The following is a 57,671-nucleotide window of genomic DNA, read 5'->3' on the forward strand; positions in this document are numbered from 1 at the left end:
CCCTCGCCCAGATCGGCTTCCAGCAGTCCTACACCTACTTCACCTGGCGCAACACCAAACAGGAACTGACCGAGTACCTCACCGACCTCTCGGGCGACACCGCCTCCTACATGCGGCCCAACCTCTTCGCCAACACCCCCGACATCCTCCACGCCTACCTCCAGCACGGCGGCAAGCCCGCCTTCGCCGTCCGCGCCGTCCTCGCCGCCACCCTCTCCCCCACCTGGGGCATCTACAGCGGCTACGAACTCTGCNAGAACACCCCCCTGCGCCCCGGCAGCGAGGAATACCTCGACTCCGAGAAATACCAGCTCAGGCCACGCGACTGGGACACCCCCGACACGCTGGCGCCCCTCATCACCCGCCTCAACGAGATCCGGCGGGCCAACCCCGCCCTGCACGCCCTGCGCAATCTGCGCTTCCACCACACCGACAAGGAAGAGGTGATCGCCTACTCGAAGAAGAGCGGTTCGAACACGGTTCTGGTGGTCGTCAGTCTCGACCCCCACCACACCCAGGAGGCGACGGTCTCGTTGGACATGCCGCAACTCGGCCTGGACTGGCACGAGTCGGTGCCGGTGTGCGATCAGCTCACCGGCGAGACCTATCACTGGGGCAGGGCCAACTACGTGCGCCTGGAACCGGGCACCCGGCCCGCGCACGTCCTCACCGTCCTGCGACCGTCCAACCCGCAGATCGGAGGGTCACCCACACGATGATCGTCAACGAGCCCGTTCCGGACACGTTCGAGGACACCCCCGCCAAGGACCGCGACCCCGACTGGTTCAAACGCGCCGTCTTCTACGAAGTCCTCGTCCGCTCCTTCCAGGACAGCAACGGCGACGGCGTCGGCGACCTCAAGGGCATCACCGCCAAACTCGACTACCTGCAATGGCTCGGTGTCGACTGCCTCTGGCTGCCGCCCTTCTTCAAGTCCCCGCTCCGCGACGGCGGGTACGACGTCTCCGACTACACCTCCGTCCTCCCCGAATTCGGCGACCTCGCGGACTTCGTGGAGTTCGTGGACGCCGCCCACCAGCGGGGCATGCGCGTGATCATCGACTTCGTCATGAACCACACCAGCGACCAGCACCCGTGGTTCCAGGAGTCGAGAAAGGACCCCGACGGGCCCTACGGCGACTACTACATGTGGGCCGACGACGACAAACAGTACGGCGACGCCCGCATCATCTTCGTCGACACCGAGGTCTCCAACTGGACCTTCGACCCCGTCCGCAAGCAGTACTTCTTCCACCGCTTCTTCTCCCACCAGCCCGACCTCAACTACGAGAACCCGGCCGTGCAGGAGGAGATGATCTCGGCGCTGCGGTTCTGGCTGGACCTCGGCATCGACGGGTTCCGGCTGGACGCGGTGCCGTATCTGTACGCGCAGGAGGGCACCAACTGCGAAAACCTTCCGGCAACCCATGAGTTCCTCAAACGGGTCCGCAAGGAGATCGACGCCCACTACCCGGACACGGTGATCCTGGCGGAGGCCAACCAGTGGCCCGAGGACGTCGTCGACTACTTCGGCGACTACGCCTCCGGCGGCGACGAATGCCACATGGCGTTCCACTTCCCCGTCATGCCGCGCATCTTCATGGCCGTACGACGGGAATCCCGCTACCCGGTCTCGGAGATCCTCGCCAAGACGCCCGCCATTCCGTCCAACTGCCAGTGGGGCATCTTCCTCCGCAACCACGACGAGCTCACCCTCGAAATGGTCACGGACGAGGAACGCGACTACATGTACGCGGAATACGCCAAAGACCCGCGGATGCGCGCCAACATCGGCATCCGCCGCCGCCTCGCTCCCCTGCTGGACAACGACCGCAACCAGATCGAGCTGTTCACGGCTCTCCTCCTGTCGCTGCCCGGCTCGCCGATCCTCTACTACGGCGACGAGATCGGCATGGGCGACAACATCTGGCTCGGCGACCGCGACGCCGTCCGCACCCCGATGCAGTGGACACCGGACCGTAACGCGGGTTTTTCCTCCAGTGACCCCGGGCGGCTCTATCTGCCGACCATCATGGACCCCGTCTACGGCTACCAGGTCACCAACGTCGAGGCGTCCATGTCGTCGCCCTCCTCGCTGCTGCACTGGACGCGCCGGATGATCGAGATCCGCAAGCAGAACCCGGCCTTCGGTCTCGGGACGTACACCGAACTGCCCTCCACCAACCCGGCCGTACTCGCGTTCCTGCGCGACTACGAGGACGACCTGGTGCTGTGCGTGCACAACTTCTCGCGCTTCGCACAGCCCACGGAACTGGACCTGAGCCGGTTCAACGGGCGCCACCCGGTCGAGCTGTTCGGCGGGGTGCGCTTCCCGGCCATCGGCGAGCTGCCCTACCTGCTCACCCTGGCGGGACACGGCTTCTACTGGTTCCGGCTCCGCAGGGAAGCCGCCTAGAAGCCCGGCGGCGGGGCGGTTTCCCCCGTCCCGCCCGGGGCACGCATCAGTAACACCCCGACCACCCGGGGAAAGGAATGTGGCGCCATGGCGAAGACTGTCACACGTTCCGGCGGTTCCGGCACGACCAGCCCCCACCTCCTCGCATCACTGGACCCGCTGCTGCGGGAGTGGCTCCCCCGGCAGCGCTGGTTCGCCGGCAAGGGGCGTCCGGTCACCGGGTTCTCGTTGGTCGCGGCCACCGAGCTGCTGCCGGCCGGCGCCCGGCTCGGCCTGTACCACCTGCTGTTGCGCGCCCACCAGCCGGACGGCCCCGGCGACCGCTACCAGCTGCTGATCGGCGTGCGCGAGGCCCTCCCGCCCCGGCTGGCGCCCGCGCTGATCGGCCATGTGACCGACGGGCCGCTCGCCGGGCGGACCGTGTACGACGCCCTGTACGACACCCGGCCCGCCGAGCTGCTGCTGGAGGCGCTGCGCTCCCGGGCCCGGATCGGCGCCCTGCGCTGCGAAGGCGACCCGGAGCAGGAGATCCGGTCGGGTCTGGTCCCGCGCCTGATCACCGCCGAGCAGTCGAACTCGTCCGTCGTCTACGGAGATACGTTCATTCTGAAGCTGTTCCGCCGGGTCGCGCCCGGCGTCAATCCCGACCTGGAGCTGCCGCTGGCGCTGGCCCGCGAGGGCTGCCCCCGGGTGCCCGCGCCGACGGCCTGGATGGAGATGGACGTCGACACCGACGCGTACGTCCTCGGGGTGCTCCAGCCCTATGTGCAGGGCGCGACGGACGGCTGGGAGCTGGCGCTGCGGGAGCTGGCGAAGGGGGAGGACTTCGGCGCGGAGGCGCGGGCGCTGGGGCGGGCCACCGCCGAGGTGCACGGGGCGCTCGCCCGCGCGCTGCCCACGGTGACGCTCGGACCGGCGCAGATACGGCCGATGGTCGACGGGATGGTCGTACGGCTGGAGGCGGCGGCGCAGGCGGTGCCGGCGCTGCGGCCGTACGCGCCCGCGCTGCGCACGGCCTTCACCGCGCTGGCGGACCTGGCGGCCGAGGGGCACACGTGGACCGCGCAGCGCGTGCACGGCGATCTGCATCTCGGGCAGTGTCTGCAGGCGCCGTCCGGACAGTGGTCGCTGATCGACTTCGAGGGCGAGCCGGCCCGGCCACCGGCCGAGCGCAGGATGCCGCAGCCGGCGGTGCGGGACGTGGCGGGCATGCTGCGGTCCTTCGACTACGCGGCACACTCGTGCGAGCGGCCTGCGCCCGGCTGGGCGCACGCCTGCCGGGCGGCGTACTGCTCGGGGTACGCCGAGGCGGCGGGCCGCGATCCGCGCACGGATCCGGTGCTGCTGCGGGCCTTCGAGACGGACAAGGCGGTCTACGAGGTCGTCTACGAGGCCCGGCACCGCCCCGACTGGCTGCCCGTCCCGCTGTCCGCGATACACCGCCTCGCCGCACCCGATCTGCCTTGAGGAGGCCCCGCACGTGACTCCCCCGAAGAAGGGCAAGAAGGCCGCCGGGAAGAACGGGAGGAAGGGGAAACCTCCGGCGGAACCGCCGGCGCAGGCCTTCTCCTCCTCCCCGGACGCCGTCGACCGCGAGCGCCTGCTGCACGGCACGCATCACGATCCGCACGCCGTGCTGGGCGCGCACCCGGTGTCCGGCGGGATCGCCTTCCGTGCCCTGAGGCCGTACGCGCGGTCGGTCACGGTCGTCGCGGGCGGGCTGCGGGCGGAGCTGCACGACGACGGGGACGGTTTCTTCTCCGTGCTGCTGCCGCTGACGGAGGTCCCGGCGTACCGGCTGCTGGTGGAGTACGAGGGCACGACCCTGGAGACCGAGGACGCGTACCGCTTCCTGCCCACGCTGGGCGACCTGGACCTGCATCTGATCGGCGAGGGCCGGCACGAGGAGCTGTGGACGGTGCTCGGCGCGCACCCGACGGTCCACGAGGGCGTGACCGGCACCCGGTTCTCGGTGTGGGCGCCGAACGCGCGCGGGGTGCGGGTGGCCGGGTCCTTCAACTTCTGGGACGGCACCGGGCATCCGATGCGTTCGCTGGGCTCGTCCGGGGTGTGGGAGCTGTTCGTGCCGGGGGTCGGCGAGGGTGAGCTGTACAAGTTCGACATCGCCCGCCCGGACGGCTCGCACACCCTGCGCGCCGATCCGCTGGCCCGGCGCACGGAGGTGCCGCCGGCGACCTCGTCGATCGTGCACGCCTCGCGCTACGAGTGGGGTGACGAGGAGTGGCTGGCGGGGCGGGGCGGGATACCCGTGCACGAGGCGCCGTTCTCGGTCTACGAGGTCCATCTCCCCTCCTGGCGACCCGGTCTGACGTACCGCCAACTTGCTGATCAACTCCCCTCCTATGTCAGGGATCTGGGCTTCACGCATGTCGAGCTGATGCCGGTCGCCGAGCATCCCTTCGGCGGCTCCTGGGGTTACCAGGTCACCGGTTTCTACGCGCCCACGGCCCGGCTCGGCACCCCCGACGACTTCAAGCACCTGGTCGACGCGCTGCACCAAGCAGGCATCGGCGTCCTCATGGACTGGGTGCCCGCGCACTTCCCGCGCGACGAGTGGGCGCTGGCGGAGTTCGACGGACGGCCGCTGTACGAGCACGAGGACCCCCTGCGCGCCGCCCACCCCGACTGGGGGACGCTGGAGTTCGACTTCGGGCGGCGCGAGGTGCGCAACTTCCTGGTGGCCAACGCGGTGTACTGGTGCGAGGAGTTCCACATCGACGGGCTGCGGGTGGACGCCGTCGCCTCGATGCTGTACCTCGACTACTCGCGCGAGCCGGGCCAGTGGACGCCGAACGAGCACGGCGGGCGGGAGAACCTGGACGCCGTCGCCTTCCTCCAGGAGATGAACGCGACGGTGTACCGGCGCAACCCGGGGGTCGTGACGATCGCCGAGGAGTCGACCGCCTGGGACGGTGTCACCCGGGCCACCCACCACCGCGGCCCGAGCGGCTTCGGCGGGCTGGGCTTCGGCCTGAAGTGGAACATGGGCTGGATGCACGACTCGCTGCAGTACATCGCGCATGAGCCCGTGCACCGCAAGTACCACCACCACGAGATGACCTTCTCGATGGTGTACGCGTACAGCGAGAACTACGTCCTGCCGATCTCCCACGACGAGGTCGTGCACGGCAAGCGCTCCCTGGTGTCGAAGATGCCCGGCGACTGGTGGCAGCAGCGCGCCAACCTACGGGCCTACCTGGGCTTCATGTGGGCGCACCCCGGCAAACAGCTCCTCTTCATGGGGCAGGAGTTCGCCCAGGGCGCGGAGTGGTCGGAGGCGCACGGGCCGGACTGGTGGCTGCTGGACTCGGCGTACGGGGCCGAGCCCGACCACCGTGGGGTGCGCGACCTGGTCCGCGACCTCAACACGGCCTACCGGGCCGCGCCCGCGCTGTGGCAGCGGGACACCGACCCGGCGGGCTTCGAGTGGGTGGTCGGGGACGCCGCCGACGACAACGTCTTCGCCTTCCTGCGCCACGACGCCGAGGGCGCCCCTGTCCTGGCCGTCTCCAACCTCTCCCCCGTCGTCCGCCACGACTACCGGCTCGGCGTCCCCGACGACATCCCGGCGTGGCACGAGGTCCTCAACACCGACGGCGAGCGGTACGGCGGCAGCGGCGTCGTCCGGTCCGACCCGGTGAAGCCGGAGCCCCAGCCGTGGCACGGCCGCCCGGCGAGCGTCCGGCTGACGCTGCCGCCACTCGCGACGGTGTGGCTGCGACCGGCCTAGCTTTCTTTCTTGCCGCCGAACATCAGCCGGCGCAGCGCCGCCAGCAGGCCCCTCGCCTGGCTCTCCTGGTGAGGGGCGGCGGGGAGCCGGTCCGGGTCGGGGCGGTGGAGTGCGTGGGCGTCGTCGGACAGCTCGTAGCGGACCGGGAGGACCTTCAGGCCCCGGACCACCGGGCCCGAGCGCCAGGGCAACTGGTCGGGCGGGAGGGTGAGTTCGGCCTGGGTGAAGTGGTCGAAGACGCGGCCGACGGCGGTGGTGACGATCAGGGCGCCGAGTTCGCGGGCCGCGCTCGGGCACTGGTGGGGGCCCGCTCCCCAGCCGAGGTGGGCGCGGGTGGAGACGGTGGAGCCGACCATCGTGGAGGCGCCGATGGCCAGCAGGTCCTGGTGGGCGGCGGCCGAGGAGGGGGAGACGATGTCGCCCGCGCGGATCCAGAACCGGCCGAGCCGCACGTCCCTCGCCGCGAAGCGGAAGCACATGTTGGCGACCGGAGGGTTGGCGAGGGCGGCCCGGTTGACGGTCTCGCCGAGCTGGCCCGCCGACAGGCTGCGGCGGACCGTGGCGTTGCCGCGCAGCACCTCCAGCAGGGTGTTGAGGACCATGTTGCCGGTGATGTCGTTGAGGTAGACGGCGTTCATGAACAGCTCCCGGCCGAGCTGTTCGTCGGAGAGTTCCGGGTCGGCGAGCATGAAGTACGAGGTGAGGTCGTCGCCGGGGCGGGCGCGGCGGTGGGCGGCGAGGCGGGTGAAGGCGGCCAGTGCCCGGCCGGTGGCGGGGCCCGCGTCGGGGCCGCCGTCCAGCATCCGCCACAGGTCCATGACGAGTTCGTCGCCGAGGTCGACCGGGCAGCCGAAGAGTTTCGTGGTGACCATCAGCAGCAGCGGCCGGGTGTACTGGGCGCCGAGGTCGCAGTGGCCGGTGCGGCCCGACTCGGCGGCGAGCAGGGCGACCAGTTCGTCGGCGTAGCGGGCGACGGCCTGGCGCAGTTCCCAGCCGACGGGGCTCTTGGGGTCCTGGAAGGGGCGCAGGGCCGCGTGGTGGGTGCGGCGGGCGGCGCGGTGCTCCTCGTCGTCCATGAACATCATCTGGCGTACCTCGTAGCCCGCGAGGAGCGGCCAGTCGTGCGGCAGTTCGCCCTGCGCCCGCGCCCTCCAGTGCCGTACGTCCCGCCGCCACCGGCTCTCGTTCTTCAGGACCTCCAGGACCTCCCGGTAGTCCAGGACCAGCCACACCGGTACGCCCATGAGGCCGACGGGCGCCACCGGGCCGTAGGTGGCCCGCAGCCGCCGGTACACCGCGCCGGGGTCGGCGTCGAACTCCGCGGTGAGCAGCGGCTGGACGGCCAGCGAGCCGAGGGTGGGGCTGTCGGCCGGTGCGGTGGCGTGGGGCTGGGCTTCCATACGGCAACGCTTACCGCACCGGTCGTGCACACGCAGTGATCACGGCACGAACTGTTACGTCTTGGTGATCCCGCGTTACGTCAGGTCCGTCACCAGGGCTGTCACCAGCGCCTTCGGCAGCCCCTTGGTATGGACCACGCCGAGTCGCTGGGTGGCCCGGGTGAGGGCGACGTAGAGGTCGCTGGTGCCGTAGAGGCCCGGTTCGACCACCAGGACCGAGTCGAATTCGAGGCCCTTGGACTGGCGGGGGTCGAGCAGGACGACGGTCCGGGTGAGATCCGGCTCGGCGCCCGCCGTGACCCCGTCCAGCCTGGCGGCCAGCCTGCGGTGCAGGTGGCGCGGGGCGATGACGGCGAGCCGGCCCTCGGCGGGCGTCAGCTCCTCCACCGCCTCGGCGACGGCGCCGGGCAGGTCGTCGGTGGCGCGCGCCCAGGGCCGTACGCCGGTGGACCGTACCGAACTCGGCGGCTCGAAGTCCGGGTTCTCGGCGCGTACGACGGCCGCGGCGACCTCCATGATCTCGGCGGGGGTGCGGTAGTTGACGCCGAGGCGGGTGTGCTCCCAGCGGTCCTCGACGTACGGCTGGAGGATCTTCGCCCAGGAGCCGACGCCGGCCGCCTCGGCGGTCTGCGCGGGGTCGCCGACCAGGGTCATCGAGCGGGTGGGGCTGCGCCGCATGAGCAGCCGCCAGGCCATCGGGGACAGCTCCTGCGCCTCGTCGACGATGATGTGCCCGAACGCCCAGGTCCGGTCGGCGGCGGCGCGCTCGGCGGCGCTGCGGTGGTCGTCCTCCTCCTGCCGCTCGGCGAACCGTTCGGCGTCGATGATGTCGTGCGCGGACAGCACCTCGGAGGCGTCCGGATCGTCGTCCTGCTTGTCCTCGAACTCGTAGGTCCGGGAGGCGTACGACACGTCGAGCACGCCCTGCGCGTACGCCACCTGCGTCTCGCGCTCCCGTTCCGCGCGCGCCCGCGCCACCCGCTCGTCCACGCCGAGCAGTTCGGCGGCCTCGTCGAGCAGCGGTACGTCGGCCACGGTCCAGGCCCGGGTCACGGGGCGCCGTACGGCGGCCGCGTCCTCGTCGGGGAGGTGGCCGACGGGGTCGGCGAGGAAGTCGGCGACCAGGCGCTGCGGGGTCAGCCGCGGCCACAGCTGGTCGACGGCGGCCCACACCTCGGGGTTCTCGGCGAGCTCGTCGCGGATCTGCGTGATGTCGGAGGCGTCGAGGAGGCTGGAGCCGTCGTAGGGGTCGGTGCCGACGCGTTCGGCGTACAGCTCGGTGAGGGTGTTGAGGATGTGGCCCTCGAAGTGCTCCCGGGCCACGTTGTGCGGCAGTCGCGCGGCCCGGGTGCGCTCGCGGGCGACCTTCACCAGGCCGTCGTCGAGCATCAGGACCTCCCGGTCGTGCTCGATCGCGATCACCGGATCGGGCAGCGACTGCCAGTCGCGGACGACCTCGGCGAGCACGTCCGCCATGTCGGCGCGGCCCTTGACCGCGGCGGCCTCGCGGGTGTCCGTGGCCGTCGCCCGCACGCCGGGGAACAGTTCGCCGACCGTCGCGAGCAGCACGCCCGTCTCACCGAGGGAGGGCAGCACCTCGCCGATGTAGCCGAGGAAGGCGGGGTTGGGGCCGACGATGAGGACGGCGCGTTTGGCGAGGAGTTCGCGGTGCTCGTAGAGGAGGTAGGCGGCGCGGTGCAGGGCGACGGCGGTCTTGCCGGTGCCGGGGCCGCCCTCGACGACGAGGACGCCCCGGTGCGGGGCGCGGATGATCTCGTCCTGCTCGGCCTGGATGGTCTGCACGATGTCGTGCATCCGGCCGGTGCGCGCGGCGTCCAGCGCGGCGAGCAGGACGTCGTCGCCTGCGGGGTCCTCGTGGCCGGTGCGCTCGCGGTCGCCGAGGTCGAGGATCTCGTCGTGCAGGGCGGTGACCCGGCGGCCCTCGGTGGCCAGGTGCCGGCGGCGGCGCAGGCCGAGCGGGGTGTGGCCGGTGGCCAGGTAGAACGGGCGGGCCACGTCCGCGCGCCAGTCGATCAGCATCGGGGTGCGGTCGGTGTCGTCGGCGCGCAGCCCGATCCGGCCGATGTGGTGGCTGACGCCCGATGGGGGTCCCCCCGCTCGAGCGGATTCGAGAGTGGGGGAGAGGTCGATCCGGCCGAAGCAGAGCGAGCCCTCCACGGCGTTGAGCGCGGCCAGCAGCCCCGAGCGCTCGGCGACCAGGATGTCCCGCTCCAGTCGGGCCTGCCTGGGCGTGCTGCCCTGGGCGAGCGCGTCGCCGACGGAGGCCTCGGTGTCACCGCGCAGGGCGTCCACACGGGCGTACAGGCGGTCGATGAATTCCTGCTCGCGCCGCAATTCACTGTCTGGAAAGCCGGTGTTTGACAATTCCGCTCCCGCCCGGATATACTGTGCTCACTGAATTTTTTTGTGACTCGATAATCCCGAAGTCACGAACCAATGAATATACGCACAGAAATCCCCCGAGCGCAATCGCCCGGGGGATTTCTTTTGCATCGCACCAGGTCGGAGACGGGTGAGAGGCGGGCTGGAGACGGGTCAGAGCACGTCCGACAGCTCCTCGAGGAGGCGGCGCTTCGGGCGGGCGCCCACCATCGCCTTCACCGGCTCACCGCCCCGGAACAGCATGAACGTCGGCATCGACAGCACCTTGTAGGCATTGGTCGTCTCCGGATTGTGGTCCACGTTCAGCTGCACCACCTTCAGCCGGTCCCCCTCCTCGAAGGCGAGCGCCTTCAGCACCGGCGCCATCTGCCGGCACGGCGGACACCAGTCGGCGGTGAACTCCACCAGCACCGGCAGATCCGCCCCCAGTACCTCCGACGCGAAGTCCGCGTCCGTCACCGCGGCCACACCGTCCACACCGTTCACTTCGATCACAGCTCCTGCCCTCCCAGTTCGCACAACGGTGGTTCGCCCCCGGCCGTGGCCAGCCGCACTCCGATCCGGGCCCTGATCGACCGCAGTTCCCCGATCAGCGCGTCAAGCTCGTCCAGCTTGCGCCGGTAGACCGCGAGCGACGCCGGGCACGAGTCGCCCTCGGGGTGACCGGCCCGCAGACACTCCACGAACGGCCGGGTCTCCTCCAGGTCGAACCCGAAGTCCTGCAGCGTCCTGATCTGCCGCAGCAGCTTCAGGTCGTCCTCGTCGTAGGTCCGGTGGCCGTTCTCCCCGCGCCGCGCGGGCAGCAGCCCCCGCGACTCGTAGTACCGCAGCGTCCGCGTGGTGGTCCCGGCCCGTGCGGCCAGCTCGCCGATTCGCATGCGTACGAACGTACGACTTGACGCCGACGTCAAGGCAAGAGCGCTGCTCCCCGCATCGTTGCGGGCACAAAAAGAAGCCGGGCGGCTGAGCTACGGGGGAGCACTCAGCCGCCCGGGCCTTGTCCGGGTGTCCGGCCCCGGTTCAGGCGGGGCCGGACACCCGGGGTTCGGGGGGTCCTGCGAAGGGTCCTGCGAAGGGTGTTGCGTCGGGGTGCGGCCCGTCAGGCCTTGGCGAGTTCCTTCTCGCCCTCTTCACGGGGCTCGGGCACCTCGCCGCCGGTGACCGTCTCGCCCTCGTCGAGCAGGGTCTTCTCGTCGAAGGGCAGCTCCCCGGCGAGCACCTGCCGGACGCGGTCCTTGTCGATCTCCTTGGTCCAGGTGCCGACCAGGACGGTGGCGACCGCGTTGCCCGCGAAGTTCGTCAGGGCGCGGGCCTCGCTCATGAAGCGGTCGATGCCGACGATCAGGCCGACGCCGTCCACCAGGGCCGGCTTGTGGGACTGCAGACCACCGGCCAGCGTGGCCAGACCGGCGCCGCTGACGCCCGCCGCGCCCTTGGAGGCGAGGAGCAGGAAGAGCAGCAGCGGGATCTGCTCACCGATGGACATCGGCGTACCGAGGGCGTCGGCGATGTAGAGGGACGCCATGGTCATGTAGATCATGGTGCCGTCGAGGTTGAAGGAGTAGCCGGTCGGGACGGTGATGCCGACGACGGGCTTGCTGACGCCCAGGTGCTCCATCTTCGCGATGAGGCGCGGCAGCGCGGACTCGGAGGAGGAGGTGGACAGGATGAGCAGGAACTCACGGGCGAGGTACTTGAACAGCGAGAGGATGTTGAGCCCGGAGACGACCCGCAGCAGCGTCGCCAGCACGATGAAGACGAACAGGAAGCAGGTGGTGTAGAAGCCGAGCATCAGGACCGCGAGGCTCTTGAGCGCGTCCAGACCGGCCGAGCCGACGACCGCGGCGATGGCGCCGAAGGCACCGATCGGGGCGGCCCACATCACCATGGCGAGGATGCGGAACACGAGCCGCTGGATGTGCTCGATGCCGCGCAGCACCGGCTGGCCGACGTCGCCCATGGCCTGCAGCGCGAAGCCGGCGAGCAGGGCGACCAGCAGGGTCTGCAGGACCTGGCCCTCGGTGAAGGCGGACAGGAACGTCGTCGGGATGATCGACAGGACGAACTCGACCGGCGGCAGTGCCTCGTCGGAGACCTGGTCGTGGCCGGTGGCCTTGATCGCGTCGGTCAGGTGCAGTCCGTCGCCCGGGTGCAGGATGTTGCCGACGACGAGGCCGATGCTCAGCGCGACCAGCGACATCACCAGGAAGTAGCCGAGGGCGATACCGCCGACCGCGCCGACCTTGGCGGCCTTCCGTACGGAGCCGATACCGAGGACGATCGTGCAGAAGATGATCGGGGAGATCATCATCTTGATCAGGCTCACGAAGCCGGTACCGAGTGGCTTGAGCTCGACGCCGAGGTCGGGCCAGATCAGACCGACGGCGATGCCGAGCGCCACCGCCGCGATGACGGCGATGTAGAGATAGTGGGTGCGGTCCCGCTTCCCAGCGGGTGCGGCAGGTGCCGTTCTGGGGGTGCTGCTGGCGGCCACGGCTGCCCTCCTTGACGTCTTCGTCGGCATCACCGGCGTGCGGCTCACGTCCGGGGAGATAAGGGGAATGCAGTGACTATCTCCGGGGCTGTGAGGGCGGTCACCCTTACGTTCATTTAGTTCGCGCTTAACACGGGAGGCACACTGACGACATGCGCATTCCCGTCCGTGTGCCGAGACCCCGCAGCCTGGCCGGCCAGCTCTTCGCCATGCAGGCCGTGCTCATAGCGGTGCTCGTGGCCGGGTACGCGCTGTTCACGTACGTCAGCGACCGCACCCAGGCCGAGGAGGCCGCGGGCCGCCAGGCCACGGCGGTGGCCCGCTCGGTCGCCGACTCCCCGTCCGTGCGCTCGGCCATCCGTACGGCGAACCCGACCGCCGAGCTCCAGCCGTACGCCCTGCGCGTCATGAAGGACACGGAGGTCGACTTCGTGACGATCATGAATCCGGAGGGCATCCGCTGGACCCACCCGGACGAGGACCAGATCGGCCTGCACTTCCGGGGCAACACGGCGAAGGCCCTGGCGGGCGACACGTTCACCGAGACGTACACCGGCACGCTGGGCGCGTCCGTGCGGGCGGTCACCCCGATCGAGGACGGCGACGAGATCATCGGGCTGGTCAGCGCGGGCATCAAGGTCGAGGCGATCAGCAAGCGGGTCCAGGACCAGGTCACGGCCCTGTTCTCGGCGGCGGCCGGAGCGCTGCTGCTGGGCGCGGTGGGCACGTACGTCATCAACGCCTCCCTGCGCCGCCACACCCATGGCATGAACGCGGCCGAGCTCAGCCGGATGCACGACTACCACGAGGCGGCGCTGCACGCGGTGCGCGAGGGGCTGCTGATGCTGGACGGGCAGTACCGGGTGGCGCTGATCAACGACGGCGGGCGGGAGCTGCTCGGGGTGCCGGGGGACGTGGTGGGCAGGTCGGTGGCGGAGCTGGGCCTGCCGGCCCCGCTGACGGGGGCGCTGCTGGCCTCCGAGCCCCGGGTGGACGAGGTGCATCTGACGGCGTCACGGGTGCTGGTGGTCAACACCTCACCGGTGTCCGGCGGGGAACGCCGGGGCACGGTCGTGACCCTCCGGGACGTCACCGAACTCCAGTCCCTGATGGGCGAGTTGGACTCCGAGCGGGGCTTCACCCAGGCGCTGCGCTCGCAGGCGCACGAGGCGGCGAACCGGCTGCACACCGTGGTCTCGCTGATCGAGCTGGGCCGGGCCGAGGAGGCGGTCGAGTTCGCGACGGCGGAGCTGGAGCTTGCCCAGGCGCTGACGGACCAGGTGGTGGCGGCGGTGAGCGAACCGGTCCTCGCGGCGCTGCTGCTGGGCAAGACGGCCCAGGCGAACGAGCGGGGCGTGGAGCTGGTGGTGTCGCAGGACAGCGGTCTCGACGACGGACTGCTCCCCCGGTCGCTGCCGGCCCGCGACCTGGTCACCATCCTCGGCAACCTCATCGACAACGCGGTGGACGCGGCGCAGGGCAGCGTGCCGGCGCGGGTCACGGTGACCGCGTGCACGAGGGGAGACGAGTTGCTCCTGAGGGTGGCGGACACGGGCGCGGGGGTGGATCCTGCCCACGCCTCCCTGGTCTTCGAGCGGGGCTTCTCGACGAAGCCGTCGGGTCCCGGGGGGCGTGGTCTTGGTCTCGCCCTGGTCCGGCAGGCCGTGCACCGGCACGAGGGGACGCTGTCGGTGGCGGAGGCGGAAGGGGGCGGGGCCGAGTTCGTGGTGCGGCTGCCGTTGCGGCGGGCGACGGCGGTGCCAGGAGGCGAGGGATGACGGAAGTGCCTGAAGTACCGGGCGGTGAGCCCATCAGAGTGCTGGTCGTCGAGGACGATCCGGTGGCCGCGGACGCGCATGTCATGTACGTCGGGCGGGTGCCGGGCTTCGTCGCGGTCGGAAAGGCGCACACGGGCGCGGAGGCGCGGCGCCTGCTGGACCGTACGCCGGTGGACCTGCTGCTGCTCGATCTGCACCTGCCGGACGCGCACGGGCTGCAACTGGCCCGCTCCCTGCGGGCGGCGGGCTATCACGCGGACGTCATCGCGGTGACGTCGGCCCGCGATCTGACCGTCGTCCGGGAGGGCGTCTCCCTGGGCGTCGTCCAGTACGTACTGAAACCGTTCACCTTCGCAACCCTGCGCGACCGTCTGGTCCGCTACGCGGAGTTCCGGGGAGCGGCCGGCGAGGCGAGCGGCCAGGACGAGGTCGACCGCGCCCTCGCCGCCCTGCGCGCCCCTTCGCCCGCGGCCCTCCCCAAGGGTCTGAGCGCCCCGACCCTGGAACGCGTCACGGAGGCCGTCCGGAACGCGCCGGAAGGCCTCACCGCGGCCGGTGTGGCCGAGGCGGTGGGGATCTCCCGGATCACCGCCCGGCGGTACCTGGAGCATCTGGTGGAGGCGGGCCGAGCCGAGCGCAAGCCGTTGTACGGGCAGGTGGGCAGGCCGGAGTTGGTGTACCGGTGGGTGAAGGGGGCGACGGGGAAGGGCCGGTGAGGCCTCCGGCTCTCCTGGCTGCCGCTCCGGCCGTACGACGCCTTCGGCGCCTACAACACCCCGTCCCTGAACGGCTCCACGCCCACCACCCTGCGCACCTTCACCGGCTCGATGAGCAGCATCACGCGCCGCTCCCCTTCCAGCAGCCAGGGGTAGCGCGGCTCGCCGATGTACTTCTGGGTGAGGCGGTCCATGGCGCGTTCCGCCTCCTCGCCCTCCACGAACCGCACGACCCGGCCGCGTATCTCGACGCGGTCGTAGGGATTCCCGGTGTCGTGGTGGGAGAGGGACACCCAGGGGTTGCGGCGCAGATTGCGTTCCTTCACACGGCCGATCGACGTGTTGACCATGACGTACTCGCCCTCCAGGTCCGCCCACATCGGGGAGACCTGGGGGGCGCCGTCCGGGCCCACCGTGGCGAGGTGCCAGAAGTTGGGTGCGAGCACGCGCTCCCGTACGTGGGCGTCGAGCTTGCCGGTCACTTCGTAGAGAGCGTCCATGGTGCGACGCTCCCCCGGAAGAGCGGCTAGAAAACCGACTCCGCCTCGTCCATGCGGTCCTTGGGGACGGTCTTCAGTTCGGTGACCGCCTCGGCCAGGGGAACCATGACCACGTCGGTGCCGCGCAGGGCCGTCATCATGCCGAACTCGCCGCGGTGAGCCGCCTCCACCGCGTGCCAGCCGAAGCGGGTGGCGAGGACGCGGTCGTAGGCCGTGGGGACGCCGCCGCGCTGGACGTGGCCGAGGATGACCGGCCGGGCCTCCTTGCCGAGCCGCCTCTCCAGCTCGTACGCGAGGGCCGTACCGATGCCCTGGAAGCGCTCGTGGCCGAACTTGTCGATCTCGCCCTTGCCGTAGTCCATGGTCCCCTCGGCGGGGTGGGCGCCCTCCGCGACGCACACCACGGCGAACTTCTTGCCGCGCGCGAAGCGCTCCTCGACCATCTTGACCAGGTCGGCGGGGTCGAAGGGGCGCTCGGGCAGGCAGATGCCGTGGGCGCCCGCCGCCATGCCGGACTCCAGGGCGATCCAGCCCGCGTGGCGGCCCATGACCTCGACGACCATCACACGCTGGTGGGACTCGGCCGTGGTCTTCAGGCGGTCCATCGCCTCCGTGGCGACGCCGACCGCCGTGTCGAAGCCGAAGGTGCGGTCCGTGGAGGAGATGTCGTTGTCGATCGTCTTCGGGACGCCGACCACCGGGAGGCCGGCGTCGCTCAGCATGCGCGCCGCCGTCAGCGTGCCCTCGCCGCCGATCGGGATCAGGGCGTCGATACCGAAGTCGTGGATCATGTCCGAGGCGCCCTCGCAGGCCTCGCGCAGCCGGTCGCGCTCCAGGCGCGAGGAGCCGAGGATCGTGCCGCCGCGGGCCAGGATGCCGCTCACCGCGTTGAGGTCGAGGCCTCGGTAACGGCCGTCCAGGAGACCGGCGTACCCGTCCTCGAAGCCGATGACCTCGTCGCCGTAGTTGTCGACCGCGCGGTGCACCACCGACCGGATCACTGCGTTCAGGCCGGGGCAGTCGCCGCCTGCCGTGAGGACTCCGATGCGCATCGTGCTGTGTCTCCTGCTCCCTGTGGATGCCGGTTGCTCGCTGTGGACGCCGGTGAGCCAGGTCCGATTGTTCCATGCCGCCGAGGGCACTGTCTCTTGACGGGCGCCTTATCCACGCGCAGGGGTATTGTCAAGAGGGTTCTGCTCACCCAGGTGGGCGATTTTTGTGATCCCGGCTCCCCCCACGCCACCACATCGGACGAAAACGAAGAAGACGAAACGGAGTGCTCGGGTGACGCGCAGCGTGTACGTGACCGGTATCGATCGCGGCGACGGCCGCCAGGTCGTCGAACTGGGGGTCATGGAGATCCTGACCCGGCAGGTCGAGCGGGTGGGCGTCTTCCGCCCGCTCGTCCACGACGGGCCGGACCGGCTGTTCGATCTGCTGCGGGCCCGCTACCGGCTGACGCAGGACCCGGCGACGGTCTACGGCATGGACTACCACGAGGCGTCCGCCCTCCAGGCCGAGCAGGGCGCGGACGAACTGGTCTCCACCCTCGTCGAGCGGTTCCACGAGGTCGCCCGGGAGTACGACGTCGTCCTCGTCCTGGGCACCGACTTCGCCGACACCCAGTTCCCGGACGAGCTGGCCCTCAACGCGCGCCTCGCCAACGAGTTCGGCGCGTCCGTGATCTCCGTCGTCGGCGGCCGCAAGCAGACCGCGGAGTCCGTCCTCGCCGAGACGCGCAACGCCTACCGGGCCTATCTGGCGCTCGGCTGCGACGTGCTCGCGGTGATCGCCAACCGCGTCGCCCGCGAGGACCGGGAGGAGATCGCCGAGGGGCTCGCGAAGCGGCTGCCCGTCCCCTGTTACGTGCTGCCCGACGAGCCCGCCCTGTCCGCGCCGACCGTCGCGCAGGTCACCCACGCGCTCGGCGCGAAGGTGGTGCTCGGCGACGACTCCGGGCTCGCCCGCGACGCCCTCGGCTTCGTCTTCGGCGGCGCGATGCTGCCGAACTTCCTCAACGCCCTGACCCCGGGCTGCCTGGTCGTCACCCCGGGCGACCGGGCCGACCTGGTCATCGGCGCGCTCGCCGCGCACAGCGCCGGCACCCCGCCGATCGCCGGGGTGGTGCTGACCCTCGACGAGGTCCCGCAGGACGAGATCCTCACGCTCGCCGCCCGCCTCGCCCCGGGCACCCCGGTGATCTCGGTGCCCGGGCTCAGCTTCCCCACGGCCGAACAGTTGTTCGCCCTGGAGGGCAAGCTGAACGCGGCCACCCCGCGCAAGGCCGAGACCGCCCTCGGACTGTTCGAGCGGCACGTCGACACCGCCGGGCTCCTCAAGCGCGTCTCCGCCCCCAGCACCGACCGCGTCACGCCGATGATGTTCGAGCACAAGCTCCTGGAGCAGGCCCGCGCCGACAAGCGGCGGGTGGTGCTGCCGGAGGGCACCGAGGAGCGGGTGCTGCGCGCGGCCGAGGTGCTGCTGCGGCGCGGTGTCTGCGACCTCACGCTGCTCGGGCCCGAGGACCAGATCCGCAAGAAGGCCGCCGACCTCGGGATCGACCTGGGCGACTGCCAGTTGATCGACCCGGCCACCAGCGAACTGCGGGACGCCTTCGCCGAGCAGTACGCGCGGTTCCGCGCCCACCGGGGCGTCACCGTCGAACTGGCCTACGACGTCGTCTCCGACGTGAACTACTTCGGCACCCTGATGGTGCAGGAGGGGCTCGCGGACGGCATGGTCTCCGGGTCCGTGCACTCCACGGCCGCGACGATCCGGCCCGCCTTCGAGATCATCAAGACCAAGCCGGACGCGGACATCGTGTCGTCGGTCTTCTTCATGTGCCTCGCCGACAAGGTCCTCGTCTACGGCGACTGCGCGGTCAACCCCGACCCGAACGCCGAGCAGCTCGCCGACATCGCCATCCAGTCGGCCGCCACCGCCGCCCAGTTCGGCGTGGAGCCGAGGATCGCGATGCTGTCGTACTCGACCGGTACGTCCGGGTCGGGCGCCGACGTCGACAAGGTGCGCGAGGCCACCGAGCTGGTGCGCTCGCGGCGGCCCGACCTGAAGATCGAGGGGCCGATCCAGTACGACGCCGCCGTCGAGCCCAGTGTCGCCGCGACCAAGCTGCCGGGCTCCGAAGTCGCGGGCCAGGCCAGCGTGTTGATCTTCCCGGATCTCAACACCGGCAACAACACCTACAAGGCCGTGCAGCGTTCGGCCGGCGCGATCGCCGTCGGGCCGGTGCTGCAGGGGCTGCGCAAGCCCGTCAACGACCTGTCCCGGGGCGCTCTCGTCCCCGACATCGTCACCACCGTCGCCATCACGGCGATCCAGGCCCAGAACCTCGACCTGCCCCTCGACCTGCCCCTCGACCAGAAGGCTCCCCAGCAGTGACCGCGACCCGCGTCCTCGTCCTCAACTCCGGCTCCTCGTCGGTGAAGTACCAGCTGCTCGACATGCGGGAGGGCGGCCGGCTGGCGAGCGGGCTCGTCGAGCGCATCGGTGAGCGGACCTCGCGGCTGAGGCACACGCCGCTCGCGGCAGGCGGGGAGGCGCGCGAGTGGACCGGGCCGATCGCCGACCACGACGCCGCCCTGAAGGCCGTGTCGGAGGAGCTGGCGCGGGACGGGCTCGGTCTGGACTCGCCCGAGCTCGCCGCGATCGGGCACCGGGTGGTGCACGGCGGGAAGCTGTTCACCGAGCCGACGGTCGTCGACGACACGGTCCTCGCCGAGATCGAGCGGCTGATCCCGGTCGCGCCGCTGCACAACCCGGCCAACCTCACCGGCATCCGCACCGCGCGGGCGCTGCGCCCCGACCTGCCCCAGGTGGCCGTGTTCGACACCGCGTTCCACACGACGATGCCGGAGGCCGCCGCCCGCTACGCGATCGACGTGGAGACCGCCGACGCGCACCGGATCCGGCGCTACGGGTTCCACGGGACCTCGCACGCGTATGTCTCCCGGGCGACGGCGAAGCTGCTCGGCAAGGCGCCCGACGACGTGAACGTGATCGTGCTGCACCTCGGCAACGGGGCGTCCGCGTCGGCGGTCGAGGGGGGCCGGTGCGTGGACACCTCCATGGGGCTGACGCCGCTGGAGGGGCTGGTGATGGGGACGCGCTCCGGGGACATCGATCCGGCCGTCATCTTCCATTTGGCGCGCGTTGGCGGAATGTCCATCGACGAAATCGACACTCTTCTCAACAAGAAGAGCGGGCTTGTCGGACTGTGCGGTGACAACGACATGCGGGAGATCCGGCGCCGGATCGACGGGGGCGACGCACGGGCGAAGCTCGCCTTCGACATCTACGTCCACCGTCTGAAGAAGTACATCGGCGCCTATTACGCCGTGCTCGGGCGGGTGGACGCGGTCGCGTTCACCGCGGGGGTCGGCGAGAACGCGGCCGAGGTGCGCGCGGCGGCCGTCGCGGGCCTGGAGACCCTGGGCCTGGCGGTGGACGGCGGGCTCAACGCCGTACGGGGCGACGAGGCCCGGCTGATCTCGCCCGCGGACGCCCGGGTGGCGGTCGCCGTGGTGCCGACGGACGAGGAACTTGAGATCGCCACGCAGACGTATGCATTGGTAGGGCGGTATTGAGAATACGGTGAATGCGACGAATGCGGCGAATACGGTGGCTGCGCCGCGCGGCAACTGAGCGGCAACCCGCCCATTTGTATCTTCCGCCAGACGGAATATTCCGTAGCGAAACAAACCGATAGGATCGCCCCATGCGCCGTTCGAAAATCGTCTGTACTCTCGGCCCCGCGGTCGACTCCCACGAGATGCTCGTCGCCCTGATCGAGTCCGGCATGAACGTGGCCCGCTTCAACTTCAGCCACGGCAGCCACGCCGAGCACCAGGGCCGCTACGACCGGGTCCGGGCCGCCGCCAAGGAGACCGGCCGGGCCATCGGTGTCCTCGCCGACCTTCAGGGCCCGAAGATCCGTCTCGAGACCTTCGCCGAGGGTCCGGTGGAGCTGGTGCGGGGTGACGAGTTCACCATCACCACCGAGGACGTCCCCGGCGACAGGACGATCTGCGGCACGACGTACAAGGGCCTTCCCGGTGACGTCGACCGCGGCGACCAGATCCTGATCAACGACGGCAACGTCGAGCTGAAGGTCGTGGACGTCGAGGGCGCGCGGGTGAAGACGATCGTCATCGAGGGCGGTGTCATCTCCGACCACAAGGGCATCAACCTGCCCGGCGCGGCCGTCAACGTGCCCGCACTGTCCGAGAAGGACGTCGAGGACCTCCGCTTCGCACTGCGCATGGGCTGCGACATGGTCGCGCTGTCCTTCGTCCGCGACGCCAAGGACGTCACCGACGTCCACCGGGTGATGGACGAGGAGGGCCGCCGCGTCCCCGTCATCGCCAAGGTGGAGAAGCCGCAGGCGGTCGAGAACATGGAGGACGTCGTGATGGCGTTCGACGCCGTGATGGTCGCCCGTGGCGACCTCGCCGTCGAATACCCGCTCGAGAAGGTCCCCATGGTGCAGAAGCGCCTCATCGAGCTGTGCCGCCGCAACGCCAAGCCGGTGATCGTGGCGACCCAGATGATGGAGTCGATGATCACCAACTCCCGTCCGACCCGCGCCGAGGCCTCCGACGTGGCCAACGCGATCCTGGACGGCGCCGACGCGGTCATGCTGTCGGCGGAGTCGAGCGTGGGCGCGTACCCCATCGAGACGGTCAAGACGATGTCAAAGATCGTCACCGCCGCCGAGCAGGAACTCCTCTCCAAGGGCCTGCAGCCCCTCGTCCCCGGCAAGAAGCCGCGCACGCAGGGCGGTTCGATCGCGCGCGCCGCGTGCGAGATCGCCGACTTCCTCGGCGGCCGGGGCCTGGTGGCCTTCACCCAGTCCGGCGACACCGCCCGCCGCCTCTCCCGCTACCGCGCGCAGCAGCCGATCGTCGCCTTCACCGCGGACGAGGGCACCCGCAACCAGCTCACGCTCAGCTGGGGCGTCGAGTCGCACATCGTGCCGTTCGTGAACACCACCGACGAAATGGTCGACATGGTCGACCAGGAAATCGCCAAGATCGGCCGCTTCAACCCGGGCGACACGGTCATCATCACCGCCGGCTCACCCCCCGGCGTCCCGGGCACGACCAACATGCTCCGGGTCCACCACCTGGGGGGCGGCGCGCAGTAGTCGCCTGTACGGACGGGCCCCGCAAGGGGGTTGTACGGCACTGAGGGCGCCCCCCGGGAAGGGGGGCGCCCTCAGCTGTGTGCGGCTCCCGAACAGGCTCTGCAGGCGGCTCAGGTGATGTACTGGTGCAGGCCGGGCACGGTGAGTGTGCCGCCGAACTGGCCCGCCTGCTGGACCTTGACGTTGGTGAAGTAGATCAGCGGGATGTTCAGCGGAGGCGGGTCCTCCGGGGTGAACGTGACCGGTATCAGGCCGAACAGGTTCCCCGAGATGCTCTCGGTGTACATGACCGTGTCGCCGTCCTCGATCGTGGACTTCGTACCGCTGCCCGCCTGGACGTGGTAGGTCTTGCCCGCCTGCTTGTCGATCACGGTCTGGTGCAGGTCGCCGATCTCGGTGCCGCCGGAGATGACGTACTTCAGGACTTCCTTGGTCTTGCCGCCGGACGTCTTCACCTTGACGATGCCCTGGTAGTCGGCGCCCTTGAGCAGCAGCGAACTGGCGTTCAGGTACCAGGGGTCGTCGGGCAGGGGAAGCTTGTTGTCGACCCCGCTCTCCTCGTCCGTGGCGACCGGGCAGTCCTCGACGTCCGTGGTGGCGCTCTCGGAGGGGCTCGGTGAGGCCGTGGCCGTGGCGGTCTCTGTGGCGTCCTCGGCGGTGTCGTCGGCCGTGTCGGTGGTGTCCTCGGCCGCTTCCTTCGCCGCGTCCGTCAGGGCGTCCGTCGTGTCCTTCGCCGTGCCGCCGGTCGAGTCGCCCGAGTCGGAGTCGTCCGAGGAGGACGTCCCGCTGTCGGCCGACGAGGTCGCGTCCGCCGAGGCACTCGCCGTGGGCGACGGGCTCTCGCTCGCGGTCGAGGTGTCGGAGCTGTCGCCGTCGAAGAGGTCCGTGAGGGCGTCGCCGATGGTCTCCAGGACGTTCTTGCTCGTCTCGGTGGCCGACGGCTCGGCCGTCGCGGTGTCACCGGAGGACGTGGAGCTCTCGGCGGAGGAGGCGGCCTCGGAGGACGCCGCCGGGGAGGGTTCCGCCGTCTCGTCGGAACCTGAATCCGACGAGGAGGAACCGCCCGAACCGCTCTGGGTGTCCTTCGAGTCGTCCGTCGAGTCGCTCTGGGAGCTGTCGGACGTGGAGTCCTCGGTGGAGGCGCTCGCGGACTCGGAGTTCGACGCCGACGGCGAGGCCGAGGCGGACGCGTCTGCCGTCATGGCGTCGACGCAGGCCTCGTACTCCTCGGCCGTGAGGCTCTTCGACGTCGGCTGCTCGTCCGCGCGGGCGAGTGTCGGCGTGAACCCCATGCCCATGAGAACGGCCGTCGGCATCGCCGCCAGGGCTATCGCCTTCCCCGCCGGCAGGTGCATTCGCGCGAGCAGCGGCTTCTTGGGTGCCGCGTGGCGTGGCCCGGTTCTCACACGGGACGCGTCCGCGTCCGTCCCGTGCGTCACCTCGTCAGCCGACACTGTGCCTCCCGTTCGCCCCGTTCGCCGGGCTCGTTTCTGACATGTCGTTCGGCTCTTCCGGCCCGCCGTCTGTCTCGGGGCGAGCGGTCGCCCCGTCGTCGGCCTTCGTGAGATCCGTGGTGGCGCTCTCGGGCGCGTCACCCAGGCCGTCGGGCGTCGGCTCCGCCTGCGGCTCCGGCGGAGTCCCGGGCACCCAGGCGATGGCCATCGCGCCGCCGATCATCCCGAACAGGAAGCCCACAATGAAGCCGCCGAAGTTCGAGACGGGGAGGGAGACCAGGGACAGCAGGATCGCCGCCACACCGGCGAATGTACGGATGTGCCTCTGGAACCAGACGCTGATGCCCAGGACGACGAGCAAGACCCCGATGATCAGGGATCCCGCGCCGGCCGTGGTGGCCATGCGCACCGTCAGCTGACCGATCGTGAGGTTCGCGTAAGGGAAGTACATGATCGGGACGCCGCCGATCATCATGAACAGACCGGCCCAGAACGGCCTCGTGCCCCGCCAGGCGCGGAACTGCAGCCTCCAGCGAGTGAACCGGCCGGGTGCGGCGGAAGTCTCGGCGCTCATGGAAAACAGCTCCCTGGTGCGGCGTTGCTGTGGTGAGGATGTACTGCGTGGGGATGCGTAAGTGGTGAAGCAGGACGGGCGGGGAGGCCCTCGGCTCCCCCGCCCGTCAGAGCACTAGTAGCAACCCTTGGAACCGGTCGCCAGCGACATGTGCAGGTCGGGCAGCGTGAAGGTACCGGCGGTGGTCGCCCACGCCGTCTGCTTCACGTCGTAGAGGTCAGCGGACGTGGCCTGCTGGGCGAACCCGTGCGAGTACGTCTGCTTCTGCGCGACCTCCCCCTCCTTGATCTTGGGGCCCTTGGTGATGCCGTCGGCACCCAGACCGATGTCGATGCCGTTGAACACGGCCTTCGACGTCTTCAGGTCCTCGACGTCGATGTACAGGTTCGAGGCCTGGACCTTGTCACTGCCCGTACCCGCGTTCAGCGTCAGCGTGACACTGCCGAGCAGCGGGATGCCCGGGGTGGTGACCGACTGACACATGTTGGTGATCGTGGCGTCGTTGAACGCCGACACCGCGACCGGGTGCAGCTCGTCCTTGCCGGCCAGCGACTTACCCGCGTCGACGGCCCCGTACTGCGAGAAGCCCTCACCGTGCAGGTAGTCCGCACTGACCTTGAACGACTGCCCCGAAACGCTGAACGACGCGGCGAGCGCACCCTGTGCCAGGGCGACGCCTATCGCTGCCGTGGCGGCGGCGCTGGGCACCATGACCAGCGCGAACCGCTTCCATCTGGTCCCGCCACGCACCTGGGACTCCATATTTCCTCCTTCTCGGACGTACATCTCCTGGCCCCGACTCGCCCCACTTGTGCGGCGGCCCAGCCGGGCAGGGATGGGAGAAGTGCTACGTCCTCGGGAAGGGGAGCGCCCGTCTCGGAGGCGCGTACCGCGCACCGATCACCGGCGATCACCCCCGAGCGACAACCACTGGTCGCGCCTGACACGCATCACGCACAACCTTGCTGGACAGGCTTCACCGTGCGGTGAAGACCCCCCTGTCCAAGAGCCCGCGGCGCTTGCCGCCGGCTCTGCTCGGTGGGGACCCAGGAAAACCCGTTGACCCAACCGGCTGTCGGGGTACGGGAATGGACCGAGCGTGGCCGATCGTGGTCCATTCTCGCCGCCCGCACAAGGGGGTTCGTTACTCGCTAGTAACGGACAGATAACCGAGCAACGACCCAGAGATCTCGGGCGGCGACTCAGGGTGTCAACAGGGCCCGGAACAAAGCCGTTCATGGAGGGGCAGAACCCGACAGAACAACGCCCTGGACTTACTTCCAGTAACAGCGGCCGCGATTACCAAGATTTGGTAAAGCGCGGCCACTGGAGAACCGTCTCGGCTGAAATTTCACTCGGGAACCACACGCCCCGACGTTTAGCGACTGGTCAGCCCCCGGCCCGGGCCCGGGTCAGAACAGGGCACGCGCCAGCGCCCGCCGGGCCGCCGCCACCCGAGGGTCGTCGGGCCCGACAACCTCGAACAGCTCCAGCAGCCGCAGCCGTACGGCGTCCCGGTCCTCACCGGCCGTGCGCCGCACGGTGTCGATGAGCCGCCCGAACGCGTCCTCGACATGACCGCCCACCAGATCCAGGTCGGCGGCGGCGATCTGCGCCTGGGCGTCCGCGGGCTTGTCGGCCGCGTCCTTGCGCACCTGCTGCGGGTCCATCGCGCCGACCCGGTGCAGCAACTCGGCCTGCGCCAGCCCGAGTTTCGCCTCCGTGTTCGCCGGGTCATCCGCGAGTACGTTCTTGTACGCCTGCACCGCGCCGCCGAAGTCACCCGCGTCCAGCGCCTGTACGGCGGCTTCGAGGAGCGCGTCGTACGGCCCGGCCGGTGCCTCGGCGGCCGACGCACCGCCCCCGCCCCCGGGTTCGGCGTCGGGGTCGACGGTCAGACCGGTGAGCCCGAACCGCTCCTCGGCGACCTGCACGAGCTGGTCCAGCGTCTGCCGGATCTGGGCCTCGCCCGCGGCCCCCTGGAAGAGGGGCAGTGCCTGCCCCGCCACGACGGCGAACACCGCGGGGATCCCCTGGACCCCGAACTGCTGCATCAGCATCTGGTTGGCGTCGACGTCGATCTTGGCGAGCAGGAAGCGGCCGTCGTACTCGACGGCGAGCCGCTCCAGGACCGGGCTCAGCTGCTTACAGGGCTGGCACCACTCGGCCCAGAAGTCGATGACGACCGGTACCTCGGCGGAGCGCTGCAGGACCTCGCGCTCGAAGCCCGCCTCGTCGACGTCGATGACGAGATCGGCCGGGGAGACGGCCCCCGCGCCGCCCTGCCGGGCCGCTTCGGCACGCGCCTGCTCCGCCTTCGCCTTGGCCTCCTGGGCCGCCTTCACCGCGGCGAGGTCGACGACCCCGCTCATGGACATGTTCCGTGGCTGCATGCGTCTATCCTCCCCCGTCCGCGCGCGTAGGCGAAAAGCGTTCCGAAAGCGTTCCTGCCCAGGCTCCGGGGTCCCCACCCCACACCCGCGACCACGGCTCGCGATACGTCCGTCACGAGCCCCGCGACACTGCTTTCGCTACGAGTCGTAGCGTAATGGCACTGAGTGCCTACGCGCCACGGGTTCTCGGTGATCTCTCTCACGGCGACAGGGGGGACTGGCGGTCCGAAACCGGCGGTTATGGTCGGCCCATGCAGAGCCGCACCCCCCTCGGCCGCACCGGCGGCGTCCGCACTGGCCGCCCGCGCAGCGCCGCCGCGGACACGGCGATCCTGGCCGCGACCCGGGAGGCACTGGTCGAGCTGGGCTGGTCGAAACTCACCCTCGGGGACGTGGCGACCCGCGCCGGGGTGGCGAAGACGACCCTCTATCGCCGCTGGGCGGGCAAGAACGAACTCGTCGTCGACGCGGTGGCCGAGCTCTTCGCCGAGCTGGAGCTCCCCGACCGGGGCAGCCTGGCCGCCGACATCGAGGGTGTGGTCCTGCAGTTCGCGGCGATCCTGGCGCTCCCGGAGGCGCGGAGCGGCCTGATGGCGGTGGTCGCGGAGTCCACCCGCGACGACGCCCTGCGCGAACGCATCCGCTTCTCCATCGTCGAACCCCAGAAGCACCTCGTTCTGGAGGGCCGCACCCGCGCCCAGACCCGCGGCGAACTCCCCCCGGAGACCGACCCGGATTCGGCCGCCCACACCGCAAACCTCATATTCGACGTGATCGCGGGCGCGGTGGTCCACCGGGCCTTGGTGAGCGCCGAGCCCGTCAACACGGACTGGGCCCGGGGCTTCACCAGGCTCCTGCTGAACGGCCTGACGGCGCCCCCGACGACCTGACGTCCGCTGCCGTTCACGCGTCATCCCTCGCCCAGCTCACACCAGACCAGCTTCCCGCTGCGGCCTGGCGCCCCAAGGGAGTAGTGCCCCCACCGGTCGGCCAGCTCTTCCACGATCCCCATCCCGCGCCCTTCCTCGCGGTCCGCGCCGCACGGGCGTCGTGACGGCCGGGGCGGTTCACTGCTCGTGTCCCACACCGAGAGGCGCAGCCATTTCTCCGACCTCTTCACACGGAGACAACAGGGGCCAGGCGCGTGCACATGGGCGTTGGTCACCAGCTCACTGGCCAACAGCTCTGCTGTGACGAGGAGTTCACCACGCCCATGCGCCCGGAGGATCAACCGCAGGGCACCACGCGCGACGCCGACGGCGACCGGGCTGTGCGGGAGGTTGATGCTGTATTCCCATTCGCCCTCGTTACTCAAGAGGCCCTCCGACCCGGGTGAGGATTCATAACTCGACTGCGCACAACATGTGTTGGCTGCGATACTGACAGTAGGGATGGCGGGCCAGATTTTCCACTTCCTTCATCGAAAGAGTGAACCTCAGCCCAGACGGGACGACACCTTGGCGCTACGAACCAGGATCAGTGAACGACAGCGGCGTCTTGCGGCCGAGCTACGCAGGCTCCGCGAGGACCGCGGCATCAGCACGAACGACGCTGCCGCAGCAATCGGCATCAAAGCCCCCTTCCTGAGCAAGATCGAGGCCGGCCGCACTGCTATCGCCACCGACCGGATCCGCAGGCTGTGCGACTTCTACGGGGGAATTTCTGCCCCTCATCTTGAAGCCCTGGTTGCCATGTCGGAGTCCGACGGCAAGGGCTGGTGGAGTGCCTACACCGGCAGAGTCACGCAGTACGCACTCAACCTCGCGGAACTGGAGGCCAGTGCAGTCAGCCTGTGCTCGTACGAGCCTCTGCTCATCCCCGGCCTCTTCCAGACCGAGGAGTACATCCGGGCCCTGTTCGGGGATGTGCAACCCAGGCACGCCACCACCGAGGACGCCATCGCCTTCAGGTTGGAACGCCAGAGGACCCTCACAGGAGAGAGCCCTCCTGCCGTTCATGCCGTGATCCACGAGGCCGCCCTGCGCATGCACTACGGCGGCCCCGGCGTCATGCGCAAACAGTTGCTGACTCTCATCGAACTCGCGAGACTGCCGAACGTGACCATCCAGGTCTTCCCGTTCCGCGCACGGACCTTCCTGGGCGTCAGCACCCCGTTCCTGTACGCGCGACCGCCGGTCGAGGAACTGGCCACAGTCGTACTGGAACATCCGAACGAGCCGATCTACCGTGACACCCAGGACCACCTGTCCCAATACCGAGTGCTCTTCGGCCGGTTGAAGGAGTCTGCGCTCCTTCCCATCGCCCCCTCGACCGCACCCGAAGCTCAGGCGGTACCAGGCTCCCTGATGCTGATCCAGCATCTCCTGTACGACCTGTAGGAAGGCCCTCAGTGCCCAAACTCAGCTGGCAGAAGTCCTCGTTCAGCGGCGACGAGTCCGGCAACTGCCTCCACCTCGCCACCGCCCCCGACGGCACCGTCCGCCTCCGCGAGAGCGACTCCCCCACCGAGATCATCACTACCGCCCCAGCCGGTCTCGGCTACCTCATACTGAGCCTCAAGGCCACGGGCTTCCGGCGCAGCCCAGGAATGCCGAAGGATGCCAGCGGCTCCTGACCACCTTCAAAAAGCGATCGCTGACTGCCCGGCGGCCTCCCTCTCGTTCGGGTCGCGGCTCCGGTGCACCGCCCATCCTCAATGTCGCATGGGATCCCGAAGTGAGCCGAGTGATCGATGGCGACTTTCGGAGCGCACCGTCCCGCTCTCGTTGTTGCACGAGCGCCGAAACGGTCAACGAGACGGCGCCCTGCGCATACAGCCTCGCCTCTCACAAGGATCTCGCCTTTACCGTAGCTACAGAGCGTGGCCAAAACGTAATAAGGGAAAGCCATTTGCGCCGGTAAGATCTTTTCGCCGATGCCTAAGCCGCGCGAAACGTCAGGAATGAGCATGAGATTGCGAAGGATCCTCCCGGCCGTCACCGTACTACCGGCCCTGCTGGTGATATCCGCGTGCAGCAGCGAGTCGGACGGATCCGACGACAAGAAGGCCAAGTCCACCGCGAAGGCGACGTCGAATGCAGAGGAGAAAGCCGCCGCCGAGGCGAAGCGCATCGGCGCGATGGACCCGCAGTCCCTGCAAAAGGCGACACTCTCCGGGAAGAGCTCGGGCTTCGAGTTCAAGCAGGTCTCCGAGGCGGACGTCGAGGCGGGCCGCGACATGCAGGCCGACAAGTCCGAATGCCAGCCCATCGCGAGCCTCGCCGGCGGCTACACCCACATCGAGGCGGTGAGCGTCGAACACCGCTCACTGGAACCCTCGGAGGCCACGAACGCGACCGTCGGCTCGATGTGGCTGGCCTCCCACTCGCAGAAGAACGCCGAGCGGGTCATGTCGGAGCTGCGGACTTCCCTGAAGAAGTGCACCAAGGGCTTCAAGACCCTCGGCCTCACCTACAAGGACGTCAAGCAACTGAAGGACCCGTCCCTCGGGGACGACGCGGTCAGCTACCGCATCACCAACGTCGTCGCCAAGCAGTCGGTCCAGATGACCTACACCGTGGTCCGCGTGGACGGCGTCATCGCGGCCTTCTACGGCGTCAACATGCTGACGCCGGAGAAGAGCGCGATTCCGGAGGCGGTGATCAAGGCACAGTTGGAGAAGCTGGACTGACAACATAATTCCGGTTCCCGGAGAAGTTGCGGGACGCGAAACGAAGGGGCTTCCCCGGTGCTCTGTGCACCGGGGAAGCCCCTTTCCTATTCACTCAGCTGACGTGACCCGATTGCATCGGGAAGCCCTGCGGCCAGGGCTCACCCGAGTACAACGACTCCCGGTCGCCCATCAGCGCCCTCTCCGCCTCCCGCCAGGACGGGTTGGCGCCGACGACGAAACTGCCGCCGTCCGGCTCCAGCATCCAGGTGTATTCGGCGTCCTCGGCCGGAATGCCGTGCCGTTCGCTGAGCACGGCGAACTCGGCGGCGGTCGCCTTCCGGATGTGGAGCCCGTCACCGTAGAGAGGCTTGAGGAGCATCAGTTCCACATGCCCGATGTAGACCTCGACCCTCGTCGTGATGCCCTCCACGGGGGTGGCCTCACTGCCCAGAAAGAGCTGGCGATGCGAAGGGTTGAACGCCGTCACCCTGAAGAGCCGCCCCTTCCGTACGAAATCTGTCACTGCGCCTCTCTTCCTCAGTCGACCGGCGTTCCGTTGGCGTACGTGAACTTCTGTGGATAGACCTTCACGGCCTTGCCCTCGGCGTTGGTCATGTACCAGTCGATGGAAGCCCAGTTGCGGTACTCCATCCGAACAGCCGTGCGGAGTTTGATCATCTCCCAGGCAGTTCCGTAACCGCCCTTCTGGATGAGTTCCCAGTTGCTGTCCGAGATCGTCTCACCTCGCGCCAGAAGCAGGTTCAGCGCCTCGTCGGGGTCCTTTGTGCCGAGACCGTCCAAGGACACCGAGATCTTCACCCCGGGCCTCTCGACCGCTCGCTCCACGCCCACCGTCCACAGGGCGCGCTTCCCATAACCCATGGATTCCGGTATTTCGGTACCGTACACCTTGTTATTGAAGGTGCGCCCGCCGATGGCCGTGGCCAGGCTCTCCGAACCGGGATTGTCCGGGCCGCCGTTGACACCGAGGACGATGTGATCGCCGTCCTTCACGATGTCCTTGAGGACCTCCTGGCACTTCTTGACGATCGCGTCGTCGGACGACGCCGCCATGACGGAGTACGACGCGACCTTGAAGGTGGCGGTGTCCGCCACCTCGCACGCCGCGCCGACCCGCTGGAAGATCCGGCGGATGATGCCCTGGACGGCGGCCTCGGTCAGACCGATGTTGCGGAGCGCATGGAAGGCGTCCATGAACCCGACGCCCGTCTTGATGGCGGCGTCCATCGCCATCACCGCGGCCTTCGCCGTCCGGAAGATCACGCCCGCGACGAACCAGCTGGCCGCCCAGGCGCAGTCGCCCCAGCTTCCGCCGGACAGACCCGGGGTCATCAGCTTGGCGCAGCCGATGAAGTCCCCGAGGACGATGTCGATCGGGTCGATGCCCGAGTTGAACTCGGTCATCGTCAGCGTGTAGCTGAGCGTCTTCGTCTCCGCCTCGGTCACCTCGGGGCCGAGGTAGAGCGTGTCGGCGGCCGGGCAGGTGCCCGTGAAGGATTCCGACAGGCACATGTACAGCTCGACGTGCGACCTGTACGTGACGTCCGCCGTGATCTTGCAGTCACCGAAGTGGATGATCGGGTTGCAGTTGTCCTTGACGACGTTCGCCGGGTCGCCGATGTACTCGATGTGGTCGAGGACCGCCCACACACCGCCGATGCCGGTGGTGACGCCCTGCTGGATCTGCTCGCCGCTGCCGGCCGACTCGGTGCGGTCCGCCGCGGCCTGGGCCTCCTCGGCCGCCTCACGGGCGCCCGCGGCGGCCTCCTCGGCGGCGGTCGCGTCGATCTCCGCCTTGTCGGCGGCGGTACGGGCGGCGGCCGCGTCGACCTCCGCCTGGGTGGCGACCTCGCGGGCGTGGGCGGCGTCGTGCTCCGCCTCCGTCGCCGCCCGGTCGGCCGCGACGGCGTCCTGCTCGGCGTCGTTCGCCGCCCAGTTCGCCGCCAACGCGTCCTCACCGGCCGACATCGCGTAGCCGTCGGCGCGTTCCGCCGAGGCCTGCGCGGCCTTGGCGTCGGCCGCGGCCTGGTTGGCCGAGGCCTGCGCCCGCTGGTACGCCTTGGCGGCGCGCAGCGCGTCGGCGGCGGCAGCGGCCGACGCCTCCAGGGCCAGCTTCATGTCGGCCGCGGCCTGCGCCGCGAGGGCCTTCGCCTCGGCCGAGAACTCCTCGGCGAGACCGGCCGTGGCAGCTGCGGCGGCCGCCTGCTGCTGGGCCACCGTCAGGGACGACTGCCCCGTCAGGACCGCGAACGCGGCGGAGCTGTCCTCCTCCTGGTAAGGCGTGCCGAGGGCGATCGCCTCCTGCGCCGGCCGGGTCGCGGCGGCGGCGGAGTCACGGGCCGCGAGCGAGGACGCGACGGCCGCCTGGGCCTTGCCGGCGGTCACCGCCGCCCAGTTCGCGGTCTGCTGCGCCTCGGCGCGGGCGCCTGCCGCCTCGGCCTTGGCGGTCTTGGCCGCCGTGTTCGCCTTCTCCGACTCCGCCTTGGCGCCCGCGGCGTCGGCCGCGGCCGCCTCGGAGGCGTCGATGGCCTCGGCCGCCTTCGCGTGCGCGGTGGACGCGGCGCCGACGGCGACCAGGTACGACGCCCAGGTGGCGTCGGCCGCGGCCCGGGCCCGGGACGCGGCGCCCTGCGCCTTGGTGGCGGCCTCGCGCGCGTTGACGGCGGCGGCCGTGGCCGCGTTCGCCGACGCGCGGGCGTTGGTGGCCGCCGTGGTGGCGGTGTTCGCGGCGGAGCGGGCGTCGGTGGCCGCGGCGCGGGACGCCTCGGCCGCCTCCGTCCCCTCGTCGGCGGCGGCGTTGGCCTCCAGTGCCTCCGCCTTCGCGATCAGCGAGTCACGCCGCTGCTCGGCCTCCAGGGCGTTGTCGCGGGCGGCGACGGCGTCCTTCTCGGCCTGTTCGGCGACCTTCCGCTGGTCGGAGGCGACCACGCCGGACGCCTCGGCGGAGGTGCGGGCGTCGCTCGCGATCCGGCCCTGGGCGACGGCGTCGGCCTCGTGGCCGGCGGCGATGTCCCGCTCGTGCTCGGCGGTGGCCCGGTAGGCCGCCGCGTTGGCGCGCTCCAGCTCGGCGACGGCGCGGGTCCGCTGCGCGTCGGCGGCGGCCTGGCGGGCCTGCTCCTCCGCGGCGGCCGCGTCCTCCTTGGCCTTCTTCGCGATGGCCGCGTTGTTGGCGGCGGAGGTGGCGTATGCGTCGGCCCTGTCGGCGGCGGCCTTCGCCTGGGCGGCGGCCTCCTGGGCGGCGATGCGGCGGAACTCGGTGTTGACCGCGTGCGCCTCGGTCTGCGCCAGCGCCAGCAGCGCCTGCGAGGTGGAGACCGTGGCGTTGGCCGCGTTCAGGGCCGTCTCCGTCGCCTTGGCGGCGGCGGTCGCGGCGGCCCCGGAGGCTCGGGCCACCTGCACCGACTGCTGGGCGTACACCAGACCCCGGCCGCGCGGCACCTCGGCGGCGTCGGCGATCTCGTATGCCTGCTGCTGCGCCGTCACCGCACGGGCGGAGGCATCCGAAGCGGCCTTGGCGAACTGCTGGGCCGAGGTGACCAGCGCCTGCACCTTGCCGCGGGCACGCGCGAGGTCGCTGTTGGCCTGGTCGAACAGCGCCTTCTTGGGCTTGAGGATGCTGTTCGGGTCGGCTTCCAGCTTGTCGTGCCAGTACTTCTGCCAGAGCAGGATCTGCTCGGCGAGCCACGCCTGACCGATCGCCTCGATCATGTCGTCGGTGGCCTCACGGGTGGCCGCGGCGGCGTCCGCCTCGGCCTGGAGGATCGCGGCACGCGGGGCGGCCTGGGCGGCGTACTCCGCGTTCCACTCGGCGGTGGCCGCGGAGACGACCGCGCCCAGGGCGTTGTTCGGGTCGACCGGGTCCTGGTGGTCGCAGGACGACCAGGCCTGCTTGAGGTTCTCGACCTCGTAGCGGAACTCGGCCGAGTCCGCGGCCGGGGTCTCGCTCAGGAAGCCGCCGTGTCGCAGGTAGGAGGCGATGTCCGTGGCCGTCGTACCGCCCGCGAACCTCGTCTGGTTGACGGCCGTGTCGCGGAGCATCTCGTCCGCGGCCCAGTCGTTCCAGATGTCCTTGCCGCGGTTGTCCTCGGTGATCTGCCGGGCCTTGGTGACGGCTTCGGCACCGGCGTTGCTGTGCCCGTCCCAGCCGAGCCTGCCGGCGAGTTCCTCCTGCGTGAACAGGGTGAACTGCAGGACGGCCGCGTCGAACTCGGGCGCGTGCAGCGAGATCTCGTCGCTGAACGAGCTGAGCGCGTACGGACGGTTGGCGTCCTCCAGACCGGAGGTGCGGGCCGCGGAGGCGTCCCGGTATGCGAGGGCCGCCGTACGGTCCTTGCTGCTGGCCTGGCCGAGCGGTTCGAGGCCGATCATGCCGCTGTCGCCGACGACGGCGTGCAGTTCGGCGGCGGTGCCGGTCAGGCCCTCGATGGCCTTGGCCTTCATGTTGGCGCCGCCCACGTGCAGGGCGACTCCGGCGATGCACTGGTCCCGGCGGGGTGTGCTGCGCTTCTCGCTGATGAGACGGGTCAGTTCGACCAGCTTGGCCCGGCCGTTGTAGGCGTCCAGGAAGATCTGCCGGACGCCGTCGCTGACCTTCTCGATGGCCTCGGCGAGGGCCGGGATCCGGCCGACGATCACCGAGGAGGACGGGATGTCGACGAGGTCCCACAGGCAGGACTCGGTGCCGTCGACCGCGAGGCACTGCTTGACCTTGGCGGTGCCGAACTCGTCGAGAAGGATCTGCCCGCCGTTCGCGGACGTCCACTCGACCAGATCCACCGAGACCGCGGCCAGCGCGTCCTGGTAGGCGTCGACACAGGTCTGGCCGCAGGAGTCGAGCAGGATCTGCTTCTCCTGCGCGCCGAGCACGGCCCAGTTGGCGCTGCCGCCCTCGATCGGCGTGTTGCCGTCCTTCAGGGCGTCCTGCCGCTCGGCCTCGTTCTGTTCGCGCTGTTCCTGTTCGGCCTGGGCGGCGGCGTCCTCGGCGGCGTTGCTGTCGGCGTCGGCGTCGGCCGCCTTCGCCTCGGCGTCCTTGGCGTTCTGCTCGGCCTCGGTTGCCTCGTTCGCGGCGTCGCTCGCGGCACCGGCCGCGCGCGAGGCCTGCTCCTGGGCCTGGGCGGCGCTGCGCTCGGCCTCGGTGGCCTCCCGGTCCGCCTGGGCGGCCTCGGTCTCGGCCTCACCGGCGGTGTTACGGGCGCTCACGGCGTCCGAACCGGCCTGCTGGGCGTAGCCGGACGCGGACTCGGCCGCCTGCTGTGCGGCCTTCTGCGCGGCCTGGGCCTCGCTAGCGGACGCCTGGGCGCGGGCGACGGCCTGGGTCGCGCGCACCGAGTCGGCGGCCGCCTGCGCGGCGGCCTCTGCGGCGATCTTGGCGTCCCCGAGCGCCTGCTCGGCGGCCTGCTGCGCGGCCTCGGCGGCTTCCGCGGCCTCGGCCGCCTTCGCCTCCGCGGCCGCCGCCTGCTGCTCGGCCAGGGTCTTCGACGTCTGGCCGACGAGTACGGCGAACGCGGCCGAGGCGTCCTTCTCCTGGTACGGCGTGCCGATGGCCACGGCCTCGTTGGCGGCGGCGATGGCCTGCCCCGCGCTGTCGCGGGCGGCCAGCGCGGCCTGTCCGGCGGCGTAGGCGCGTCCTGACGCGGTGGCGGCCGTGGTGACGGCGGACGCGGCCTCGATGCCCGCGGCGGAGGACTCCTCGGCGGCCTTCTTCGCCGACTCGGTGGCGTTCTCCGAGGCGGTGGCCGCGTTGTCGGCGCGCAGGGCCGCGTCCTGGGCGGCGTCCAGCGCGGTGGCGGCAGCGGCGTGCGCGTTCGCGGCGGCGCCGGTCGCCTTCAGGTACGACGACCAGGCCTCATCGGCACTGGCCTGGGCGCGCTCGGCCGCGGCCTCCGCCTTCGTGGCGGCGGAACGGGCGGCCACGGCGGCGGCCTCGGCCTCGTCGGCGGCGGTCTGCGCGGCGGTGGCAGCGGTCGCGGCGTCCTGCGCGGCCGTACGGGCCTTGTCGGCCGCCTCGCGGGTCTCGTCGGCGGTCGAGGTGCCCTCGGCGGCAGCGGCGGCGGCCTGGAGCGCGGCGGCGCGGGCGGCGGTGGCCTGCTTCTTCTGCAGCGCGGCCACGGCGGCGGCGCGCGCGGTGGCGGCGGCCTTCGCCTTGGTGTCGGCGGCGGTCCGCTTGTCCTTGGCGGTGGCGGCGGCCGTCGTGGCGGCCGACTTGGCCTCCTCGGCGGCGGTCTTCTGGGTACCGGCCTGTGTCTCGGCGTCCTGCGCCTTGGCCCGCTCGGCGGCGGCGCCGACCCGGGAGGCGACGGCGGTGGCCTTCTCCACCTCTGCCTTGGCGCGCTGGGTCTGCGCGGTGGCCGCGGCCTCGCGGGCCTCGTCGCCCTCCTTCTCGGCGGTGGCCTGAGCGGCCTTGGCGGCGGTGGCGCTGTCCGCGGCGGCCTTCGCCTCGGCGTCCGCGGTGTCGGCGGCGGCCTTGGCCTGTGCGGCGGCTTCCTGCGCGGCGATCCGGCGGAACTCGGTGTTGATCGCGTGCGACTGGGTCTGCGCCTTGGCCAGCAGGGTCTCGCTGTCGGCGACGGTCGCGTTGGCCGCCTCCAGGGCGGTGCGCGTCGCCTTCGCGGCGGCTTCGGCGGCCGCGCTGGAGGCACGGGCGACCTGCACCGACTGCTGGGCGTACATCAGTCCGCGCCCGCGCGGCACGTCGGTGGCGTCGGCGATGCCCCACGCCTCCTGCTGCGCGGTGGCCGCCTTCTGGGCGGCGGTCGCGGCGGCGGCAGCGTGCTGCTCGGCCGAGGTGACGAGCGCGGCCACGTTGTTGCGGGCGGCGGCGAGGTCGGCGTCGGCCTTGTCGTAGAACGCCTGGTCAGGCGGGTCGAGCGCGTCCGGGTCGGCGGCGAGCTTGTCCTGCCAGTACTTGCGCCAGGTCAGGATCTGCTCGGCCAGCCACGCCTGACCGATCGCCTCGATCATGTCGTCCGTGGCTTCACGGGTGGCGACGGCGGCGGCCGCCTCCGCCTGGATGATCGTGGCGCGCGGGGTCGCCTGAGAGGCGTATTCGAGCTCCCACTCGGCCATCGCGGTCATCACCGGGCCGTTGAGCACGCGCCGGACGTCGACCGGGTTCTGGTAGTCGCAGGCGGCCCAGGCCTGCTTGAGGTCCTCGACGATGATCCGGTACTGCGCGGACCCCTCGGCGGGCGCCTCCTTCAGGAAGCCGCCGTGCTTGAGGTAGAGGGCGATGTCACTGGCCGTCGTGCCGCCGGAGAACTGCTTCTGGTTGACGGAGGCATCCGAGAGCATGTCGTCGGCGGCCCAGTTCTCCGCCATCTCGTTGGAGTCCCGGTTCGCCTCGGTGATCTCCTTGGCCCGGGCGACCGCCTCGGCACTGGCGTTGCTGTGCCCCTCCCAGCCGAGCCGGCCGGCCAGCTCCTCCTGGGTGAACAGCGTGAACTGCCGTACGTCCGCGTCGAACGCGGGCGGATCCCACATCATGTCGTCGCTGGCGTACGCCGATCGGGCATACGGCGTGTTGGCGGCGTCGAGCGCCTCGGTACGGGCGTTGGAGGCGTCCCGGTAGGCGAGCCCGGCATCCCTGTCCGCGTCCGACGCCTGGCCCAGCGGACCGAGACTGATCCAACCGCGGTCCCCGATGACGGCGTACAGCTCTTCGCTGGTGCCCTTGAGGCCCTCGATGGCCTTGGCCTTCATGTTGGCGCCGCCGTAGTGCAGCGCCACGCCGGCGAGGCAGCGGTCGAGCCGCGTGGAGTCGCCGACGCTGTTGCGGTAGAAGCCGGTGTCTTCCTCAGGTGTGGTGTCGGCCGCGGCCGGTGCGGCCTGCACCAGGCCCATCAGCACGGCGGCGGCGGTGAGGAGAGCTGTCCCGCTGACACCTCTCGTCACCGCGTCACGCATACGCCGTCGGCGTCTGCCGACGTCTCTGAACGGTGGCATGCAGATCTGCCCAACAATCTCTTCGACGTTCGGCAGCACCGAACAACACAGGGCAGACATGGACATGACAGACGAAGCATGGTCGCCGCAGCGACGCCCCCGTGCGGCATGCGCCAGCGCTCGCCCCCACGAACCGGCGCCGCCGCTTACCCCGTGACGCTCTCACGGGATGATCTCCAAAGGAAGATCAAAGGATCTTCACCAAGAACTCAAGGGGCACCAGAAAGAAGCAAAGCGGACCACACCTTCACGAGTTCTCCACTAACGGAATGAAACCCGCCCCTTCATCTCCCCGTCCGGCCTAGAACCCGGCCGGTTCGGTGTACTCCCCCCACTCGTCCCGCAGCGCGTCGCAGATCTCGCCCAGCGTCGCCTCTGCGCGTACGGCGTCCAGCATCGGCCCGATCATGTTCGAGCCGTCGCGCGCGGCACCGAGCAGGGCGTCCAGCGCGGTCCGCACCCGGGCGTCGTCCCGCCGCGCCCTGCGCTCCGCCAGGACCCGCACCTGCTCCCGCTCCACCTCATGGCTGATCCGCAGGATCTCCAGGTCCCCGGTGACCGAGCCCTCGTGGCAGTTCACCCCGACGACCCGCTTCCCGCCCTTCTCCAGGGCCTGTTGGTAGCGGAAGGCGGACTCGGCGATCTCGCCGGTGAACCAGCCGTCCTCGATGCCGCGCAGGATCCCCGAGGTGACCGGCCCGACGGGGTGCTGTCCGTCGGGGTGGGCGCGCAGGCCCCGCTCCCCGATCTGTTCGAAGATCCGCTCCGCGTCGGCCTCGATCCGGTCCGTCAACTGCTCGACGTACCACGAACCGCCCAGCGGATCCGCGACGTTGGCGACTCCGGTCTCCTCCATCAGCACCTGCTGCGTGCGCAGCGCGATCTCCGCGGCCTGCTCGCTCGGCAGGGCGAGGGTCTCGTCGAGGGCGTTGGTGTGCAGAGTTGGTTCCGCCGAGGACCGCCGCGAGCGCCTCCACCGCCGTACGCACCACGTTGTTGTACGGCTGCTGGGCGGTCAGCGAGACGCCGGCGGTCTGGGTGTGGAAGCGCAGCCACTGGGCCTTCTCGGACCGTGCGCCGTAGACGTCCCGCAGCCGGCGGGCCCAGATGCGGCGTGCCGCGCGGAACTTGGCGATCTCCTCGAAGAAATCGACGTGCGCGTCGAAGAAGAAGGAGAGGCCCGGCGCGAAGACGTCGACGTCCAGGCCGCGGCTCAGGCCCAGTTCGACGTAGCCGAAGCCGTCGGCCAGGGTGTACGCGAGTTCCTGCGCGGCCGTCGCGCCCGCCTCGCGGATGTGGTAGCCGGAGACGGAGAGCGGCTTGTACGCCGGGATGGCCGCCGCGCAGTACTCCATCAGGTCGCCGATCAGGCGGAGGTGCGGCTCCGGGCGGAAGAGCCACTCCTTCTGCGCGATGTACTCCTTGAAGATGTCCGTCTGGAGCGTGCCGTTGAGGGCGGACGGGTCGACGCCCTGGCGCTCGGCGGCGACGACGTACATGCAGAAGACGGGGACGGCCGGTCCGCTGATCGTCATGGACGTGGTGACGTCGCCCAGCGGGATGTCCCGGAACAGGGCCTCCATGTCGGCGGCCGAGTCGACGGCGACCCCGCAGTGCCCGACCTCGCCGAGGGAGCGGGGATCGTCGGAGTCGCGGCCCATCAGCGTGGGCATGTCGAACGCCACCGAGAGGCCCCCGCCGCCGTGGGCCAGAATCAGCTTGTAGCGCTCGTTGGTCTGCCGCGCGTTGCCGAACCCGGCGAACTGGCGGATCGTCCAGGTGCGGCCCCGGTAGCCGGTCGGATACAGGCCGCGCGTGAAGGGATACTCGCCCGGCCAGCCGATCCGCTCGAAGCCCTCGTACCTGTCGCCGGGGCGGGGGCCGTAGACCGGCTCCACGGGATCCCCGGAGAGCGTCGAGAAGTCCGCCTCACGCTTGAGCGAGGCGTCGTACCGGGCCTGCCAGCGGCGACGGCCCTCCTCGATGGCGTCCGCGTCCATGCCTTCAAACTTACTAGGGCTTCCTAGTAAACGGTGGCGGGACACCGCCGTACGCACGCGTGTGTACGGCGGTGAGGTGTATGCCTTGGGGACCGCGCCCCTACGACGTCTACGCCTTGACGGCGTCCGGCGTGGCGTCGGCGACCCGCTCCTCCAGCTCGCGCGTCACCTTGCGCTCCACGAAGAACGCGGCCGTCGGGACGGTCCCGGCGAGCAGCACCCACAGCTGCTTGGCGACCGGCCACTTCGCCTTGGAGCCCAGGTCGAAGGCGAAGACCAGGTAGAGGACGTACAGCCAGCCGTGCGCGATGCCGACCGCGCGCGTGAAGCTGTCCGCGCCGTCCAGGTCGAGCAGGTACTTGGCGATGACGCCCAGGGTCAGCAGGACCAGCAGCACACCGGTGACGTAGGCCATCACGCGGTAGCGGGTCAGCACGCTCTTCTTCATGCCGTCGAGCGTAACCGCCCGTTCCGGTAGATCTTGGGCCGGGTCGGCCCTCGCCGAAGCCGGGTCGGCCCTCGCCGAAGCCGGGTCGGTCCGCGCCGAGGCCGGGGTCAGTCCTCGTCGAAGTCGTGTGCCGCGACGCGCAGCGGACGCAGCATCGCGAAGATCTCCGCGCACTCCTCCGCGTCGTACACGCCGAGCCCGAAGTCCATCGCCATGAGGTCGCGGGTGGCCGCCTCGACGACCTCGCGGCCCTTGTCGGTGATGACGGCGAGGGTGCCACGGCCGTCGTTGGGGTTGGGACGCCGGGCGACCAGCCCCGACTTCACCAGGCGGTCGACGGTGTTCGTCACCGACGTGGGGTGCACCTGGAGCCGCTCGCCGATCTTGGACATGGTCAGCTCGCCCTCCTTGGAGAAGGTGAGCAGCACCAGCGCCTCGTAGCGGGCGAAGGTCAGCCCGTACGGCTTGACCACCGCGTCGACCTCGGCGAGCAGGATCTGGTGCGCGCGCATGATCGAGGTGATCGCCGCCATGGACGGCGCGTTGCCCCACCGCCGCTTCCAGAGCTCGTCGGCTCGGGCGATGGGATCGAAGGGGAGACTGAGCGGCTTCGGCACGGAATCGACCCTACCCGCCGGTCATATCGCGGTCAGCCCTGTCTCGGCTTTCGGTCCGCCGGGCGCTCGGACGTCCGTGCGCCCGGCGTACGCCGGTTTCAGTAGATGCTGCGCAGGCCCAGCACGTCGCCCCTGCCGAGGGTGCGGGCGGTGGCGGAGCAGGCGAAGGAGCTCGGGTACATGGTGAGGTTGTCGTGGCCGGATCCGACGTGGCCCAGGCCGAAGACGTGGCCGGCCTCGTGGGTGGCGACGCTGCGGATGTCGTAGGCGTCGTCGCAGGCGCCCGTGGGGTCGTCGGTGAACGTGTAGTCGTGGATGTTGAAGCGGACGTCCGCCTCGATCAGCCGGTCCGGGCCGCGGGAGACGGGGCGGCTCCAGGAGCAGGTCGTGGCGACGCTGTCGCTGCTGAGGTCCCCGGCGTCCCAGACGTTCAGGCCGTCCCGGTGGGTGCAGCGGGCCAGGTGGTCGATGCCGGCCTCGCGACCGGTGGCGGCCAGGAACCTCGCGCGCGCCCTGATGGTGTCGGCGAGTCCACAGACGTTGCGGCCGCGGATGATGGCGGTGATGCCTTCCTCGAAGGCCATGCGGACCTGGCGGCGGGGCAGGTCGCCCGGCTGGGGGCCGTCGCCGACGAACCACTCGTACGTGCCGTACTCCTTGCGGTCGGCGACGGCGTAGGCGGTGTCCGTGCAGGGGGCGGGGGCATTCGCACGGCTGCCCGCCGATGCCCTGGGTTTCGCGTTGGCGCGGCCGAGGGCGTCACGGCCGTTGTCGTCGCGGCGGCCGTCGTCGCGGCGGCCGTCGTGGTCGTCGTAGCCGTAGGACACCGTGCCGTCGGCGGCGACGGCCAGGGTGAAGCCGTGGGTGGAACCGTCCGCCGTGAGGGAGTCGACGCTGACCTTCATGCCGGGTTCGGGGACCGTGAGGCCGGCGCCGCCGTGGGTGACCAGGCGGCCCACGGCGCCGCAGCGCGTCACCGAGGAGCCGGCGGGCAGATCGTCCACGGTCAGCTCGCCGGGTGCGAGCACGCACGCGTGGCCGGAGCGTTCCGCACGCACGTGTGCACCGGCTCCCGGCGCGAGGAAGGCCAGCGAGGCCGCCAGGAGGACGGCGGCCGAACAACGGTTCATCACACAGGACTTGATCGACACCGGGAGAGATTAGCCAGGGCCCGCCGGGTCGAAACCCGTCCCCCGGTCGTCCTATTGAGCGACCGCTCAAACGGTTGTAGCGTCCTTCGCCGGGAGTTTGAGCGGTCGCTCAAACACGCCCCGACCTGGGGGATTCGTATGAAGATCTACACGGAGGCTCGGATCCGGGCCGATCTCGACGAGGTCTGGGCTCGAACACAGGACCCGTCACTGCGCCACCGGTGGGACTTGCAATTCACCCGAATTGACCATCTTCCATGCACCGAAGGGGAGCCACGATGACCGCCCCGGCCCCCAAGACCGCCCAGGACACGAAGACCAAGCTGCTGGAAGGCACTCTGCGCACGCTCACCGAGCAGGGCATCGCCAGGACGTCGGCGCGTACGGTCGCGGCGGCCGCCGGCGTCAACCAGGCGCTGGTCTTCTACCACTTCGGCTCGGTGGACGAACTGCTCGCGGCGGCCTGCCGGTACGGCGCGGAGCGCACGGTGTCGCGCTACCGCCCCCGCTTCGCCACGGTCGGCTCGCTGACCGAACTCCTCGCCCTGGGGCGCGAGATCCACGACCAGGAGCGCGCGGGCGGCCATGTCGCGCTGCTCGGCCAGCTGCTGGCCGGCGCCCAGACCCACGCGGCGCTCGGCCCGGCCACGGCGGCGGGCCTCGACCTGTGGATCGCGGAGATCGAGAAGGTCCTCGAACGCGTCCTCACGGGCACCCCGTTCGGGGAGTTCACCGACCCGCCCGGCCTCGCCCGAGCGGTGGCGGCCTCTTTCGTCGGCATCGAACTGTACGAAGGCGTCGACGCGCGCGGCGCGACCAGCGCCCTGGACGCCCTGGAACAACTGGGCGTCCTGGTCGCCGCCCTGGAGGAACTCGGCCCGGTGGCCCAGCGGGCGGTACGGCAGTACCTGCGCCGCGCCTCAGCCCGCCGCTGAACGCCCCGCGGCCCCGGCCCCGCCACCGTCCCCGCCCTCGCCCCCGCCGCCGGAGGGCCACTCCAGCACCGTCAGCCCGGGCCACTGCGCCCTCCACCGCGCGGCCTTCGCCTCGTACACCGCGCGCGGGGCGAGCACGGGGTTGGGGCGGACGACGAGGCCGAACACGTCGGACAGCCCGTGCGGGGCGTAGACGCGCCAGCGGTCGTCCGGCTCCAGGCGCACACCCAGACAGCAGGTGGTCGCGGCGAAGGAGTCGATGGCGGCCTCGGTGGAGGCGTACGGCGCGCAGGGCACGCCGAACTTCTCCTCGTACCAGAGGTGCACCCGCGCCTCGTTGCGGATCTCGACCTCGGCGGGCAGCCCGTCGAAGACCTCCCGCCCCGTCCTGATCACCGCGTCCTCGGCGTCCCAGGACAGGTCGGTGTCGTCGAAGTAGAAGAGGTCGTAGTCCTTGATGCCGGCCTGCGGGGGTCGGTCCGTGACGACGTTCCACACGGTCTGGAACAGGCAGCCCGCCGTCAGGTACCAGCCGGGCAGCTCCAGAGTCGCCGTCCGGTGCAGGACCTCCAGCAGGACCTCGTTGCGGCTCAGCACGGTCCGCAGGGCGGTGAGCTGCTCGTCCAAAGGAAGGCGGGCCGGGGTCCGCATCGCGTCAGTCGGCCTGGCGGGCCAGGTGGCGTTCCACCGTTTCCACCTTCGACGTCAGACCGTCCGTCACGCCCGGGCGGATGTCCGCCTTGAGGACGAGGGAGACGCGGGGGGCGCGTTCCTCCACGGCGGCGACGGCGCGTCGGACGACGTCCATGACCTCGTCCCAGTCGCCCTCGACCGAGGTGAACATGGCGTCGGTGCGGTGCGGGAGGCCGGACTCGCGGACCACGCGGACGGCGTCGGCGACGTACTCCCCCACCTCTTCGCCCACGCCGAGGGGGGTGACGGAGAAGGCGACGATCATGCGTTCACGACCCCTTCCTTGCGGGCGCGGGAGGCGATCACCGCGTCCTCGGCCTCGCGGCGCAGCCGGCGCTCGGCGAAGAAGCCGCCGGTCGGCAGGACGGAGAGGACGAAGTAGAGGGCAGCCGTCTTCAGGGGCCACTTGGTGCGGTTCCAGGCGTCCGCCCAGAACAGGACGTACAGGATGAACAGCACGCCGTGGATCATGCCCATGACCGGCACCGCGTTGAAGTCGGTGGTGCGCTTGAGCACCGAGCAGACGAGCAGCAGCAGGAACGAGACGGCCTCCGGGGCGGAGACCAGACGGAGGCGGCGGAGGGCGGAGGCTGTCTTCAGGTCCACGGGGGTCACCTTCGGGGGACTTCGGGGGTTTCGGCAGGCTTCAGGGGAAGTGCGTCGGTCCGGGTGCTTGTGAACGCGCGCACAAGCATTCGGCCATTGTGGCAAACGGTTCACCTAGGGGTGCGCTCAGGGTCGTTCTCCACCCACAGGTGCTGTTCGGCGCACCCGCAGGCCCGCTACCTTCGCAGCGTGGCGATGTTCCGACTGCAAGGCAGCAAGGTGCTCGCCGTCGACATGACCGGGGACGCCGTGAAGGCGAAGAACGGCTCGATGGTCGCGTACGACGGTCAGATGGCCTTCAAGAAGCTCAGTGGCGGCGGTGAGGGGATCCGGGGGATGGTCACCCGGCGGCTCACCGGCGAACAGATGACCGTGATGGAGGTGAGAGGACAGGGGACGTGCTGGTTCGCCGACCGCGCATCCGAGATCAACCTCGTCAACCTCCAGGGAGACAAGCTCTACGTGGAGTCGAGCAACCTGCTCGCGACGGACGCGGGCCTGAGGACGGGGACGAGTTTCACCGGCCTGCGCGGCGCCTCCCAGGGCAACGGGCTGTTCACGACGACGGTGGAGGGCCATGGCCAGGCCGCGATCACCTCGGACGGACCGGCCGTGGTGCTGCGTATCAGCCCGCAGTACCCGCTGACCGTCGACCCGGGGGCGTACATCGCGCACCAGGGCAATGTCCGTCAGTCCTTCCAGTCCGGTGTGACGTTCCGCACGTTCATGGGCGAGGGTGGCGGCGAGGCCTTCCAGATCCGCTTCGAGGGGGACGGCCTGGTGTACGTCCAGCCGAGCGAGCGCAACACGATCGCGGGGGACGTCTGAGGTGACCTTCCGAGAGATCAACTCCAAAATGGTCGAGGCGACCGTCGTCCCCGGCCAGCGGCTGTTCAGTCAGCGGGGCGCCATGCTGGCGTACCACGGCGAGGTCTCCTTCACTCCCAACATGCAGGGCGGCCAGGGCGGCGTGATGTCCATGATCGGCCGGCGCCTCGCCAACGAGGACACCCCGCTGATGACGGTCGAGGGCAGCGGCACGGTCCTCTTCGGTCACGGCGGCCACCACGTCCAGGTCATCCGGCTCACCGGCGACACCCTGTACGTGGAGGCGGACCGCCTCCTCGCCTTCGAGGGCACCCTCCAGCAGGGCACGATGTTCCTGGGCTCCCAGGGCGGCGTCATGGGCATGGTCCGGGGCCAGGTCAGCGGCCAGGGCCTGTTCACCACGACGCTGAAGGGACACGGCGCGGTCGCCGTGATGGCCCACGGCGGCGTCTTCGAGATCCCGATCACCCCGCAGCGCCCGGTCCATGTCGACCCCCAGGCCTACGTGGCCCATCACGGCGACGTCCGCAACAAGCTGTCGACGGCGCTCGGCTGGCGGGACATGGTGGGGCGCGGCTCCGGCGAGGCCTTCCAGCTGGAGCTCAGCGGCAGCGGTGCGGTGTTCGTCCAGGCGTCGGAGGAGAAGCTGTGAGCCACTACCCGGGCGCGGGCGCGGGCCCCGCCGGCCCCACCGTGTACGACCCGATGACCCTCCCGGTCGACGACAACGTCAACAGCTACACCTTCTGTGTGGAACTGAAGGGGAGCCAGTGGTTCCTGCAGAAGGGCAAGATGATCGCCTACTACGGCTCGATCGACTTCAACGGCATCGGGCACGGCCGACTGGACCGGCTGGTGCGCACGTCGTTCCATTCGCCTCTGCACGCGAGCGACTGGGTCGTGGCGGAGGGCTCGGGCAAGATGCTCCTCGCCGACCGGGCCTTCGATGTGAACTCGTACGACCTCGAAGACGGCAACCTGACCATTCGCTCGGGCAATCTGCTCGCTTTTCAGCCAAGTCTGTCCCTCAAGCAGTCGATCGTGCCGGGATTTCTCACGCTGATCGGAACCGGCAAGTTCGTGGCCGCATCCAACGGCCCGGTGGTGTTCATGGAACCTCCCCTCCGGGTGGACCCCCAGGCACTCGTCGGCTGGGCCGACTGCCCCTCCCCGTGCCATCACTACGACCACGGGTACATGACAGGTGTCATGGGCGGTCTACGTGCACTGACGGGCCTCGGCGGGGCCTCCGGGGAGGAGCACCAGTTCGAGTTCGTCGGCGCCGGCACGGTGCTGCTGCAGTCGACCGAGACCCTCATGGCCGAGCAGGCCACGGGGGCCGTTCCGCATGAGCCGGGAGTGCCCGGCGGGGGTGGAATGCCAGGTGCCCCGGGTGGGCATGGCGGTCAGAGCGGCGTACCGCGCCTTCCCGGACAGGTGGGAGACCTCCAGCGTCGCTTCGGGCTGTGAGCGGTAGTCTGCGGAGTGTGACATCGAACGCGTGCCCGCCGTCACACCACCGCCACTAGTTCGCCTTTCAACATTTTAGGTAGACTTCACATATGGAGACCGAAACGGCCACGCGCTGGCTGACCGATGCGGAGCAGTGCGCCTGGCGCACCCACCTGGAGGTCAACAGGCTGTTGACGTACCAGCTCGAGAAAGACCTGCAGCCGTTCGGCCTGACCATGAACGACTACGAGATCCTGGTGAACCTCTCCGAGTCGGAGGACGTCCGGATGCGCATGAGCGACCTCGCGTCCGCCACCCTCCAGTCCAAGAGCCGTCTCTCGCACCAGATCACCCGCATGGAGAACGCGAACCTGGTGCGCCGCGAGAACTGCGAGTCCGACCGCCGGGGGCTCTACGCGGTCCTGACCGAGCACGGCATGGAGACCATGATGAAGGTCGCCCCGCATCATGTGGCGTCCGTGCGCCGGCACTTCATCGACCTCCTCGCCCCCGAGACCCTCGTGGACCTCGACAAGTCCCTGAAGCCGATCGCGGAGCATCTGCGCGGCCAGCGGGGACGCCCGTAGACACACCCACGACGCGGACGGGACCAAGTGGGCCCACAGTCTCAGTGACACGCCGTGCAGACGGCGTGTCACTGAGACTCTCGCGTCACCAGGAGGCCGCCGACCGAATTCTGCGAGGTCACGCCGGAACTCGACGGCCGACCCCCTGCGGACGCGCGGTGACGGCCGCAGCCGTCATCAGCACCACCGCGCCCGTCATCGCGAAGCACACCGTCACCGGCGCCCGCCCGGCCAGCGCGCCCGCCACCGCCGTACCGACCGTGCTGCCCGCGTTGACGGCCGTGTTGACCCAGGCCCCGGCCCGCACCCGGGCCTCGGGGGCGGCGCTCTCGTCGGCCATCAGATACCCGGTGGTGATCGTCGGCGACACGAAGAACCCGACGGCCGCGACGGCGGTGGCGAGGGTGATGACACCCGGTGCCAGTCCGGCGGCGCACAGGGCCAGTCCGAGCCCAGCCGTGAGCAGCGGCAGCCGTGCCCCGGGAGCGGCCCGCCAGGAGACGGCCCCGTGCGCCAGCCCGCCGACGGCACTGCCCGCCGACATCGAGGCCAGCAGCCAGGCCGCGCTCGACCCGCCGTACCCACGGCCCTGGGTGAACGCCACGATCAGCAGGTCGGCCACCCCGATCGCGAGCCCCACGGCCGCGGCGGCGGCCACCGGCCGTAGGAGCCGGCGCGGCCCGCCGCCCGCTGTGCGCCGCGCGGTCCGCCTCCCGGGCGGTACCGCCCGCACCGCCGGGGACGCCACGAACGCGGCCGTCCCCACGCCCATCAGGGCCGCGCCGACGAGGATCCCGGCGGCCGGCGGGGCGAAGCCGACGAGGACGCCGACCAGCAGGGGGCCGGTGACGAAGAGGAGTTCCTCGGCGACGCCGTCGAGACTGTAGGCGCGTTGGAGCAGGGCCCGGTCGGGCGTGATCCTCCCCCACAGGGCCCGCATGGTCGGCCCGAGCGGCGGACAGCAGGACCCGGCGGCCGCGGCGAGCAGGGCCAGGGCGAGCGGGGAGGGGCGGGTGAGGCCGAGGGTCAGCAGGGCGAGGAGCGCGAGGTAGGCGGCGTTCATCGCGAGGAGCGCCCGGCGGGGGCCGTACCGGTCGACGAGGGCCGCCCGGGCGGGCGACAGGAAGACGGCGGTGCCGCCGAACAGGGCCATCACGGTGCCCGCGACGGCGTACGAGCCCGAGGCGCGGGTCACGGAGAGCATCACGGACAGCGGGACGATGCCGTACGACAGCCTGCCGAGCAGGGCGGCGGCGAAGGTGCGACGGGCGTGCGGAAGGCGCAGGACGGCGCGATAGGACGCGCGGGAAGCAGGCATGCGGAGAGTTCCTCGGAGGAGGCGTGAGCGGGGACACCTGAGGGCCACCTGTCCACGTCGTGGGGGTGGCGGCTCGGTGCGCGCGCTACGCCAAGGAGAGGAACATGGGGGTCAACGTACCAGCGAGGGCCGCCGTATGACGAGGGATCAGCTCTCGGTGAGGCCCGCGATCAGCTCGTCCGCCGCGCGGTAGGGGTCCAGTTCGCCGGTGACGATCCGTTCGGCGAGGGCGCCGAGGCGGCGGTCGCCGTGGAGGTCGCCGATGCGTCGGCGCAGGGCGGTGACGGCGATCGTCTCGACCTCGCGGGCGGCGCGGGCGCGGCGGCGCTCGGCGAGGACGCCGTGCTCCTCCATCCAGGCGCGGTGTTTCTCCAGGGCCTGGACGACCTCGTCGACGCCCTCGGCGCGGGAGGCGACCGTCTTGACGATCGGCGGGCGCCAGTCGCCGGGTTTGCGGGACTCGCCGAGGCCCAGCATGTGGTTCAGTTCGCGGGCGGTGGCGTCGGCGCCGTCCCGGTCGGCCTTGTTGACGACGTAGACGTCACCGATCTCCAGGATCCCGGCCTTCGCCGCCTGGATGCCGTCGCCCATGCCCGGGGCCAGCAGGACCACGCTGGTGTCCGCCTGGGAGGCGATCTCGACCTCCGACTGGCCGACGCCGACCGTCTCGACGAGGATCACCTCGCAGCCCGCCGCGTCCAGCACCCGGATCGCCTGCGGGGCGGACCAGGCGAGGCCGCCCAGATGGCCCCGGGTGGCCATGGAGCGGATGTAGACGCCGGGGTCGGAGGCATGGTCGGACATCCGCACCCGGTCGCCGAGCAGGGCGCCGCCCGAGAACGGGGACGACGGGTCGACCGCGAGCACGCCGACCCGCCTGCCCTGCTTGCGGTACGCCGTCACCAGCGCGGACGTCGACGTGGACTTGCCGACGCCCGGGGAGCCGGTGAGGCCGACGACGTACGCGTTGCCGGTGAGCGGGGCCAGGGCCGCCATGACCTCGCGGAGCTGCGGGGACGCCCCCTCCACCAGGGAGATCAGCCGGGCCACGGCCCTGGGCCGGCCTTCCCTGGCCTGGGCGACCAGCGAGGAGACGTCCTGCATCACAGCTCCGTTCACCGAATGGTCGTACCGTCAGGACCCGGAACTCAGGCCCTGGGCACGCGCACGATCAGGGCGTCGCCCTGCCCGCCGCCGCCGCACAGCGCGGCCGCGCCGACGCCGCCGCCGCGCCGCCTGAGCTCCAGGGCGAGGCTCAGCACGAGCCGGGCGCCGGACATGCCGATCGGGTGGCCGAGGGCGATCGCACCCCCGTTGACGTTCACCTTTTCCGTGGACACCCCGAGGTCCTTCATTGACTGGACCGCGACGGCGGCGAAGGCCTCGTTGATCTCGATGAGGTCGAGGTCCTCGACGCCGATGCCCTCCTTCTTCAGGGCGTGCGCGATGGCGTTGGAGGGCTGGGACTGCAGCGAGTTGTCCGGGCCCGCCACATTGCCGTGGGCGCCGATCTCGGCGATCCAGGCGAGGCCCAGCTCCTCGGCCTTGGCCTTGCTCATCACGACGACCGCGGCGGCGCCGTCGGAGATCTGCGAGGACGTGCCCGCGGTGATCGTGCCGTCCCTGGTGAAGGCCGGGCGCAGCTTGCCGAGGGACTCCGCGGTGGTGTCGCCGCGGATGCCCTCGTCCTTGCTGAAGACCACCGGGTCGCCCTTGCGCTGCGGGATCTCGACCGGGGTGATCTCGGCCTCGAAGATCCCGTTCTTCTGCGCGGCGGCGGCCCGCTGGTGGGACAGGGCGGCGATCTCGTCCTGCTCGGGGCGCAGGATGCCGAGGCGCGTGTTGTGCTTCTCCGTGGACTCGCCCATGGCGATGTTCTCGAAGGCGTCGGTGAGACCGTCGTACGCCATCGCGTCGAGCATCTCGATCGCGCCGTACTTGAAGCCCTCGCGGGACTTCGGCAGCAGGTGCGGGGCGTTGGTCATGGACTCCTGGCCGCCCGCGACGACCACGTCGAACTCACCCGCGCGGATCAGCTGGTCGGCCAGCGCGATCGCGTCGAGGCCCGACAGACACACCTTGTTGACGGTGAGCGCCGGGACGTTCATCGGGATGCCGGCCTTGACGGCGGCCTGGCGGGCCGGGATCTGGCCCGCGCCGGCCTGGAGCACCTGGCCCATGATCACGTACTGCACCTGGTCGCCGCCGATGCCGGCGCGGTCCAGGGCGGCCTTGATCGCGAAGCCGCCGAGGTCGGCCCCGGAGAAGGACTTCAGCGAGCCCAGCAGACGCCCCATGGGCGTACGGGCGCCCGCGACGATCACCGAGGTCCTGCTGTTCGTTCCAGTCGTTCCAGTCGATCCAGTCATGAGCTGCGATTCCCCTTACCGGCCTGCACTGGCCGAGGAGTGAACGAGGGTTTACCGAGAATGTACTGAGTGGCACTCCGTGCCGTCATCCGCCCTTCAGTGTGATCGCGCGCACGTTGCGTAACCATCTCCGCCGCGCTCCACTAACACCATGCTGACGCGAATCGACCACATCGGGATCGCCTGTCACGACCTCGACGCGACCGTCGAGTTCTACCGCTCCACGTACGGCTTCGAGGTGTTCCACTCGGAGATCAACGAGGAGCAGGGCGTCCGGGAAGCCATGCTCAAGATCAACGACACCTCCGACGGCGGCGCCTCCTACCTGCAGCTTCTGGAGCCGACCCGCCCGGACTCCACCGTAGCCAAGTGGCTCGACAAGAACGGCGAGGGAGTCCACCACATCGCTTTCGGTACGGCGGATGTGGATGCGGACGCCGCGGACATCCGCTCCAAGGGCGTACGCGTTCTGTACGAAGAGCCGCGACGCGGCTCCATGGGGTCACGAATCACCTTCCTGCACCCCAAGGATTGCCACGGAGTACTGACAGAACTGGTCACTTCGGCGGCTGTTGAGTCACCTGAGCACTGACCCTCGTACATATGGGCCGGTAGGGTTGGGGGCGGTCGTCGCTCCCATCAGGGCGACCGGTCCTGCTGCCTTGGACGGCGGGACGTTGCCGGGGTCCGGGTTTCGGGGGACGAGCGTCGGGGCAGCAGCCCATGCTCCGTCGTTGATCTGACACCATTCCCCGGGGGCCCCGTTCGGCGGATGGACGGAGCTCGTTCGGGAAGCTTGCGACCAGGGACGGATGGGACCGCGCAGTGCGGGGCTACGAGAGCCAGGAGCGGGAACCGGCGGCTGACGTCGACCACCTCACACGGTTCGAAGCCGAGATGAAGCGGCTGAAGACCGAGCGTGAGAAGGCGATCCAGCATGCCGAGGACCTCGGCTACCAGGTCGAGGTGCTGCGCGCCAAGTTGCACGAGGCGCGCCGCACACTCATGTCCCGGCCGTCCTTCGACGGCGGCGACCTCGGGTACCAGGCCGAGCAGCTGCTGCGCAACGCGCAGATGCAGGCCGACCAGCTGCGCCAGGACGCCGAGCGCGAGCTCAGCCAGGTCCGCGCGCAGACCCAGCGCATCCTCCAGGAGCACGCCGAGCAGGCGGCCCGGCTCCAGGCCGAGCTGCACCAGGAGGCCGTCAGCCGCCGCCAGCAGCTCGACCAGGAGCTGGCGGAGCGCCGGCAGACCGTCGAGTCGCACGTCAACGAGAACGTGGCGTGGGCGGAGCAGCTGCGCGCCCGCACCGAGGCCCAGGCCCGCCGGCTGCTGGACGAGTCGCGCGCCGAGGCCGAGCAGGCCGTGGCCGCCGCCCGCGCCGAGGCCGAACGGGTGGCCGCGGAGGCCCGCCAGCGGCTCCAGGCCGACGCGGAGCAGACGCGTGCGGAGGCCGAGCAGCTTCTGCTGCGCGCCCGCACCGACGCCGAGCGGATGCTGAACGCCGCCTCCACCCAGGCCCAGGAGGCCACCGACCACGCCGAGGCGCTGCGCAGCTCCACGGTGAACGAATCGGACACGGCCCGCCGCCAGGCCGGTGAGCTCAGCCGCGCCGCCGAGACCCGGATGGCCGAGGCGGAGGAGGCGCTGCGCAAGGCGCAGTCCGAGGCCGACAAGGTCGTCGCCGAGGCCAAGGCCGCCGCCGAGAAGGCGCTCGCGAGCGCCGAGTCGGCCAACGAACAGCGCACCCGTACGGCGAAGGAGCAGGTCGCCCGGCTGGTCACCGAGGCCAGCCAGGAGGCCGAGGCCACCAAGGCGGACGCCGAGCAGGTCGTCGCCGACGCCCGCGCCGAGGCCGAGAAGATCGTCGCGGAGGCCTCCGAGAAGGCCCGCACGATCACCGCCGAGGAGAGCGCCACCCAGCTGTCGAAGGCGGCCAAGACCGCCGAGGACGTCCTCAACAAGGCGCAGGAGGACGCGCAGCGGACCACCAGGGCCGCCGCCGAGGAGGCCGAGCGGATCCGTCGCGAGGCGGAGGCCGAGGCGGACCGGCTGCGCTCCGAGGCGTACGACATCGCCGAGCAGCTCAAGGGCTCCGCGAAGGACGACACCAAGGAGTACCGCGCCAAGACGGTCGAGCTGCAGGAGGAGGCCCGCCGGCTGCGTGGTGAGGCCGAGCAGCTGCGCTCCGACGCGGTCGCCGAGGGCGAGAAGATCCGCGCGGAGGCCCGCAAGGAGGCCGTCCAGCAGATCGAGGAGGCCGCCCGGTCGGCCGAGGAGCTGCTGTCCAAGGCGAAGGCCGACGCGGACGAGCTGCGCCAGAAGGCCACGGCGGACAGCGAGAAGGTCCGCACCGAGGCCATCGAGCGCGCCACCACGCTGCGCCGGCAGGCCGAGGAGACCCTGGAGCGCACCCGCGCCGAGGCCGAGCGCTCCCGCGAGGAGGCGGTGGAGCTCGCCGAGACCATCACCTCGAACGCCGAGCGTGCGGCGGAGGAGCTGCGCGAGGAGACCGAGCGGGGGATCGAGGCCCGGCAGGCGGAGGCCGCCGAGGAGCTGACCCGGCTGCACACCGAGGCCGAGGCGCGGCTCGCCTCCGCCGAGCAGGCGCTGACGGACGCCCGTGAGGAGGCCGCGCGGATCCGCCGTGAGGCCGCCGACGAGGCCGACCGGCTGCGCACCGAGGCCGGCGAGCGGATCCGTACGCTGCAGCAGCAGGCCGCCGACGAGGCCGACCGGCTGCGCACCGAGGCCGCCTCCGACGCGTCCGCCTCGCGGGCCGAGGGCGAGGCCGTCGCCGTACGCCTGAGGTCGGAGGCCGCCGCCGAGGCCGAGCGGCTGAAGAACGAGGCGCAGGACTACGCCGACCGGGTGCGCGCGGAGTCCACGGCCGCCGCCGAGCGGCTGGCCGACGAGGCGACCGAGACGCTGGACGCCGCCCAGGAGGAGGCCGTCCGCCGGCGCCGCGAGGCCGAGGAACTCCTCGGCTCCGCCCGCCAGGAGGCCGACCAGGAGCGCGAGCGGGCCCGGGCGCAGTCCGAGGAACTGCTGGCCTCGGCGCGCAACCGCGTGGAGGAGTCACAGACCGAGGCGGTCCGCCTGGTCGAGGAGGCCGACCGGCGCGCCGTCGAAATGGTCAGCGCTGCCGAACAGCACGCGCAGCAGGTCCGGGACTCCGTGACCGGGCTGCACGAGCAGGCCCAGGAGGAGATCAACGGGCTGCGCTCGGCCGCCGAACACGCCGCGGACCGTACCCGGCGGGAGGCCGAGGAGGAGTCGGACCGGGTCCGTTCCGACGCCTACGCCGAGCGGGAGCGGGCCAGCGAGGACGCGAGCAGGATCCGCCGCGAGGCGAGCGAGGCCGCCGAGGCCGCGCAGGAACTGGCCGAGCGGACCGTCGGCGAGGCGATCGCGGAGGCCGAGCGGCTGCGCGCGGAGTCCTCGGCGTACGCCCAGCGGGTGCGCACGGAGGCCTCGGACGCGCTGGCGGAGGCCGACCAGGCCGCGGCCCGCACCCGGGCCGACGCCCGCGAGGACGCCAACCGGATCCGCTCGGACGCGGCGACCCAGGCGGACACCCTCATCACCGAGGCGCGCGGCGAGGCCGAGCGGCTGCAGACGGAGACCATCGCCGAGGCGGAGCGGCTGACGGCCGACACGGCCGCGGAGGCCGAGCGGGTGCGTGCCGAGTCGGTCGCCAGGGCGGAGAAGCTGATCCAGGACGCGAGCGGGGACGCGGAGCGGCTGCGGGCCGAGGCCGCCGAGACGGTGGGGTCGGCGCAGCAGGCCGCCGAGCGGATCCGTCTGGAGTCGGAGCGGGTCAAGGCGCAGGCGGCGGCGGAGGCCGACCGCATGCTGAGCGTGGCCCGCGACGAGGCCGACGAGACGCTGGACGCCTCCCGCAAGGAGGCCAACAAGCGGCGCTCCGAGGCGGCCGAGCAGGTCGACACGCTCATCACGGAGACCACCGCCGAGGTCGACAAGCTGCTGGCGGAGGCGCAGGAGCAGGCGCTGCAGACCACCGCGGACGCCGAGACGCAGGCCGACACGATGGTGGGCGCGGCCCGCACCGAGGCCGACCGGCTGGTCGCCGAGGCGACCCGCGAGGGCAACAGCCGGGTGGAGAAGGCTCGTACGGACGCGGACGAGCTGCTCGTCGGCGCCCGCCGGGACGCCACCGCGATCAGGGAGCGGGCGGAGGAGCTGCGCGACCGGATCACGGCCGAGATCGAGTCGCTGCACGAGCGGGCCCGCCGCGAGGCCGCCGAGACGATGAGGTCGACCGGCGACCGCTGCGACGCGCTCATCAAGGCGTCCGAGGAGCAGCTCGCCAAGGCGCAGGCCAAGGCGAAGGAGCTGGTGTCGGAGGCCAACTCCGAGGCCGGCAAGGTCCGCATCGCCGCCGTGAAGAAGGCGGAGGGCCTGCTGAAGGAGGCCGAGCAGAAGAAGTCGACGCTGGTCAGGGAGGCCGAGGAGCTCAAGGCCGAGGCGATCCGCGAGGCGCGGCGCACGGTCGAGGAGGGCAAGCGCGAGCTGGAGGTCCTGGTGCGCCGGCGCGAGGACATCAACGCCGAGATCTCCCGGGTCCAGGACGTGCTGGAGGCGCTGGAGTCCTTCGAGATCCCGTCCGCGGGCAAGGACGGGAGTGTCAGGGCGGGCGCGAGCATCGGCGCGCCGCGATCGGGCGGGAAACCCTCTGACGGCTAACGGAATGTGTGGATTGCGTTAAAGTCTGGCCACTTACCCTGAGTTTTTGGCAAGGGGTGCGGCGTCCAGCCACCCAAAAGGGGTGTCATTCCTCAGATCAAACACGCATACGCTCGATGACACAGCGCTCTGGCCCCTAGGATTCCACCTATCACCTCACCGGTCTCATTCGACAGGAACCCCATGAGCGACACTTCCCCCTACGGCTTCGAGCTAGTGCGGCGTGGGTACGACCGCGCTCAGGTGGACGAACGGATCTCCAAGCTCGTCTCCGACCGTGACAGCGCTCTCGCCCGCATCACCGCTCTGGAAAAGCGCATCGAGGAGCTCCACCTCGAGACGCAGAACGCCCAGGCCCAGGTAACCGACGCGGAGCCGTCGTACGCCGGTCTCGGCGCGCGTGTCGAGAAGATCCTCCGCCTCGCCGAGGAAGAGGCCAAGGATCTGCGCGAGGAGGCCCGTCGCGCGTCCGAGCAGCACCGCGAGCTCGCCGAGTCGGCGGCCCAGCAGGTGCGCAACGACGCGGAGTCGTTCGCTGCCGACCGCAAGGCCAAGGCGGAGGACGAGGGCGTCCGGATCGTCGAGAAGGCCAAGAGCGACGCGGCGCAGCTGCGCCAGGAGGCCCAGAAGGACGCGCAGTCCAAGCGCGAGGAGGCGGACGCCCTCTTCGAGGAGACCCGCGCCAAGGCCGCGCAGGCCGCCGCCGACTTCGAGACCAACCTGGCCAAGCGCCGCGAGCAGTCCGAGCGCGACCTGGCGTCCCGTCAGCAGAAGGCGGAGAAGCGGCTCGCGGAGATCGAGCACCGCGCGGAGCAGCTGCGCCTGGAGGCGGAGAAGCTGCGCACGGACGCCGAGCGCCGCGCCCGCCAGACCGTCGAGACGGCGCAGCGTCAGGCCGAGGACATCGTGGCCGACGCCAACGCCAAGGCGGACCGGATCCGTTCGGAATCCGAGCGCGAGCTGGCGGCCCTCACCAACCGCCGCGACAGCATCAACGCCCAGCTGACGAACGTCCGCGAGATGCTCGCCACGCTGACCGGTGCCGCGGTGGCCGCGGCCGGCGCGCCGTCCACGGACGACGAGCCGATGTCCCGCGGGGTGCCAGCGCAGCAGTCCCGGTAACCCTCGGGGTACCCCGGCCGAACGTCGGGCGAAGCCCGCTGCCAGCGGTGGCAGCGGGCTTCGTGGCGTTCTAGCGTGGCCGCATGATCGAGCTCGAGGGCCTGACGAAGCGGTACGGCGAGAAGGTCGCGGTCGACGGTCTGACGTTCACCGTCAGACCGGGCATGGTCACGGGCTTCCTCGGGCCCAACGGCGCCGGCAAGTCCACGACCATGCGGATGATGCTGGGCCTGGACCGGCCGACCGCCGGGGACGTGCGGATCGACGGCAGGCACTACGACTCCCTCAGGGACCCCCTGACGTACATCGGCGCGCTGCTGGACGCCAAGGCCGTGCACGGCGGGCGCAGCGCCTTCAACCATCTGCTGTGTCTGGCGCAGAGCAACGGCATCCCGAAGGCCCGGGTGCACGAGGTGCTGGACACCGTCGGGCTGACGGCGGTGGCACGGAAGAAGGCCAAGGGGTTCTCGCTGGGCATGGGGCAGCGGCTGGGCATCGCGGGCGCGCTCCTCGGCGACCCGAGGATCCTGATGTTCGACGAACCGGTGAACGGCCTCGACCCCGAGGGCATCCACTGGATCCGCAATCTGATGAAGTCGCTGGCCGCGCAGGGGCGGACGGTGTTCGTGTCGTCGCATCTGATGAGCGAGATGGCGCTGACCGCCGAGCATCTCGTCGTCATCGGGCAGGGCAGGCTGCTCGCCGACACCTCGATGGCCGATTTCATCGCCCGCAACTCCCGGGCGTACGTCCGGATCCGCACCCCGCAGCGCGAGCGGCTGCTGGACGTGCTGCACGACGCCGGGGTGACAGCCGTCGAGAACGGCGACGGGGTGCTGGAGGTGGACGGGGGCAAGCCGGAGCAGATCGGTGAGCTCGCCGCCCGGCACGGGGTCGTGCTGCATGAGCTCAGCCCGCAGCAGGCCTCGCTGGAGGAGGCGTTCATGCAGCTCACCGCCGAGTCGGTGGAGTACCACGCGCACAGCCGGGGACCCGCGGACCGGCAGTGGGGCGACGACTGGACGAGGAGGGGCTGACCATGGCGACGATCCAGGTGGTCCGGTCCGAGTGGACCAAGATCCGGTCGGTGGCGTCCACCGTGTGGACACTCTCGCTCGCCGTGGTGGTCACCCTCGCGCTCGGCATGCTGATCTCGGCGCTGTCGAAGCACGAGTACGACACGATGAGCGCCGACCGCCGGCTGGACTTCGACCCGACGTA

The 57,671-nt window shown here is 70.7% G+C and carries 45 protein-coding genes and 2 pseudogenes (1 of these 47 running past the window's edge); 23 read left to right on the plus strand and 24 right to left on the minus strand.

All coding sequences use genetic code 11. From position 1 onward, the window contains the following. The 4 genes and pseudogenes from ACLZN2_RS03390 to glgB all read left to right on the plus strand — a co-directional run. Positions 1–719, plus strand: a pseudogene (locus ACLZN2_RS03390) (alpha-1,4-glucan--maltose-1-phosphate maltosyltransferase); the annotation flags it as partial. Beyond that, complete coding sequence (gene treS / locus ACLZN2_RS03395) at positions 716–2,416, plus strand: maltose alpha-D-glucosyltransferase (protein ID WP_416976823.1); 1,701 nt, start codon at positions 716–718, stop codon at positions 2,414–2,416. The pseudogene ACLZN2_RS03390 and the gene treS, both read left to right, overlap by 4 nt. An 87-nt stretch (positions 2,417–2,503) precedes the next feature. After that, on the plus strand, positions 2,504–3,883 hold the full coding sequence (locus ACLZN2_RS03400) for a maltokinase N-terminal cap-like domain-containing protein (RefSeq protein WP_416976824.1): 1,380 nt from the start codon (positions 2,504–2,506) through the stop codon (positions 3,881–3,883). Between the two features lie 13 nt (positions 3,884–3,896). Continuing rightward, positions 3,897–6,167: a 1,4-alpha-glucan branching enzyme gene (gene glgB / locus ACLZN2_RS03405; protein ID WP_416976825.1), complete on the plus strand. Its 2,271-nt coding sequence runs from the start codon at positions 3,897–3,899 to the stop codon at positions 6,165–6,167. Here glgB and ACLZN2_RS03410 read toward each other — a convergent pair. From ACLZN2_RS03410 to ACLZN2_RS03430, 5 genes are all read right to left on the minus strand, one after another. Continuing rightward, positions 6,164–7,567 (minus strand): cytochrome, encoded by a 1,404-nt coding sequence (locus ACLZN2_RS03410; RefSeq protein ID WP_416976826.1) that lies wholly within the window; start codon positions 7,565–7,567, stop codon positions 6,164–6,166. The genes glgB and ACLZN2_RS03410 overlap by 4 nt on opposite strands. Before the next feature lie 75 nt (positions 7,568–7,642). Then, positions 7,643–9,922: a HelD family protein gene (locus ACLZN2_RS03415; RefSeq protein WP_416976827.1), complete on the minus strand. Its 2,280-nt coding sequence runs from the start codon at positions 9,920–9,922 to the stop codon at positions 7,643–7,645. Between the two features lie 201 nt (positions 9,923–10,123). Continuing rightward, positions 10,124–10,438: a thioredoxin gene (trxA, locus tag ACLZN2_RS03420; RefSeq protein WP_416977002.1), complete on the minus strand. Its 315-nt coding sequence runs from the start codon at positions 10,436–10,438 to the stop codon at positions 10,124–10,126. 23 nt (positions 10,439–10,461) lie between these two features. Next, positions 10,462–10,848 (minus strand): MerR family transcriptional regulator, encoded by a 387-nt coding sequence (locus tag ACLZN2_RS03425; RefSeq protein ID WP_416976828.1) that lies wholly within the window; start codon positions 10,846–10,848, stop codon positions 10,462–10,464. Positions 10,849–11,069: 221 nt separating this feature from the next. Beyond that, a complete protein-coding gene (locus ACLZN2_RS03430; protein ID WP_416977003.1) occupies positions 11,070–12,494 on the minus strand; it encodes a cation:dicarboxylate symporter family transporter in 1,425 nt (474 codons plus the stop codon). A gap of 122 nt (positions 12,495–12,616) precedes the next feature. Here ACLZN2_RS03430 and ACLZN2_RS03435 point away from each other — a divergent pair, with 122 nt between their 5' ends. Then, entirely contained in the window at positions 12,617–14,242 is a 1,626-nt protein-coding gene (locus ACLZN2_RS03435) for an ATP-binding protein (protein WP_416976829.1), read from the plus strand. Continuing rightward, positions 14,239–14,958 (plus strand): response regulator, encoded by a 720-nt coding sequence (locus tag ACLZN2_RS03440; RefSeq protein WP_416976830.1) that lies wholly within the window; start codon positions 14,239–14,241, stop codon positions 14,956–14,958. The genes ACLZN2_RS03435 and ACLZN2_RS03440 overlap by 4 nt, the downstream gene beginning before the upstream one ends. A 50-nt stretch (positions 14,959–15,008) precedes the next feature. Here ACLZN2_RS03440 and ACLZN2_RS03445 read toward each other — a convergent pair whose 3' ends face one another. Together ACLZN2_RS03445 and ACLZN2_RS03450 are read right to left on the minus strand one after the other, a co-directional pair. Continuing rightward, complete coding sequence (locus tag ACLZN2_RS03445) at positions 15,009–15,458, minus strand: PPOX class F420-dependent oxidoreductase (protein ID WP_416976831.1); 450 nt, start codon at positions 15,456–15,458, stop codon at positions 15,009–15,011. 26 nt (positions 15,459–15,484) lie between these two features. Next, a complete protein-coding gene (locus ACLZN2_RS03450; RefSeq protein WP_416976832.1) occupies positions 15,485–16,510 on the minus strand; it encodes an ATP-dependent 6-phosphofructokinase in 1,026 nt (341 codons plus the stop codon). Positions 16,511–16,742: 232 nt separating this feature from the next. On the opposite strand from ACLZN2_RS03450, the gene pta reads away from it, so the two are divergent. From pta to pyk, 3 genes are all read left to right on the plus strand, one after another. Continuing rightward, a complete protein-coding gene (gene pta / locus ACLZN2_RS03455) occupies positions 16,743–18,857 on the plus strand; it encodes a phosphate acetyltransferase (RefSeq protein ID WP_416976833.1) in 2,115 nt (704 codons plus the stop codon). Further along, positions 18,854–20,062, plus strand: coding sequence for an acetate kinase (locus ACLZN2_RS03460; protein ID WP_416976834.1), 1,209 nt, complete (start codon positions 18,854–18,856; stop codon positions 20,060–20,062). The genes pta and ACLZN2_RS03460 overlap by 4 nt, the downstream gene beginning before the upstream one ends. A gap of 131 nt (positions 20,063–20,193) precedes the next feature. Next, entirely contained in the window at positions 20,194–21,621 is a 1,428-nt protein-coding gene (gene pyk / locus ACLZN2_RS03465; RefSeq protein WP_416976835.1) for a pyruvate kinase, read from the plus strand. Between the two features lie 110 nt (positions 21,622–21,731). Here the strand turns inward: pyk and ACLZN2_RS03470 are convergent, their stop codons facing one another. The 4 genes from ACLZN2_RS03470 to ACLZN2_RS03485 form a co-directional block, all read right to left on the minus strand. Continuing rightward, complete coding sequence (locus ACLZN2_RS03470; protein WP_416976836.1) at positions 21,732–23,075, minus strand: hypothetical protein; 1,344 nt, start codon at positions 23,073–23,075, stop codon at positions 21,732–21,734. After that, positions 23,065–23,649: a DUF6114 domain-containing protein gene (locus tag ACLZN2_RS03475; protein ID WP_416976837.1), complete on the minus strand. Its 585-nt coding sequence runs from the start codon at positions 23,647–23,649 to the stop codon at positions 23,065–23,067. The genes ACLZN2_RS03470 and ACLZN2_RS03475 overlap by 11 nt, the downstream gene beginning before the upstream one ends. Positions 23,650–23,763: 114 nt before the next feature. Beyond that, positions 23,764–24,411 (minus strand): DUF6230 family protein, encoded by a 648-nt coding sequence (locus tag ACLZN2_RS03480; RefSeq protein WP_416976838.1) that lies wholly within the window; start codon positions 24,409–24,411, stop codon positions 23,764–23,766. A 650-nt stretch (positions 24,412–25,061) separates the two neighbouring features. Next, on the minus strand, positions 25,062–26,042 hold the full coding sequence (locus tag ACLZN2_RS03485) for a tetratricopeptide repeat protein (RefSeq protein WP_416976839.1): 981 nt from the start codon (positions 26,040–26,042) through the stop codon (positions 25,062–25,064). A gap of 251 nt (positions 26,043–26,293) precedes the next feature. Between ACLZN2_RS03485 and ACLZN2_RS03490 the strand changes: the two genes are divergently transcribed. Next, a complete protein-coding gene (locus ACLZN2_RS03490) occupies positions 26,294–26,932 on the plus strand; it encodes a TetR/AcrR family transcriptional regulator (protein WP_416976840.1) in 639 nt (212 codons plus the stop codon). A gap of 20 nt (positions 26,933–26,952) precedes the next feature. Here ACLZN2_RS03490 and ACLZN2_RS03495 read toward each other — a convergent pair whose 3' ends face one another. Then, positions 26,953–27,357, minus strand: coding sequence for an ATP-binding protein (locus ACLZN2_RS03495; protein WP_416976841.1), 405 nt, complete (start codon positions 27,355–27,357; stop codon positions 26,953–26,955). A gap of 76 nt (positions 27,358–27,433) precedes the next feature. Between ACLZN2_RS03495 and ACLZN2_RS03500 the strand changes: the two genes are divergently transcribed. The 3 genes from ACLZN2_RS03500 (at position 27,434) to ACLZN2_RS03510 (ending at position 29,673) form a co-directional block, all read left to right on the plus strand. Beyond that, positions 27,434–28,381, plus strand: a complete 948-nt coding sequence (locus ACLZN2_RS03500) for a helix-turn-helix domain-containing protein (RefSeq protein ID WP_416976842.1) — start codon at positions 27,434–27,436, stop codon at positions 28,379–28,381. Between the two features lie 11 nt (positions 28,382–28,392). Beyond that, positions 28,393–28,617, plus strand: coding sequence for a DUF397 domain-containing protein (locus tag ACLZN2_RS03505; protein WP_416976843.1), 225 nt, complete (start codon positions 28,393–28,395; stop codon positions 28,615–28,617). A 333-nt stretch (positions 28,618–28,950) separates the two neighbouring features. Next, positions 28,951–29,673 carry a hypothetical protein gene (locus ACLZN2_RS03510; protein WP_416976844.1) on the plus strand — a complete coding sequence of 241 codons (723 nt, stop codon included), beginning with the start codon at positions 28,951–28,953 and terminating at the stop codon, positions 29,671–29,673. A gap of 94 nt (positions 29,674–29,767) precedes the next feature. Here the strand turns inward: ACLZN2_RS03510 and ACLZN2_RS03515 are convergent, their stop codons facing one another. From ACLZN2_RS03515 to ACLZN2_RS03540, 6 genes and pseudogenes are all read right to left on the minus strand, one after another. Next, on the minus strand, positions 29,768–30,178 hold the full coding sequence (locus ACLZN2_RS03515) for a hypothetical protein (RefSeq protein WP_416976845.1): 411 nt from the start codon (positions 30,176–30,178) through the stop codon (positions 29,768–29,770). A gap of 14 nt (positions 30,179–30,192) precedes the next feature. Next, positions 30,193–37,566 carry a polymorphic toxin type 27 domain-containing protein gene (locus ACLZN2_RS03520; RefSeq protein WP_416976846.1) on the minus strand — a complete coding sequence of 2,458 codons (7,374 nt, stop codon included), beginning with the start codon at positions 37,564–37,566 and terminating at the stop codon, positions 30,193–30,195. A gap of 352 nt (positions 37,567–37,918) precedes the next feature. Next, positions 37,919–39,617, minus strand: a pseudogene (locus tag ACLZN2_RS03525) (acyl-CoA mutase large subunit family protein). 109 nt (positions 39,618–39,726) lie between these two features. Continuing rightward, positions 39,727–40,065, minus strand: coding sequence for a DUF3817 domain-containing protein (locus ACLZN2_RS03530; protein WP_416976847.1), 339 nt, complete (start codon positions 40,063–40,065; stop codon positions 39,727–39,729). A 107-nt stretch (positions 40,066–40,172) separates the two neighbouring features. Beyond that, the gene (locus tag ACLZN2_RS03535) at positions 40,173–40,682 is read right to left on the minus strand and encodes a MarR family winged helix-turn-helix transcriptional regulator (RefSeq protein ID WP_416976848.1); all 510 of its coding nucleotides are present in this window, start codon (positions 40,680–40,682) and stop codon (positions 40,173–40,175) included. Between the two features lie 98 nt (positions 40,683–40,780). Next, the gene (locus ACLZN2_RS03540; RefSeq protein ID WP_416976849.1) at positions 40,781–41,833 is read right to left on the minus strand and encodes a matrixin family metalloprotease; all 1,053 of its coding nucleotides are present in this window, start codon (positions 41,831–41,833) and stop codon (positions 40,781–40,783) included. Positions 41,834–42,111: 278 nt separating this feature from the next. On the opposite strand from ACLZN2_RS03540, the gene ACLZN2_RS03545 reads away from it, so the two are divergent. Continuing rightward, positions 42,112–42,768, plus strand: coding sequence for a TetR/AcrR family transcriptional regulator (locus ACLZN2_RS03545; RefSeq protein ID WP_416976850.1), 657 nt, complete (start codon positions 42,112–42,114; stop codon positions 42,766–42,768). Here the strand turns inward: ACLZN2_RS03545 and ACLZN2_RS03550 are convergent. The 3 genes from ACLZN2_RS03550 to ACLZN2_RS03560 are packed head-to-tail and all read right to left on the minus strand — an operon-like array spanning position 42,754 to position 44,067. Further along, positions 42,754–43,419, minus strand: coding sequence for a nucleotidyltransferase family protein (locus tag ACLZN2_RS03550; protein ID WP_416976851.1), 666 nt, complete (start codon positions 43,417–43,419; stop codon positions 42,754–42,756). The two genes, ACLZN2_RS03545 and ACLZN2_RS03550, sit on opposite strands and share 15 nt — an antisense overlap. 4 nt (positions 43,420–43,423) lie before the next feature. Beyond that, positions 43,424–43,726, minus strand: coding sequence for an MTH1187 family thiamine-binding protein (locus ACLZN2_RS03555; protein WP_416976852.1), 303 nt, complete (start codon positions 43,724–43,726; stop codon positions 43,424–43,426). Continuing rightward, a complete protein-coding gene (locus tag ACLZN2_RS03560) occupies positions 43,723–44,067 on the minus strand; it encodes a DUF3817 domain-containing protein (RefSeq protein WP_416976853.1) in 345 nt (114 codons plus the stop codon). The genes ACLZN2_RS03555 and ACLZN2_RS03560 overlap by 4 nt, the downstream gene beginning before the upstream one ends. Positions 44,068–44,262: 195 nt before the next feature. Between ACLZN2_RS03560 and ACLZN2_RS03565 the strand changes: the two genes are divergently transcribed. From ACLZN2_RS03565 to ACLZN2_RS03580, 4 genes are all read left to right on the plus strand, one after another. Then, the gene (locus ACLZN2_RS03565; protein ID WP_416977004.1) at positions 44,263–44,895 is read left to right on the plus strand and encodes an AIM24 family protein; all 633 of its coding nucleotides are present in this window, start codon (positions 44,263–44,265) and stop codon (positions 44,893–44,895) included. A gap of 1 nt (position 44,896) precedes the next feature. Next, a complete protein-coding gene (locus ACLZN2_RS03570) occupies positions 44,897–45,547 on the plus strand; it encodes an AIM24 family protein (RefSeq protein WP_416976854.1) in 651 nt (216 codons plus the stop codon). A gap of 53 nt (positions 45,548–45,600) precedes the next feature. Then, entirely contained in the window at positions 45,601–46,365 is a 765-nt protein-coding gene (locus ACLZN2_RS03575) for an AIM24 family protein (RefSeq protein ID WP_416977005.1), read from the plus strand. A 92-nt stretch (positions 46,366–46,457) separates the two neighbouring features. Further along, positions 46,458–46,934: a MarR family winged helix-turn-helix transcriptional regulator gene (locus ACLZN2_RS03580; protein WP_416976855.1), complete on the plus strand. Its 477-nt coding sequence runs from the start codon at positions 46,458–46,460 to the stop codon at positions 46,932–46,934. Positions 46,935–47,052: 118 nt separating this feature from the next. Here the strand turns inward: ACLZN2_RS03580 and ACLZN2_RS03585 are convergent, their stop codons facing one another. From ACLZN2_RS03585 to ACLZN2_RS03595, 3 genes are all read right to left on the minus strand, one after another. Next, entirely contained in the window at positions 47,053–48,252 is a 1,200-nt protein-coding gene (locus tag ACLZN2_RS03585) for an MFS transporter (RefSeq protein ID WP_416976856.1), read from the minus strand. A 147-nt stretch (positions 48,253–48,399) separates the two neighbouring features. Then, complete coding sequence (gene meaB / locus ACLZN2_RS03590; protein ID WP_416977006.1) at positions 48,400–49,356, minus strand: methylmalonyl Co-A mutase-associated GTPase MeaB; 957 nt, start codon at positions 49,354–49,356, stop codon at positions 48,400–48,402. 44 nt (positions 49,357–49,400) lie between these two features. Then, positions 49,401–50,621, minus strand: coding sequence for an acetyl-CoA C-acetyltransferase (locus tag ACLZN2_RS03595; RefSeq protein WP_416976857.1), 1,221 nt, complete (start codon positions 50,619–50,621; stop codon positions 49,401–49,403). A 151-nt stretch (positions 50,622–50,772) separates the two neighbouring features. Between ACLZN2_RS03595 and mce the strand changes: the two genes are divergently transcribed. The 5 genes from mce to ACLZN2_RS03620 all read left to right on the plus strand — a co-directional run. After that, a complete protein-coding gene (gene mce, locus ACLZN2_RS03600; protein WP_416976858.1) occupies positions 50,773–51,213 on the plus strand; it encodes a methylmalonyl-CoA epimerase in 441 nt (146 codons plus the stop codon). Positions 51,214–51,446: 233 nt separating this feature from the next. Beyond that, positions 51,447–55,328: a polarized growth protein Scy gene (gene scy / locus ACLZN2_RS03605; RefSeq protein WP_416976859.1), complete on the plus strand. Its 3,882-nt coding sequence runs from the start codon at positions 51,447–51,449 to the stop codon at positions 55,326–55,328. Positions 55,329–55,511: 183 nt separating this feature from the next. After that, positions 55,512–56,450 carry a cellulose-binding protein gene (locus tag ACLZN2_RS03610; protein WP_416976860.1) on the plus strand — a complete coding sequence of 313 codons (939 nt, stop codon included), beginning with the start codon at positions 55,512–55,514 and terminating at the stop codon, positions 56,448–56,450. 83 nt (positions 56,451–56,533) lie between these two features. Next, a complete protein-coding gene (locus ACLZN2_RS03615) occupies positions 56,534–57,487 on the plus strand; it encodes an ABC transporter ATP-binding protein (protein WP_416976861.1) in 954 nt (317 codons plus the stop codon). Between the two features lie 2 nt (positions 57,488–57,489). After that, on the plus strand, positions 57,490–57,671 hold the 5' end (the start) of the coding sequence (locus ACLZN2_RS03620; protein ID WP_416976862.1) for an ABC transporter permease. 589 nt of this gene lie beyond the right edge of the window; 182 of the gene's 771 nt are visible here — the first part of the coding sequence; it begins with the start codon at positions 57,490–57,492; the stop codon falls past the right edge of the window.

This window comes from Streptomyces sp. T028 (assembly GCF_048159505.1).
Taxonomy (GTDB): Bacteria; Actinomycetota; Actinomycetes; order Streptomycetales; family Streptomycetaceae; genus Streptomyces.

Bases quoted from the DNA above. Each gene is read 5' to 3' on its own strand.
- treS (WP_416976823.1), top strand. From the start codon at position 716: ATGATCGTCAACGAGCCCGTTCCGGACACGTTCGAGGACACCCCCGCC.
- ACLZN2_RS03400 (WP_416976824.1), top strand. From the start codon at position 2,504: ATGGCGAAGACTGTCACACGTTCCGGCGGTTCCGGCACGACCAGCCCC.
- ACLZN2_RS03410 (WP_416976826.1), bottom strand. From the start codon at position 7,567: ATGGAAGCCCAGCCCCACGCCACCGCACCGGCCGACAGCCCCACCCTC.
- ACLZN2_RS03425 (WP_416976828.1), bottom strand. From the start codon at position 10,848: ATGCGAATCGGCGAGCTGGCCGCACGGGCCGGGACCACCACGCGGACG.
- ACLZN2_RS03430 (WP_416977003.1), bottom strand. From the start codon at position 12,494: ATGCCGACGAAGACGTCAAGGAGGGCAGCCGTGGCCGCCAGCAGCACC.
- ACLZN2_RS03435 (WP_416976829.1), top strand. From the start codon at position 12,617: ATGCGCATTCCCGTCCGTGTGCCGAGACCCCGCAGCCTGGCCGGCCAG.
- ACLZN2_RS03440 (WP_416976830.1), top strand. From the start codon at position 14,239: ATGACGGAAGTGCCTGAAGTACCGGGCGGTGAGCCCATCAGAGTGCTG.
- ACLZN2_RS03445 (WP_416976831.1), bottom strand. From the start codon at position 15,458: ATGGACGCTCTCTACGAAGTGACCGGCAAGCTCGACGCCCACGTACGG.
- ACLZN2_RS03450 (WP_416976832.1), bottom strand. From the start codon at position 16,510: ATGCGCATCGGAGTCCTCACGGCAGGCGGCGACTGCCCCGGCCTGAAC.
- pyk (WP_416976835.1), top strand. From the start codon at position 20,194: ATGCGCCGTTCGAAAATCGTCTGTACTCTCGGCCCCGCGGTCGACTCC.
- ACLZN2_RS03475 (WP_416976837.1), bottom strand. From the start codon at position 23,649: ATGAGCGCCGAGACTTCCGCCGCACCCGGCCGGTTCACTCGCTGGAGG.
- ACLZN2_RS03480 (WP_416976838.1), bottom strand. From the start codon at position 24,411: ATGGAGTCCCAGGTGCGTGGCGGGACCAGATGGAAGCGGTTCGCGCTG.
- ACLZN2_RS03485 (WP_416976839.1), bottom strand. From the start codon at position 26,042: ATGCAGCCACGGAACATGTCCATGAGCGGGGTCGTCGACCTCGCCGCG.
- ACLZN2_RS03490 (WP_416976840.1), top strand. From the start codon at position 26,294: ATGCAGAGCCGCACCCCCCTCGGCCGCACCGGCGGCGTCCGCACTGGC.
- ACLZN2_RS03500 (WP_416976842.1), top strand. From the start codon at position 27,434: ATGGCGGGCCAGATTTTCCACTTCCTTCATCGAAAGAGTGAACCTCAG.
- ACLZN2_RS03510 (WP_416976844.1), top strand. From the start codon at position 28,951: ATGAGATTGCGAAGGATCCTCCCGGCCGTCACCGTACTACCGGCCCTG.
- ACLZN2_RS03530 (WP_416976847.1), bottom strand. From the start codon at position 40,065: ATGAAGAAGAGCGTGCTGACCCGCTACCGCGTGATGGCCTACGTCACC.
- ACLZN2_RS03545 (WP_416976850.1), top strand. From the start codon at position 42,112: ATGACCGCCCCGGCCCCCAAGACCGCCCAGGACACGAAGACCAAGCTG.
- ACLZN2_RS03550 (WP_416976851.1), bottom strand. From the start codon at position 43,419: ATGCGGACCCCGGCCCGCCTTCCTTTGGACGAGCAGCTCACCGCCCTG.
- ACLZN2_RS03555 (WP_416976852.1), bottom strand. From the start codon at position 43,726: ATGATCGTCGCCTTCTCCGTCACCCCCCTCGGCGTGGGCGAAGAGGTG.
- ACLZN2_RS03565 (WP_416977004.1), top strand. From the start codon at position 44,263: ATGTTCCGACTGCAAGGCAGCAAGGTGCTCGCCGTCGACATGACCGGG.
- ACLZN2_RS03575 (WP_416977005.1), top strand. From the start codon at position 45,601: ATGACCCTCCCGGTCGACGACAACGTCAACAGCTACACCTTCTGTGTG.
- ACLZN2_RS03580 (WP_416976855.1), top strand. From the start codon at position 46,458: ATGGAGACCGAAACGGCCACGCGCTGGCTGACCGATGCGGAGCAGTGC.
- ACLZN2_RS03585 (WP_416976856.1), bottom strand. From the start codon at position 48,252: ATGCCTGCTTCCCGCGCGTCCTATCGCGCCGTCCTGCGCCTTCCGCAC.
- meaB (WP_416977006.1), bottom strand. From the start codon at position 49,356: ATGCAGGACGTCTCCTCGCTGGTCGCCCAGGCCAGGGAAGGCCGGCCC.
- ACLZN2_RS03595 (WP_416976857.1), bottom strand. From the start codon at position 50,621: ATGACTGGATCGACTGGAACGACTGGAACGAACAGCAGGACCTCGGTG.
- mce (WP_416976858.1), top strand. From the start codon at position 50,773: ATGCTGACGCGAATCGACCACATCGGGATCGCCTGTCACGACCTCGAC.
- ACLZN2_RS03610 (WP_416976860.1), top strand. From the start codon at position 55,512: ATGAGCGACACTTCCCCCTACGGCTTCGAGCTAGTGCGGCGTGGGTAC.
- ACLZN2_RS03615 (WP_416976861.1), top strand. From the start codon at position 56,534: ATGATCGAGCTCGAGGGCCTGACGAAGCGGTACGGCGAGAAGGTCGCG.